At 44.8% G+C, this 43,796-nt stretch carries 32 protein-coding genes; 13 read left to right on the top strand and 19 right to left on the bottom strand.

The window, feature by feature from the left end; all coding sequences use genetic code 11:
* Window positions 1-207: 207 nt before the first annotated feature.
* The 3 genes from NFR99_RS09750 to NFR99_RS09740 form a co-directional block, all read right to left on the bottom strand.
* Entirely contained in the window at window positions 208-360 is a 153-nt protein-coding gene (locus NFR99_RS09750; protein ID WP_158605022.1) for a hypothetical protein, read from the bottom strand.
* A gap of 26 nt (window positions 361-386) precedes the next feature.
* On the bottom strand, window positions 387-1,643 hold the full coding sequence (locus tag NFR99_RS09745; RefSeq protein WP_251353509.1) for a plasmid recombination protein: 1,257 nt from the start codon (window positions 1,641-1,643) through the stop codon (window positions 387-389).
* 625 nt (window positions 1,644-2,268) lie between these two features.
* A complete protein-coding gene (locus NFR99_RS09740; protein WP_016285446.1) occupies window positions 2,269-2,487 on the bottom strand; it encodes a helix-turn-helix domain-containing protein in 219 nt (72 codons plus the stop codon).
* Window positions 2,488-2,768: 281 nt separating this feature from the next.
* Between NFR99_RS09740 and NFR99_RS09735 the strand changes: the two genes are divergently transcribed.
* From NFR99_RS09735 to NFR99_RS09715, 5 genes are all read left to right on the top strand, one after another.
* Window positions 2,769-3,383 carry a helix-turn-helix domain-containing protein gene (locus tag NFR99_RS09735; protein ID WP_120486608.1) on the top strand — a complete coding sequence of 205 codons (615 nt, stop codon included), beginning with the start codon at window positions 2,769-2,771 and terminating at the stop codon, window positions 3,381-3,383.
* A gap of 103 nt (window positions 3,384-3,486) precedes the next feature.
* The gene (locus NFR99_RS09730) at window positions 3,487-4,662 is read left to right on the top strand and encodes a tyrosine-type recombinase/integrase (RefSeq protein WP_251353508.1); all 1,176 of its coding nucleotides are present in this window, start codon (window positions 3,487-3,489) and stop codon (window positions 4,660-4,662) included.
* A gap of 265 nt (window positions 4,663-4,927) precedes the next feature.
* On the top strand, window positions 4,928-5,320 hold the full coding sequence (locus NFR99_RS09725; RefSeq protein ID WP_251353507.1) for a hypothetical protein: 393 nt from the start codon (window positions 4,928-4,930) through the stop codon (window positions 5,318-5,320).
* Window positions 5,321-5,434: 114 nt separating this feature from the next.
* A complete protein-coding gene (locus tag NFR99_RS09720) occupies window positions 5,435-5,923 on the top strand; it encodes an RNA polymerase sigma factor (RefSeq protein WP_251353506.1) in 489 nt (162 codons plus the stop codon).
* Window positions 5,904-6,671: a hypothetical protein gene (locus tag NFR99_RS09715; RefSeq protein WP_251353505.1), complete on the top strand. Its 768-nt coding sequence runs from the start codon at window positions 5,904-5,906 to the stop codon at window positions 6,669-6,671. Before NFR99_RS09720 ends, NFR99_RS09715 begins: the two co-directional genes overlap by 20 nt.
* Window positions 6,672-6,684: 13 nt before the next feature.
* Here NFR99_RS09715 and NFR99_RS09710 read toward each other — a convergent pair whose 3' ends face one another.
* On the bottom strand, window positions 6,685-8,097 hold the full coding sequence (locus NFR99_RS09710; RefSeq protein ID WP_251353504.1) for a cellulase family glycosylhydrolase: 1,413 nt from the start codon (window positions 8,095-8,097) through the stop codon (window positions 6,685-6,687).
* Window positions 8,098-8,604: 507 nt separating this feature from the next.
* Between NFR99_RS09710 and NFR99_RS09705 the strand changes: the two genes are divergently transcribed.
* Window positions 8,605-13,647, top strand: coding sequence for an MGH1-like glycoside hydrolase domain-containing protein (locus tag NFR99_RS09705; RefSeq protein WP_251353503.1), 5,043 nt, complete (start codon window positions 8,605-8,607; stop codon window positions 13,645-13,647).
* A 198-nt stretch (window positions 13,648-13,845) separates the two neighbouring features.
* On the opposite strand, the gene NFR99_RS09700 is transcribed toward NFR99_RS09705, so the two are convergent.
* The 5 genes from NFR99_RS09700 to NFR99_RS09680 form a co-directional block, all read right to left on the bottom strand.
* Complete coding sequence (locus NFR99_RS09700) at window positions 13,846-14,967, bottom strand: alginate O-acetyltransferase AlgX-related protein (RefSeq protein WP_251353502.1); 1,122 nt, start codon at window positions 14,965-14,967, stop codon at window positions 13,846-13,848.
* 26 nt (window positions 14,968-14,993) lie between these two features.
* A complete protein-coding gene (locus tag NFR99_RS09695) occupies window positions 14,994-16,418 on the bottom strand; it encodes an MBOAT family O-acyltransferase (protein WP_251353501.1) in 1,425 nt (474 codons plus the stop codon).
* Between the two features lie 310 nt (window positions 16,419-16,728).
* Complete coding sequence (locus NFR99_RS09690) at window positions 16,729-18,444, bottom strand: AAA family ATPase (RefSeq protein WP_135976096.1); 1,716 nt, start codon at window positions 18,442-18,444, stop codon at window positions 16,729-16,731.
* A gap of 230 nt (window positions 18,445-18,674) precedes the next feature.
* Window positions 18,675-18,995, bottom strand: coding sequence for a leucine-rich repeat protein (locus NFR99_RS09685; protein WP_158604859.1), 321 nt, complete (start codon window positions 18,993-18,995; stop codon window positions 18,675-18,677).
* Between the two features lie 322 nt (window positions 18,996-19,317).
* Window positions 19,318-21,768, bottom strand: a complete 2,451-nt coding sequence (locus NFR99_RS09680; protein ID WP_251353500.1) for a heavy metal translocating P-type ATPase — start codon at window positions 21,766-21,768, stop codon at window positions 19,318-19,320.
* A 358-nt stretch (window positions 21,769-22,126) separates the two neighbouring features.
* Here NFR99_RS09680 and NFR99_RS09675 point away from each other — a divergent pair, with 358 nt between their 5' ends.
* From NFR99_RS09675 to NFR99_RS09665, 3 genes are all read left to right on the top strand, one after another.
* Window positions 22,127-23,446, top strand: coding sequence for an MATE family efflux transporter (locus NFR99_RS09675; RefSeq protein WP_135976081.1), 1,320 nt, complete (start codon window positions 22,127-22,129; stop codon window positions 23,444-23,446).
* 92 nt (window positions 23,447-23,538) lie between these two features.
* Entirely contained in the window at window positions 23,539-24,741 is a 1,203-nt protein-coding gene (locus NFR99_RS09670) for a hypothetical protein (RefSeq protein WP_251353499.1), read from the top strand.
* A complete protein-coding gene (locus NFR99_RS09665; RefSeq protein WP_251353498.1) occupies window positions 24,692-25,159 on the top strand; it encodes a hypothetical protein in 468 nt (155 codons plus the stop codon). Before NFR99_RS09670 ends, NFR99_RS09665 begins: the two co-directional genes overlap by 50 nt.
* On the opposite strand, the gene NFR99_RS09660 is transcribed toward NFR99_RS09665, so the two are convergent.
* From NFR99_RS09660 to NFR99_RS09645, 4 genes are all read right to left on the bottom strand, one after another.
* Window positions 25,101-25,352, bottom strand: a complete 252-nt coding sequence (locus NFR99_RS09660) for a GIY-YIG nuclease family protein (protein WP_135976079.1) — start codon at window positions 25,350-25,352, stop codon at window positions 25,101-25,103. The two genes, NFR99_RS09665 and NFR99_RS09660, sit on opposite strands and share 59 nt — an antisense overlap.
* Window positions 25,353-25,651: 299 nt before the next feature.
* A complete protein-coding gene (locus NFR99_RS09655; RefSeq protein ID WP_251353497.1) occupies window positions 25,652-28,720 on the bottom strand; it encodes a lectin like domain-containing protein in 3,069 nt (1,022 codons plus the stop codon).
* A 147-nt stretch (window positions 28,721-28,867) separates the two neighbouring features.
* Window positions 28,868-29,665 (bottom strand): M23 family metallopeptidase, encoded by a 798-nt coding sequence (locus NFR99_RS09650; protein ID WP_243126632.1) that lies wholly within the window; start codon window positions 29,663-29,665, stop codon window positions 28,868-28,870.
* Window positions 29,666-29,765: 100 nt separating this feature from the next.
* Window positions 29,766-30,668 (bottom strand): SpoIID/LytB domain-containing protein, encoded by a 903-nt coding sequence (locus NFR99_RS09645; protein WP_251353496.1) that lies wholly within the window; start codon window positions 30,666-30,668, stop codon window positions 29,766-29,768.
* Window positions 30,669-30,968: 300 nt separating this feature from the next.
* On the opposite strand from NFR99_RS09645, the gene NFR99_RS09640 reads away from it, so the two are divergent.
* From NFR99_RS09640 to NFR99_RS09630, 4 genes are all read left to right on the top strand, one after another.
* Complete coding sequence (locus NFR99_RS09640; RefSeq protein WP_120483853.1) at window positions 30,969-31,175, top strand: hypothetical protein; 207 nt, start codon at window positions 30,969-30,971, stop codon at window positions 31,173-31,175.
* Window positions 31,176-31,195: 20 nt separating this feature from the next.
* Window positions 31,196-31,966: an Ig-like domain-containing protein gene (locus NFR99_RS09635; protein WP_120483854.1), complete on the top strand. Its 771-nt coding sequence runs from the start codon at window positions 31,196-31,198 to the stop codon at window positions 31,964-31,966.
* Window positions 31,967-32,063: 97 nt separating this feature from the next.
* Window positions 32,064-32,450 (top strand): Ig-like domain-containing protein, encoded by a 387-nt coding sequence (locus tag NFR99_RS15570; protein ID WP_416388337.1) that lies wholly within the window; start codon window positions 32,064-32,066, stop codon window positions 32,448-32,450.
* Window positions 32,447-32,701: a hypothetical protein gene (locus NFR99_RS09630; RefSeq protein WP_251353495.1), complete on the top strand. Its 255-nt coding sequence runs from the start codon at window positions 32,447-32,449 to the stop codon at window positions 32,699-32,701. Before NFR99_RS15570 ends, NFR99_RS09630 begins: the two co-directional genes overlap by 4 nt.
* 324 nt (window positions 32,702-33,025) lie before the next feature.
* Here NFR99_RS09630 and NFR99_RS09625 read toward each other — a convergent pair whose 3' ends face one another.
* The 6 genes from NFR99_RS09625 to ileS form a co-directional block, all read right to left on the bottom strand.
* Window positions 33,026-33,901, bottom strand: a complete 876-nt coding sequence (locus tag NFR99_RS09625) for an Ig-like domain-containing protein (RefSeq protein ID WP_120483856.1) — start codon at window positions 33,899-33,901, stop codon at window positions 33,026-33,028.
* Between the two features lie 135 nt (window positions 33,902-34,036).
* Window positions 34,037-34,933: an Ig-like domain-containing protein gene (locus NFR99_RS09620; protein ID WP_251353494.1), complete on the bottom strand. Its 897-nt coding sequence runs from the start codon at window positions 34,931-34,933 to the stop codon at window positions 34,037-34,039.
* Window positions 34,934-34,963: 30 nt separating this feature from the next.
* Window positions 34,964-37,204 (bottom strand): S8 family serine peptidase, encoded by a 2,241-nt coding sequence (locus NFR99_RS09615; protein WP_251353493.1) that lies wholly within the window; start codon window positions 37,202-37,204, stop codon window positions 34,964-34,966.
* A gap of 87 nt (window positions 37,205-37,291) precedes the next feature.
* Complete coding sequence (locus NFR99_RS15320) at window positions 37,292-37,414, bottom strand: hypothetical protein (protein WP_256374352.1); 123 nt, start codon at window positions 37,412-37,414, stop codon at window positions 37,292-37,294.
* 272 nt (window positions 37,415-37,686) lie between these two features.
* Window positions 37,687-40,140 carry a glycogen/starch/alpha-glucan phosphorylase gene (locus NFR99_RS09610; RefSeq protein WP_251353492.1) on the bottom strand — a complete coding sequence of 818 codons (2,454 nt, stop codon included), beginning with the start codon at window positions 40,138-40,140 and terminating at the stop codon, window positions 37,687-37,689.
* Window positions 40,141-40,187: 47 nt separating this feature from the next.
* Entirely contained in the window at window positions 40,188-43,331 is a 3,144-nt protein-coding gene (gene ileS / locus NFR99_RS09605; protein WP_251353491.1) for an isoleucine--tRNA ligase, read from the bottom strand.
* Window positions 43,332-43,796: the final 465 nt, after the last annotated feature.

Below are 43,796 nucleotides of genomic sequence, written 5' to 3'. Positions count from 1 at the left end.
CTTTTTTACATCAACTACTTAAAAAAAACTTTTTTAACATTTTTCATTTTACCTATTGACATTTCTTAGCTGGACTTGTTTTTTTTGTATGAACCAAGTATACCGTCCCCAATGTTAACTCTAAAAGTGCATATATGTTAATTGTAAGTTAATTGCACTGCAAAAGGCATAGAATATTTCATCTATGCCTTTTAACAACGGAATTATTTATCTGCCCTGTATATATTCCTCGTTTTGTCTCTGATACATAGGACGGTTCTCCCTTGTACGTTCTTCCGGTTCCATATCCTCCATGAAACTCTCCACCGCCTTTACATACACCTCTGCCAGCTCTAACGTACATATCCGGTTCTCCGGCATGATTTCCTCTCTTATTTCAGAAACCTTTACAGCCTGCCGAGAGGGGTATAGCCATAAGGGGAGGCGGCCCGTATATCCTTTTTTTCTTCTACAAACTTTGCAAACTCCCGCACCAGCGGAATCATGGATAACAGCTTATAAAAGAGTGCTTTGAGTTTATCCAGTACGTTGATGAAATCCAGACGCTTTTCAAACTCTTTATCCAACACACCGATATCCTCTAAAAACCCCTCTTTTTTTACCTGTATTTGTTCCTTTTCATCTGTTGCTTTCCTGACATCACGCAAAAGACGCTCTTTATCAGAATGAAGGATAAGCGTATCTGTTTTTAAGGACAAATTTTCCTGCCGTATTTCCTCCTGTTCTGCCATCAGTTTTTGTTTCATTTCCCTGCCTTCTGTTTTTATCTGTATCAAATCTTCCTCTGCTCCGATAATCTCTGTTTTCGTGTCAGACAACCGCCGTTCTGCTTCGGAAACTTCTTTTTCTGCCTGTTCCAGACGTTGGTTGGCATTAAAAAGCCTGTCCTGTTTTTCTTCAAGGAATCCCGCCACCATTTCCAGCCGCTTCGTTTCCTGCTGCACCTTATATTCCGCAACGGTCAGGTCATAGTTTTTCCCTTTCTGCTTATCTTTTACAAGCACTCCGAAGTGGATAAGCATTTCTACGCTTGCGGTCTGACGCAGGCTGTTCTGTAAAATATTCTCCAGCGTTTTCGGAGTGAAAACAGAGCGTTTGGAAACCTTTGTTTCCAGCCCGCGCTTAAATCCCCTGCCTATGGGAACGCCTACAACGTGCATATGCGGGCTTGCTTCATCAAAGTGGACTACCGCATTTGCAACTTTGAAATCCGGCATTTCTTTCTGCAACTGCTCCAGTAAGGTGTCATATACCTTGCAGATATTTTCTTTGTTTTGCTTTTCCTTATCTGTTTCCATAAAGACATCTTCCCAGAAATCCTTATCCCCGCACTGGAAAATAATCTCCACTGCCATGTCTTGGTTCTTGCCGGACAGATGTTCAAAATAATCGTCAATCCGTCGGTCTGCCCTTGTCTGTTTTTGGTTATACTGCTCCAGTGCTTCTGAAAAAGTGTCCTGATAGACTTTTTTCACATCCCGCATAAGATTTGTACTGCCAAAGAGCAGGACAATGTTCTCCCTGTCATACTCTTTGGAACGGTATTTCCGCAGGTTGTGTTTTGCCACACCGGACAGCCTGCCTTTGCTGTTGAGGGCACTTTTCCCGTTGCTGATATGGGCACTGTATGATACTTCATTCATCACATCCCCTCTCTGCCGGAGGAATTTTTTTCTTATTTGTCATTTCCTTTCCGGCTGGTTTCCTTATCAATCATTTTACGTCTCCGATTTTCCTTTGGGCTGATGGGAACGTGGCGGGGTGCGGTTATCATTTCGGCTCTGCCGATAATGATAACCCCCTAGCATTTTTGTCAAGCCAAAAATGCGGGGGTCCTGCCGGGGGCTTGTTCAAGCGGGTGTATATCCAGCTTTTGCCTGTTATTTTGCCTGCCGGAGAAACCATCTGCCGCTGACCTGTATTCTGCCAAAGTAAAATACTGCGGATAAACATAAGTGCCAGCATGGTGCGGGCAGAGTGCAGGCAGAGGTGCAGGCACTTTTCCCATTGATTCCCCTGTCATGGTGTAGTTTTGATGTAGGCTTTGCCCCAAATGATGCAGGAATGGTGTAGTATTTCAAAAAATGATGTAGGAACGGTGTAGAAAAAATCTACACCATTGCTACACCAAAACTACACCATTCCTGTCCTGCCAAAGAAAAATTCCGGTTGATAACCGGAGAAGTCTGTGATACACTTATCTTGCGTGTAGGTATATCAAGACTCCGGTCTGATTGCCAATGGGGCAGCCGTTATGGCTGCCTCTTATCATGTCCGGACAGTTTTTACTTCCGGGCGGTTCCGCAGGTCTTTCCCCTCATTTGCTGCCATAAACCTCTCCAGCACATCCCTGCGTATGATTGCTTTCCGTCCAATCCGCAGCACCGGGATTTTCTCCCATTCCACCAGTTTCCGCATGGTGTTCCTGCCAATGCCCGTATATTCGGACGCTTCCTCTATCGTCATTCCAATCTTAATCTCTGCCATACAAATATCCTCCCTCTTTTCCGATAACCTGTTTTTCCTGCATTTTCATTCCTGCTCATATCCGTATCCCCTTTCTTGTTGATTTACAATGTTGCATTATGCAACGCTGTAAAATGCATAATAAATAAATACGATGGTTTTGTCAAGTCCTTTTGCGGTTATTTCTATTTTGCATATTGCAACATCTGTTTTTGTGTGTTATTATAGTCTTGTAACAACGAAACAGATTTCCCTTTAACAGCTTATAACAAGCAGGGGGAACGCAGTGCAAGGAGGTCACGATGGAGAAGAAAGAACTTCGCAGGACAATCGGTGAACGGGCGAAACAACGCCGCAAGTCGCTGAAACTCCCCCTCCAGTATGTTGCCGGACAGATGGACGTGAACAAGACCACCATCCAGCGGTATGAGAATGGGAGCATTGACAACACAAAGAAACTGATTGTTGAGGGATTAGCGGATGCACTTCATGTATCAGCGGCATGGCTCCGGGGCGAAACAGAGGATATGGGGGCGGATATGTCGGACAGCAGGGATTTTAAGATTGAATCCGCCATGAGCCGGATAATGGGCGATTTCCCGCTTGACATGAAAGAGGAAGAAAGCGATTTCTCAAAGGATTTGCTGCTTTTGTTCCTTTATGAGTACCGTATGTTTAACCAGTCTTTTACCCATGCGGCTAAAGAGTATGGTAAGGGCGGGGATTTCAATGAGGCAATGTCAAAGGTCATGGGATTTGAATCTGAACAGGAGTTTAACAACGTCATGTTTCTGCGGGAGGTTATGCGTTTCATCAACAGCACGAGTGAAATCAGCGACATTGTAAGGGTGTATGCCAAACAGCCGGAACTTGCGAGGACGAGGCTGAAAAATCTTCTGAGTGAACATTCCTTGTGACAGGGCAGCCGGAGTTTTGATATGCCTACACGCAAATAAGCATATCTATCAGTTCCGATTGCCAACGCAATAACAGATTGCGTCTAGGAAAGGAGATTTTATTATGGCAAAAGGTTCTGTAAGAAAAAAAGGAAAGAAATGGTACTACCGCTTTTATGTGGAGAATGAGAGCGGAAATCTGGTGCAGAAGGAGTACCCAGGAACAGAGAGCAAGTCAGAAACGGAGAAACTTCTCCGCAAGGCAATGGAGGATTACGAGGAAAAGAAGTTTGTGGCAAAGACGGAAAATATCACGCTGGGGGAAATGCTGGATATATGGCTGGAGGAAGAAGTAAAGCCCGGTACATTAAGCACTGGGACGCTGATTGCCTATACCACTACCGCCAGACAGATTAAGAAACATCCTATCGGACAGCGTAAGCTGAAAAGCATAACTGCCGACCATTTACAGGAGTATATTGATTTCCTGTCTTTTGGAGGAACAAGACCGGACGGAACGGAGGCTCAGCCCATCAGTAAAAACTATATGCTCCAGTTTTCGGCAGTCCTGCGGGGCTCGTTCCGGTTTGCGGTATTCCCGAAACGCTATATTACTTTTAATCCCATGCAGTATGTACGCATGCGGGTAAAAAAGGAGGAAGTGGAACTGTTTGAGGGAAATGCGGAAAATGAGACAGACATCCCGACCATTACCCATGAGCAGTACACGGAGATAACGGATTATCTCCGTAAAAAAAGAAATCCGGCACTCCTGCCGGTGCAGATAGCCTATTATACTGGATTACGCATTGGCGAGGTATGCGGGCTGGCATGGCAGGACATCAACCTTGAGGAACAGTATCTTACCGTCCGCCGGAGTATGCGTTACAATGCCACCCGCCACAAGATGGAAATCGGTGCAACCAAGCGGAAAAAAATCCGTACAGTGGACTTCTGCGACACACTGGCAGAGATACTAAAAAAAGCCAGAAAGCAACAGCACAGAGAGCGTTTCCAGTGTGGCGAAATGTATTTCCGCAATTACTATCAGAAAGTAATGGAAAAGGGAAGGACGCATTATGATCTGTATTCTTTGCAAAGTACGGAGGAGATACCGGACGATTACGAAGAACTGTCTTTTACGAGCAATCTGTTATCAAACGGGGCAGCCCCGAAAGATGTGCAGGAACTTCTGGGACACTCTGATGTAAGTACCACAATGAATGTTTATGCCCATGCCACCAGAGAGGCGAAACGGACTTCCGCAAGGCTTTTGGATAAGGTGGTGGGCGGTAATTAAAAACTTTCCCTTGTTTTGGTCCTATGAGGGCAAAAACAAGGGAAAATGGTTGATTTGATGATGTAATGGGTTTGATAGATTGCGTAAAATGGGGATTTTGGTAGGGAATGATAGTTTAATTTGAATTTTCCAAATCAATTCCCCATCCTGAAATCATATATTTTACTTGTATTTTGTATTGTTTTTATATATAATTATAAATACATGCAGATACTATTTATTATTTGTGTAAAAATAACTTTATAATTTTGCGGAGGGAAAAACGTTGAAAAAATCAGTGTCCTTAACAGCTATTGCATATGTATTAGCAACAATATTCTTATTGATAATACCTATAAATGTGCAAGCAAGTCCAATTATTGAAAATGAAAAATTTATTGAAGAGGGTTACACCGCAGACGGTATTAAATATTCTATTTATGAACTTATTATCCCTGATAATGAAACAGTAAGCCGTATTGCTGTATCAAAATGGGTGAGTATTGTCGTGTATTATGACGGCGATGTAATACCATCCTCAACATATCCTTATGAGGCGTATGACAATGAATATAAAACCGTTATGAAGGGAACCTTAAGACGCACCTCTTATGAGTATTTATTATTCGGCAACCGCACCCGTACAGTCTATCAAGGAACAGTGCACGGAAACATTTAACTCAATATCATTAAATGACAGTATCTATATGCGTACTATTACCTCGAAAAAATTATTTATTAAACTGCAATATTTTATACTATATATGGATGTTATATGTATAAGGAGGTGTTTATGAAATTAGATTTTATAAAAGAAAAGCATGATATCGAAAATACCATCAAGAAGTATACAAACACAATATCAAAAATCGCTTATTCATACACCAAAAGCAAAGAAACCGCAGAAGACATAACCCAGAATGTTTTTCTTAAATATATGATAAGCGAACACACTTTTCACGACGATGAGCACAAAAAAGCATGGCTCATACGGGTTACCATTAACGAATGCAAAAAACATTTTTGCTGGCTGAGTTATCAGCCAAAAAGTTATCCAAAAACACCAGAACCTGAGGAATATCATGACGTATATTCTGCAGTAATGGATTTACCCCAGAATTATAGGATGGTGATTCATCTTCATTATTATGAGGGACTATCTGTAAAAGAAATGAGTTCCATCTTGGAAAAAAATGAAAACACTATCCTGTCTCATCTGCATAGAGCCCGAAAAAAGTTAAAAAAGATTATGGAGGTAGATTATGAATATAAATATAGATAAATATAAATATGCAATGGATTCTATAAAAATGAAAGAATTTACTGTAGAAGAACTGGAAAATATTTTAATTAAAAAACGACGCCGCAGCAAACACACAGCAATTGCGGCGGCATCCGGTACGATACTGCTTATTTTTATAATATCTGCCGGACTTCTTTTCAAAAATGATTTTGCAACCATCACCGTACAGGCGGAAGCTGGTGAAAAAATGGTTTTATCCTCAGAAAATACAATTTACAATTTAAGTTCGGCTATATCTACAATACAATTCTCAAAAAATTCAAATTCGGCTACTCTGAGTCTAAAACTGTTTTTTGAATCCAGGAAAAAAAACATAGATCAAATTACTGTTAGCAGCTCAGAAGATAAAATTGAGCGTAAGGATTTAGAAAAAGTAAATGCCTATTTCATTAAAACCCAAAAGCTGAAAGTATCTGATTACGGCGCCTTCTCTCAAGATATCCAAAAAGATGACACTTTCCTGTGGAGCCTTTACGACCAGCAAACACACGAGGTCACTTTCAAAACTTTAATAGGAAATTCTTACACCTTTCAATATGAGGAACAGGACAATGAATCCTATGAATTGGCGTTAAACGTATTAAAAGATGAAAATGACACGTTTTCAATCGGAGACATTATATTAAAAGCCAAAATCAAATACCTTGATGGGACAGTGGAAAACAAGAAGATCAAAATCGCCGCAAATGATGATATCTCCTCCGGGCTTCAAATGAAGATATTATAAACCTAATAACTCTTTATAAAATTTTCACCGAAACCACTTTATTGTCCTTCCGCGGCGAACTGACAATAAATCCAATACCGTCCACTTTCGCCTTCGCCAGAACCTTTTTATTCCATGAAACCGGGGAAATCGTCATGCTTTTTCCCTGGCAAATGCATTTCCCATTCCACTGCCGGCTCTTTTTCACCGGATATTTGAAAGTTACCCGAACTTTCCAGCGGGACACTGCCTTTTTTCCGCGGTTTGACAAAGATACCCGATATAGCGCGCACCAACGGTTTCCATCCTGCCACGAACCATCCTTTTTCACACTTGCCCGGCAGGACTTCCTGGAAGCTTTCGTTCCGGCAGGCTTCGGATTTTCAGGCTTTGGCCGCGGGGCAGGTTTGGGTTTTCCAGCAGGCTTCACATTTGATGTTCCGCCCAGTTTTCCTTTCATGGCGCTTACCAGCCACTTCCCCGATTTAGACAAGTCCGATTCCGTCCAGCCTGATTTCTTCTGGCAGCTGCTTTTTAAAAGTGAACTGGATTCCGCTTTATTTGAAAGGTTCCATGCCATATAGCTGACTCCATATGTATTCAGCAGTTTCATCCATTTGTCCGCTTCTTTCTGATTAACCGCACCGTTCCCGGAAGCATCACAGATTCCGAATTCACTGACAAACAGAGGCACTCCCGCTTCAAGCGCCTTTTTCGCTTTTTCACGATACGTTTCCCTGTGGGTATCCGCATAAAAATGCAGCGTATACATGATATTTTTATAGCCTTTCAGCGGATTTGCCGCCGCAATATCCACATCCTGCGACCAGTTAGGCGTCCCCACCAGGATAACCGCATTTTTATCAATCTTACGTATTTCCTTTATGACAGTTTCTGCATAGGACTTTATCTGCCCCCAGTCCGTGCCTCCATTCGGCTCGTTGCAGATTTCGTAAATGACATTTTTATACGCCTTGTATTTTTTCGCCATCTCCTTAAAAAAAGCAAGCGACTCCTTTTTGTAAGTATTCGGATTCCCATCGCTCAATATATGCCAGTCAATAATCACATACATCCCCAAATCAGAAGCCGCTTCTACCCCGGTATGGATAAGCTTCTTCAAAGCCTTTCTGTTTCCGGCGTTTCCAGTGCAGTAGCCGTTGTATTCTGCTGTATACATAGCCAGCCGGACGGCATTCGCCCCCCAAGAGTCGCGCAGATTCTGAAACGCTTCCTTAGATACATACTCCGGAAACCAGGACAGTCCGTGGGTGCTGACGCCTTTCATCTGAAATACCCTTCCCTTCGCGTCCACCAGATTCGTTCCCTTCACAGACAGCCTGCCGTGGGCGCTAAGCGGCGTGGCGGCAGAAACTCTGCATGGTAAAAGTATGATAAAAAATAATATAGCTGCCAATCCGACACGCGTACGATTTTTTATTTTCATGAAACTGCTCCTTATCAAAAACGCATTCAAATATTTTCTTCTGTTTCAATAGTTGTCTATCCCCGCCAACATATTGAAGTTGTTTTACATGCGTTTGTAATAGCATTATACCTTTTGCGTTAAAAATTATCAATGGGTTTGCACTAAAAGCCCCTCAGCAAATGATTGACTTAAACCAGACCTATACGTATAATAATAGTAACTGTATATTGTGCAGAAAAGGGCAGTTTCCTACCCAGCTTTTTATTCATAAGCCCCTTCTGTAAATGGGGACGCTATCATCTATGGTGCAATCATCTCTATAATAAAATGTCCTCGCGCCTGCAGTACCCATAGGCAAGGCAGCGCGTCAAGAGCAAAATCCAGCAGAAGCTTTTCCATGTGAAACTCTGGCAGATAAGCTTTCATAGCGAAAAGGAATGCGAAAAGCATGCCGTGTCTGAAAGCCTTATATGAAGGCTAAAGATTCCAAGAAAATATCATGAATGAAAGAAAGGGTGAAAAAAGATGTTAAAAAGAATGAAACAACTGGCTCCAAACATAATAGCCATAACATTGGCAGGAGCGGCAGCGTTCACTTCTCTGCCCGTATCTGCCGCGCCGGAAACAGTCGCCGGCGGCTATGTCATTGATATGGAACGGCTTCCGAAGGTACATTTTTCCAAACACAAGGATTGGGAAACGCTGTATCAGACTGCCTGGAACAGCCATAAAAGCAATATTACGCCGATTACAAAGGCTCTGAATCCTGAACTGACAACAGATGACACGACGTCTTACTATGTGGACGAAGCTTTTGATGAAACTATTTTTCAGTGGGATACACTGTTTATGATGATGTTTGATAAATACGGCATCCACGAATTCCCAACATTAAATTCCATGGACAATTTCTATTACCATCAGACGGATGCAGAGGATGATTCGGATGGTTACATTTGCCGAAGAATCAACCAAAGCAACGGACAGTTAAGTTACAGCAATTATCTGACGGTAGACGCCATCAATCCGCCGATGTTTGCCTGGGCAGAATGGGAACAGTATCAGATTCACGGAGATCTTTCACGTTTTACGAAAAAAGTCAAAGAAAAAGCAATCATTGACAGGCTGGATGCGTACTGGCAGTTTATAAAGAGAACAAGAACGCACAAGTCTGGTCCGGCCAAAGGGCTGTATGTTTCAAATGGACAGGGAAACGGACTTGACAATACGCCAAACCAGGATTGGAACGGATGGGGACAGGCGGCAAACGATATGTCCATCCAGCAGGTACAGGCTGCACATTACCTTGTCAGGATTTTAGAGGAAATCCTTGCAAAGGATGAAACGCTTACACCAGCAGACCGGACAAAATACCAGGAGATGAAAGAGAAATACCAGAGAGAGGAAGCGGATTTAAAGCAGCTCGTACGGGAAAAATTATGGTCGGAAGACGGAAGCTTTTTCTTTAATATGAATGCATCGACGGGTGAATTTACAAATATTGCAACGCCGACAGGCCTGTGGGCTCTTGCGGCGGGCGTGGCCACAAAGGAACAGGCAGACCGCATGATTAAAGAATATGTTTTAAATTCCAATAAGATGTTCCGTCCAAACGGACTTGCTACCGTATGCTATGATTACAGTACATTTAAGCCCACAGGAGGATACTGGAACGGGGCGATATGGTCTCCGACTTCCTATCAGTGGATTAAAGGCCTGCAGAATTATGGATATGACGAACTGGCATTTAAAGAAGCGGTACGCCATACCAACGCGCTTGCAGAGGTCTGCGTCAATGGGGCATATGACAGGTACGGCAAATTTCTGCATACGCTTTGGGAAAATTATTCTTCGGAATACTCGATTCCGGGTTCAACAGAACATTTGGATACGCAGCCTTCCAGATCAAATTTTGTAGGATGGGCAGGAGCGCTCGGAATCGGTTCTGTGATTGAAAATATTGTAGGCATTACTATAAAAGGAAATGAAAACGCCATTGAATGGGATATTAAGCTTACGGAGGCGTTCGGCGTGGACAATCTCTATTTTAACGGCGCAGACGGTGAAAACTTTGTAAATCTTTCATGCAGCGAACGGATGAATGATACCTCAGGGGCAACGCTTACGGTAAAGGCAGACCATGATTTTGAACTCCGCGTAAAAGTCGGCGGAAAATCACAAACCATACAGGTGGCAGCCGGAAATCATGAGTATTCCATTGACGGGGCAGACGGAAATGAGACTTATCTTGGCATCCGTCCAAACAAACGCGCAGATGCATCTTTTACGGCAGAACAGATAGACGCTGCTGACAGCGCCATACTGTTTGGAGATGAAGGGACTTCCCCCCGGGCGGATGGGCTTCCAAATCAGATTGAAAAAGGAAACAAAAAAATCTTTAATGTGAATACCGTCGGATATCATCGGACAAACAGCAAATATCCCACCAGTTTAAGAGACAGCAAAGTAATGCGTGCGCTTGGCTCAGAGAATGCAAAAGAATATTCAAAGACAACGTCTCCACACGGCTCGGAAGGATTTATGTTTATGGTTCCCGCATCAAATACGATGCAGACAGCCAAAGCTCTCATCGGTGTAAAAAACGGCACTGCCAAAGTGGAAGCTGACCTGCTGGACGCTTCTGAAGTGACGAAAACAGCAGAATTAAAAGGCTCCGGGGAAGAGACGGTCTATGCGGTAGAAATACCAAACTGCGCCTCAAAAGATACAGACATGATGGTTACGGTTACCATGAAACAGGATGGAAAAGAACAGGGAGAAATAAGCTTAAAGGCTATCGTTTTGGAAAACGGCGGCAGTAAAGTCCTGGAAGCCCCTGTACAGGTGAAAGCAGAATCAGAAAATACTGCACTTTTGGTCCATGCGTCCGCACCGGAAGGCATTTCTTATGACAGCTACCGTGTCTACTATAAAACAGCAGACAACACTTCCTGGAATGTAAAAAATACAAAAACGCTCCCATGTAAACTAGAAGGGCTTTCCAATTATAAACGATATGATGTGTTGGTTACGGGTATCAAAGACGGCACGGAGTCTGCAAATTCCGAAAGCGTCTCTGAAATTCCAGAGGAAGTAAAGCGCACGGACGCACAGCGGGCATACTATGACTGGCTGGAAGTTCAGGAAAAAGTGCTGAATGGAAACACCGATTTCTCCAATATCATAAGTAATTTGAATTTTGACGTAAAAGGCCCGACATATGGAACAAAATTCATATTTTCAAGCGACAGCCATTTGTCAAAGTACGGACTGCGAAATAACGGAAGCGTAGCAAATCCGGTTCTCCCGCTCCCTGACATCACAACAGTACTGAAAGCAGACGCTTCCTGCGGAGGAAAAACGATAAAAATCACAGTTCCTGCCGTTGTAAAAGCAATGGCTGCAAATGCGATACCTTATGTGTCCGGTAAAAAGGGAGAACTCACATCCGGAACGATAAACCTGACAGCGGAAGGAACAGTGGATTGGGCACAGTTCCACAGCGAGAGCACGGAAAATTACATCCGAAAAGAGCAGGCAGAGACAAAGATTAAGAATTTTCAAGTAATCGATGGCATAGACGGAAAAATCAATGACGGTACATTTTCTTTTGAATCGACAGACGGTACGGGAACTCCGGTAGACCGTTCAGGAATCAGTGCAAGAAGCTTGCATGACGGATTTACACTGGAACTTCCATACAGCGACAAGATGCAAGAGGCAAAATTTTATGCAAATGCCTGGGGAGGTGATGTGACGCTTGAGATAGCGGTAAACAATACGGTTTTCTATTCTGGGACATTTGGAAAAGACGACTCTTCAGGAATGGCGGGGCAGGAATTTGTCATTACTTATAAAGTCCCGTCTGCTTCAGACAAAATAACTGCAAAACTGTACTGCAGCAACGATTTGGGACAATGGGGCGGATGCGTAACGGCGCTTCAGGCTCTAACGATAAAAGAGACAGAAGAGAGCATTCCTATTCCGGAAGCAGAAGATTCACAAGTCGTATTCGGGACACATACTGCGCCGGAATCAGTGAATCTTACAGAGGAAGGAGCTGTTGACTGGAATCTGTTTACTGTCACAGATTTGGAACAGATTGAAAAAAAGACCGGAGGCAGAGGCATTGCAAACCTTTCTGCTATCCAGGCAGTTACAAAGTTAAATCCGAATTCTTCCAATACAATGTTTTCCTTTACAGACGGAACGAACAATGCCGCAGGCAATTACAGCAAGGGAATTGTCTTTGAAAAGGCCGGAAACGGCATTACGTTTGATCTTCCGTATTCTGCAAGAAAACAGACTGTGGGGATTCACCTTGGCGCATGGGCTGCAAAAGTGAAAATAAACGCTTCTGTAGTAAAAGACGGGCAGACACGAAAAGAATATACACAATTTTTTGACACAGGCGCACAGGCAAACAGCGAGCCGGCAAAATACGGCATGATTTCCATGGAATATCTTCTAAAAGATGCGGATTCACATCTGCATGTGGAAATCAGCAACGATACTTTATACGATGGAACCTGGGGTAATTTTAATCTTGGAGCAATTACACTTAGCGGCAGTTTTTATGTATCTGCGGAACAATCGGAAAACGGAAACATTTTTATTACAAATCCGATTGCATCCCCGGGGGAAACGGTTACGGTTTTTGCCGTTGCGGACGCGGGATATGAGCTTGCAGAGGAAAGTCTAAAATATTATACAGAAGAAAGTGTAAATGGAACAGCAGTCAAAGACGGCGTGTTTGTTATGCCGTTAGGAAATGTTACAATAAAAGCTAAATTCTTGAAAAAACCGGAGATTGCTGACAAAAAAGAATTGCATGCAGCCATTGAGCAGGCAAAAAATCTTCAGGAAACCAATTATACGCCGGAGAGCTGGGCAGAATTTCAGAAAGTTTTGGCGAAGGTAACAGCCGTGCTGAACAATAAGGAAGCCTCCGCAGAAGAAGTAAAAGCGGCAGAAGCAGAGCTGCACGCAGCGTTAAAGAACCTTGTTATAAAGAAAGCAGAGCCACCCAAACCTGTACAGGCAGCGTCCATTTCCATCCATGCCCCATCAAAGAAACTCGCGGCAGGTAAAAAAGTAAAACTGACAGCCTCCATCCTTCCTGAACAGACAGCAAATAAAACAGTAACCTGGAGCGTCAGCAATACAAAATATGCGTCAATCAGCCAGGCAGGGGTCATTAAGCTAAAGAAAGCCGGCATAGGCAAAACTGTTACGGTAACAGCCGCTGCAGCAGACGGCAGCAAGAAGACGGCAGTTTATAAAATTAAGATTATGAAAAGGGCAGTCAAGAGCATTAAACTTTCTGCCCCCGCAAAAAAAGCCAAAGCCGGAAAAGCAGTAAAACTCAAAGCCAAAATCAAGACCACAGGCAAGGGAACTGTAAACAGGACGTTGACATGGAGCAGTTCAAACACCAAATATGCCACGGTCAATCAGAAGGGCATCGTTAAGACAACGAAAGCCGGAAAAGGAAAGACTGTCACGATTACAGCGGTATCTACTGACGGAAGTAACAAAAAAGCAAAAATGAAACTGAAAATCACATAGAGCCAGAAATCATCTCTGAAAACAACAAAACAGGTGAAACGAAGGAGTTGTTGTAAAATAGCCGCTATATATACAAGGATATGGCACTTAGACGATACAGGTCTTGCCTATATACTGTAGATAATCCGCGTTTTGCAACAGCTCCTTTATTTTCTAACACGTTCAACAGCCAGTACTGCCGTCCCTCTCCCGCAATTTCTAAAAAGGACCCTTAAACTCCCCCTCCAGCACAGTAGAAATCTGTTCGAAATAACGCTGGTTGCGCTCGGCGTTCAGATAAACCACGTCATCCACATCATACTGCGAAAACAGTTCCGGCGTATAAGATTTGAAGGTAGAAAAAACAGCCGTCTGGTAAAGCTGGGGCAGGTAAGAGGTCATGGCGTTACTGAAAGAATCCCCAATCACAAGCAGCGTCCGCTTATTTGACGAATTGGATTTGAAAACCTGGATTCCGGAATCTTTATTTTCTTGGGATTCAATTTTCTCAACTGTAATCTCCGGCAGATAGCCTTCGATCATAAAGTCCGTATCGTCATGAAATTCATTCACCATATTCAACATCGAAGCCATATCCCCCGAAACTTCGGCTCCGGGTAAAATATTCACTTCCTCTAAGGAAACGCTTTCGCCAAGAAGAACTTCTGCAATCTGCTGGCTGGCAATAAACGCCCCCAGCATATTCCAATGCGTATCATATTTATAGAAGACCTGATAATCCTCGGCATATTTTCTTAGTGAATCCGCCAAATCATACACCGGAAGCCCTTGTTCCTGCAGTTTGGGAATGATGATATCCAGGCGGGATTTTGGCCCATAAACATCAATACTTTCGGGCATATATTTTCCATAAATGCGTTCTTTACTGGGCGCTTCAAACACATAAAAACGAATTCCCCGCTTCTCCATTCCTAAAACAACGCTTTGAATATTCTTTGAAATTTCCTCCTGCCGCTCCATTGTATAGATGTTTAGATGCTGATAATCCGACAGCGCGTCTTCTCCCTCTGCATCCACCGTATAAAACAGCCAGTTATCCGTACCTACCGTAACCGACCCCACGGAAACCGCACCAAAGAGTTTCTTTTCCAGCTTGGTATTTAACTTAACAAAAAAATTTTTGTACGGCGCATGGTCATTGAGAAATTCCTCAAATTCTCCCGGAATCTGCTCAAAATTATCCCACGCCAGGCGCGGAAAAGAAGCCAGCGTACGGTTTTCATAATTTTCCGTATCAATCCAATCTTTTACCAGCAAAAAACTTGCAGGCGGGACGATAAGGCTTAGGATAAACAGTGCGATAAAAAGTTTTTTCTTCATAAGCTTGTCCTCATTATTTCTTGAAGTTAAAATCGAAAATAAATAAATGGATTATATGTATCATTCACCAGAAGCATCAGGGAAATCCACAGCACGGCCATATAGCCGGCCATTCCCACCAGGGAAATCCCGCTGTCTCCCGCAATCCGAATCTTTTTCCGCTTAAGCATACTCTGGATCATACCGCTTCCCAGGATCGCTATCACCATGTACAGTATCAGCTTTGTATCAAAAAACCTTTCGATACGCAGGACGCTTTCATGAGGAACAAACATATAGCGGATATAGTCCAGCGCATAGGAAAAATCAGGCGCGCGGAAAATCACCCAGCCGATTAACACCACAAAAAGGGTGTAGCCGCGCTCCAGAATCTTCCACTTTCCTTTCCCCATCCATTTCCCCAGAAAACACCGCTCCAGAATATTAAAAAAGCCGTGGTAAAATCCCCAAAGAATAAACGTCCACCCGGCGCCATGCCAGATACCGGTGAGAAAAAATACGATAATCAGATTGATATATGTACGCGCCGTCCCCTTGCGGTTTCCGCCAAGCGGAATATAGACATACTCACGGAACCAGCTGGAAAGAGAAACATGCCATTTCCGCCAGAAATCCCGAATAGAAACCGCCGTATAGGGCAGCAGAAAATTTTCCTGGAACGAAAAGCCGAACATCCTGCCCAATCCAACCGCCATGTCTGAGTAACCGGAAAAATCAAAATAAATCTGCAGCATGTAAAGGACGGCTGTACCCCAGAGCAGAAGACGCGAAGCGTTCATCGGATGATCCGTAAATACAAGGTCTACAACCTCCGCAAACGTATTGGCCAAAATCACCTTTTTTCCCAGTCCCATAATAAAACGCTTAATTCCATACGAGAACCCTGACAGGGTCGTTTTACGGTTTTCTATTTGCTGTTCAATATCATGATACTTCACAATGGGACCGGCAATAAGCTGGGGAAAAAACGAAATATACAGCATCATATGCAGGAAATTTTTCTGCGCCCGGTTTTCTTTTCGGTACACATCCACCACATAAGAAAGAGCCTGGAACGTATAAAAAGAAATCCCGATGGGAAGGGCTGCCGTCCGTACAGAAAGTTGTACCGTACTCCCCGCCAGCCCGTTCCAGATTTCAACAAAGAAATTAAAATATTTAAAATACCCCAGAATCAGCAGATTCGCCGCCACACAAATAACCAGCATCAAAAGCTTCTGCTGTTTCCTTTCAATCAGCAGCCCGAAGCTGTAATTAATCAACACTGAAAGTAACATCAGAAGGATATATCTCGGTTCTCCCCAGGCATAAAAAAATAAACTGAATACTACCAGAATAAAATTCTGAAACTTCAGGCAGCTCCCGGCTTTACCACAAAATTGCGGAAGATAATAGGCAGCCAGAACTACCGGTAACAATACCCATAAAAACAGAATCGAACTAAATACCATACATTGGCGCTCCCTTCACTTTTTACAGCATACAAATAAGCGGATTGCCTTATTTATAGCGCTTATATATCATTATACAGGAGGCTATTTGTAAATTTGTTTTTCTATTCTGCTAAAAATCTTCATGTTCCTTTTCAAACATTCTCGATTCCACCCAGCGGTCTGCATTTGCGATTATATCAAAAAAGAGTATGTATAATTCTTTCATGCGTTTATCTCGGAAAACTTAAATATTTAATACATGGAAAGTACTTCTATAGCAAAAAGCTTCTAAATTCTATTTTGGTACTTTACCTCTCATAGGATTCCCTTAAACACATTTTTCATCTATTTTGCTTCCAATCCGTACTTCTTTCCCCCGGAATGCAAACCCGTATTTCCGTATCCTCCCCTCCGGGATTCCCTTCGCCCGGAGCGCGGCGGCGTAATCTTTTTCTTCTATCTGTCTCAGCGCCGCCTGGACGGTGTCGGAAAGCCCCTTTTCCTCCTCCGTATCCTGCACTTTAAACTCTATGAGGATGGCGTCGTCCTCCTTTTTCCTCGGCTCCAGCATCACGTCATACCTGCCGAAGCCGCTTTCCCTGTTGGAAGTAAGGATATATTTATCGTTTAAATCCACCATCAGCCCCAGTACAAAGCCGTGGTAAAAACGCTCCGGTTCTTCACTGGACGGATTTTTCCCGGTATCAAAATAACTGAACGTCGCCAGCGCCACCCGGTTCATGTAACCGTTCATTGCCCTGATATCATCTGCCAGAAGCGCTTTGATGAAATCGTTATAGTCGGAAGAAACACACCCGAACCATCTGCGCACCATCCCCTGGAACATGGTCTTTACTTCAAAGTTCGTCAGCTCCAGCTCATACTCTTCTTTCCATTCCCCAAACTCCGTCTCGTAAGCATCAAACCGTTTCACTTTCAGATAGCCGCTGGCAAGCAGGAGGCTCCAGATTGCCTGTCCGTCGCTTCCCAGCTGGCTGTACACAATCTGCTCATCTATTTCTACGCGCAAAGATTTCCCCTGCATCAAATTCTCAAAAGAAGTTTTTATTCGCTTATCCCCCTCGCGGATTAGTTTCCCTGCAAGGCTGTTTGAGCTGGTGTTTGCCCAGTAAGCCGCCAGCCTCCCTGTATCCAGATAGTTCAGGATAGACCACGGGTTATAAATATCCGTAACCTTTCCGAATGTGAAACCATCATACCACTGCTTTACCGCCGTTTTTCTTTCAGGCATCCCGTACTCATCCAGGGCAGAAAAGACCTCTTTCTCCGTAAACCCAAAGCTGTCCGTATATTCATTGGATGTAACTGTTACCACTTTCAGGTTATTCAAATCTGAAAAGATAGATTCCTTACTCACTCTGGTAATCCCGGTCATAACCGCCCGCTCCAGATAAGGGTTTGTCTTGAACGTGGAATTAAAAAGCCCACGGATAAACTCTGTCATCTCCTCCCAGTATCCGCCCACATATGCTTCCTGCAGCGGCGTATCATACTCGTCCAGGAGGATGATGACCTTTTTTCCGTAATAGCGGCTTAGGAAACTCGACATTTTGTGAATTGCCCATACTGCGTCCACTTCTCCCATATTCCCGGTTATATTCCTGAAATAAGCCTTTTCGTTTTCCGTCAGAAGATTCCCTTCCAGCAAAAAAGCTTTCTTATTGTACAAATCCTCCAAAATCCGGCAGATACACTCCTTTGTACGCTGAAAATCCTGCTCTTTCACATTCGCAAAAGAAAGGCTGATAACCGGGTACGTCCCCTGAAGCTTTCTGTACTTCTCATCTTCCCAGACAGAAAGCCCCTTAAACAAATCTCCCCGCCCCGCATAGTCCACAGAAAAGAACTGTTCCGTCATACTCATATTCAGCGTCTTTCCGAACCGTCTCGGCCGGGCAATCAGGGTCACGCTGTCTCCTCTGCCCCACCATTCTTTTATAAAATTCGTCTTATCAATGTAAAACCAGTCGTTCTCCCGTACCTGTTCAAAATCCTGGTGCCCGATTGCCACAGTTCTTGCCATAGAATCACTTCCTCCCATTTTCACCGTCCATACCTTCCGTTTCTTCAAGCCAAAGCATCCAAAAGACCTTTTTTTCATTATAACCAATCCGTACTTACTTTTCCATAGAAAACACAATTTTTTCACTAAAACTTTTTAATACGCATCTTATTGTATAAGAGTTTCCCCGCAGGACGAAATACGGCAGACAGGTCTTTCCCTGTCTGCCGCTTACATTTCCCTGTATTCTTCTATTTTATCCTTACTTTCGAACCCGCGCCCCCGGCTCTGAGCAGTTTCCGGTAGGCTTTCCTTTTCGCTTTTGGCGCTTTGATAACTGCTTTTGCATAGATTTTTTTGAAAGCGTTTTTTCCGACCTTTTTCAGCTTCGTAGATTTAATGGTGATTTTTTTCAATGCTTTACATCCGCTAAAAGCTTTCATCCCAATGGCCGTCACGTTCTTTCCGATGACAACGCTTTTTAGTTTCTTACAGTTCTGGAACACCCCTTTGCCTACTGACGTGATTTTATATGTCTTGCCATTCAATTTTACTTTATCTGGTATCTTCACAGAGGCAGTTTTCTTGTTTGAAACTTTTGAATACTCAACTGTATCTGTCTTTATTATTTTGTACACGGCTTTTTTTGATTTATCTGTAAATATAATATATATTAAAAAAGATTTCAATCATTTTGACAGGGGAAATTTTTACATTATGTTTTTCCCAAATTAGTATTCTGTTTATTATCACTTTCCCCTTTTTCCCTGTTTTTCATATTCTAAGTATTTCATCGTAAAATAGAGCATATAGATTTTCAATTTCTATATGCCCTAATGCCATTACTATATTTTATTTTGATTCACATAATTTCTTGCACAAGCTGCTTTTACCCTATTTCTTATACAGCACCCGCACCGAATTCAGCACGCAAATCATCGCAACCCCTGAATCCGCAAATACCGCCGCCCACATGGATGCAAACCCGCAAAGTCCCAGAATCATGACAAGCACTTTAACTGCCAGTGCAACGACCACGTTCTGCCTGGAAATTCGGCAGCTGTACTTTGCAATAGCAATAGACTGGGGAATCGCTTCCATCCCCGACGTCATAAATACCACATCGGCAGCTTCTATCGCGGCGTCGGCTCCGCTTCCCATAGCCGCTCCTACGTCCGCGCCTGCCAGCACCGGGGCGTCGTTGATTCCATCTCCTACGAACATGACCTCGCCTTTCTCCGCACGGATTTTCTGCAGCTCTGTAAGCTTATCCTGAGGAAGAAGCTTTGCGTGGACTTCGTCAATCCCCACTTCTGAAGCCACTGCCTGCGCGCTTCCCTGCGCATCTCCTGTCAGCATGACTGAAAAAATCCCTTGGCGGTTCAGTCTCTGGACTGCGCTTTTCGCATCTTCCTTTATCGTATCGGAAATCAGCAGATATCCCGCATATTTCCCGTCAATCGCAACCAGCACTTCCGCCCCATAGGCATCATTTTTATATTCTTTCAGGGAAACTTTATATTTCTCCATCAGCTTCCTGTTTCCACAGAGTACTTCACTTCCCAAAATCTCCGCACGTATGCCATGTCCCGCAATCTCCTCCAGCTCTGCAGGACTTTCCAGCTCCAGTCCCTTTTCCTTTGCCGCCGCTGTGATACCGATTCCTATCGGATGTGTAGAATTCTGCTCGCAGCTTGCGCAGATTTTCAACAGTTCCTCCTCTGTCATCCGTCCGGCGCTCACGATTTTCTGGAGCACAAAGTTTCCTTTCGTAATCGTTCCCGTCTTATCCATAACGACAGCTTTTACATGGTTCAGCGCTTCCAGCGCCACGCCGCCTTTGAAGAGAATCCCCTTTTTAGAGCCTGCGCCGATTCCTGAGAAAAAAGAAAGCGGGACGCTCAGAACCAGCGCGCACGGACAGCTCATTACCAAAAATGACAGCGCCGTATAAATCCAGTAATTCCAATTCCCGGTTACCAACGACGGCAGAACTGCCGTGCCCAAAGCCAAAACAATCACTACCGGCGTATAGACACGGGCAAACTTCGTAATAAAACGCTCCATCTGCGGCTTGCTTGCCGCCGCGTTCTCCACGGAATTCAAAATTCTCGTCACCATAGATTCCGAAAGTGGTTTTTCCACACGGATCTTTAACTGGCCGGAAGTGTTCACGCATCCGGAAAGTACTTTATCGCCTGTCTCTGCCTTTACAGGAACCGGCTCTCCTGTAATGGGTGAGGTATCGATACGGCTTTCTCCTTCAACCACCACGCCGTCCAGCGGAATCCTGTCTCCTGGCCGCACCAGAAGCACGTCTCCTATTTTGGCTTCCTCCGCACCTATAATCCTTATTTCTTCCTCCTGCACCAGATTCACGACCTCCGGGCGCATATCCACCGCATCCATAATCTGCCCGCGGCTCTTCCTCACTGCCAAATCCTCAAAAAACTCTCCCACGCGGTAAAACAGCATCACTCCCACCGCTTCCGGGTACTCCCGGATCACAAATGCTCCGATTGTAGCAAGGCTCATCAAGAAATTTTCATCGAAAATCTGTCCTTTTCCAATATTCCTGACCGCTTCCAGCATTACCTTCCCTCCCAGGATCAGATAAGCAATAACAAACACCGGAAGTACCGCCTGCTCACGGAAGCCCGTATTCTCCAAAACGATACCCGCAGCAAAAAATGCTGCGCCTGCCAGGATTCCGGCTATCTCTCTTCTCTGCCCGGACTTTTCCTCTTTCTCTTTCATCTGCTGCCTTTCTTTATCTTTCTTCACTGTGGATGCTATCATATCACGCGTCACTACCCTCACTCCCGACTCAATCGAAGAGCAGATATCCTGGATTTGCGGAAGCATCTCTGCACCGTCCCTGGCATAAAGCCAGAGCTGCTTCGTCGAATATGTGATAACTGCATCCTGCACCCCCGGCAGCTCCGAAATCTTCCTTTCCATTTTCGCCGCGCAGTTCGCGCACCCTAAATTTTCTAAAATAAAGACGTGCTTGATGGATTCATCTCCCTCATATGGACGCTGGTTATGCACATGCCCCTCTCCATGAGCGTGACGATGCTCATGGCTGCACGCACATTCCTCCCCATGCTCATGATGGTGTTCATGACCGCACTCACATTCTTTTTCATGCTTATGATGGTGTTCATGGCCGCACTCACATTCTTTTTCATGCTTATGATGGTGTTCATGGCCGCACTCACATTCTTTCTCATGCTCATGATGGTGTTCACGGCCGCACCCACATTCTTTCTCATGCTCATGATGATGTCCGCAGCCGCAGCTATCATCATGCAAATGTTCCATTGGTTGGAAAAATTTCTTCATAATATAATAACCTCCCTTATCTCCAGACAAACATATGAATAACTGTTCATATGTTTATTTAAGCACATCCATATCTCTTTGTCAATCACTTTTCACCATATAGCTCCGCACACTTCTGGGATAGGCGGTAAATTCCCCCCGCGCACTCCCCCCGCAAACCACAATTTACATTTGCTTTCCCGCCCCCTTTATGCTACAATTCAAATAATCATCCGGCAGTCATATACTGCCCACAAAATCACACGCGTGTCATTTTTGCCGCCGGGTAAAAATATCAGGCACTGGGTTCCATATCGATAGGCCTTAGAAGATATGGACTCCCGGTGCCTTTTTTGGCGCAGCATACAAGGAGATACTTATGAATTGTTTCAAAGAATACACAAAATATGCATTTTTTAATGTCCTCGGAATGCTCGGGCTTTCATGTTATATCCTGGCAGATACCTTTTTTGTAGCAAAGGGGCTGGGAAGCAACGGCCTTGCTGCGCTAAACCTGGCGATTCCTATTTACAGCTTCATTCACGGCAGCGGACTGATGCTGGGTATTGGCGGCGCCACAAGATATTCCATTGCCAAAAGCCAGGGACAAACTGACAGGATGAACCTCATTTTTTCCCACACTGCTTTTTCTGTGTGCGTTCTTTCTATCGTATTCTTCACTGTAGGGCTTTTGGGTGCAGACGTCATCACCCGGATTCTGGGCGCTGATGACGCTATATTTTCCATGTGCAGGACTTATCTGCAAGTTCTGCTTTTATTTTCACCTCTGTTTATGCTGAACGATATGGTATTGTGTTTTGTGCGAAATGACGGCGCTCCCAGGCTTGTCATGGTTTCCATGCTGGCGGGAAGTTTTTTGAATATTTTTCTGGACTATGTCTTTATCTTCTCTTTCCGCATGGGAATCTTCGGGGCAGTGCTTGCCACGGGATTTGCCCCGGCCATCGGACTTGCCGTCCAGTCAACATTTTTTATTCAGAAAAAAAACCACTTCCGCCTTGTGAAGCGCCCGCTGCGCCTGCAGCTCCTGGGACAGATTCTTTCAACAGGAGTACCTTCGCTGATTACCGAGCTTTCTTCCGGAATTGTTATTATGGCTTTTAATGCTATTATCCTGGGGTTGATGGGAAATATCGGCGTGGCGGCTTACGGAATTATCGCCAACCTGTCTATCGTGGTAATTGCCCTCTATACAGGCATCGCCCAGGGCATCCAGCCTCTGCTGAGCAGATACTATGGAGCCGGAACCGACAGGAATGTACAGTCTGTTTTCAAATATGCCCTGTATACGGTAATTCTTCTGTCCGGAATCGTCTATCTCGGCGTATTTCTCGGCGCAGACTGGCTCGCGTCCGTTTTCAACAGCGAGGGCAGCCATACACTGCAGACCATTGCCGTGGATGGCATGAAGCTTTACTTTACCGCCTGTGTTTTTGCCGGAAGCAATATCATTTTCTCTATATATTGTACATCCACAGACAATCCCCGTCCTGCCAGTATACTTTCTGTTCTGCGGGGATTCCTGCTGATTCTCCCTATGGCATTTGTGATGTCCCGCCTCTGGGGGATGACCGGGCTGTGGCTTGCTTTTCCCGCTACGGAACTCTCCGCCGCTGCCCTTGGGATCTTCCTCCTGCAACATTCCGTGAAACAGCAACGTAAAACATCCAGTACTTAAACGAGTACAGAAGTCCCTTTACAAAAGGATTTTTCTAATCAAATTTTACAGATTTCCACCCCCTAATGGAAAGAAAAAATTTATTTCGGCGGATGGATTTCTGGATTCCATTCATCCTGTTTTCCGTATCCTTTTTATTTAAATTGACAGTAGTTATTGAAAACAGGACTTTTCCCCTGATTTTTGACGAATTTAAATATGAAAAGATGAGCCGGCTCCTGCTTTTGAACGGAGGATATCACAGCGTACAATACCCTCTGTTCTACCCGCTGTCGCTGATGCCTGCCTATCTGTTTGGAGAACGTTATTATGTGGCAATGAAAGTGCTGAACAGCTTCTACTCTTCTTTCGTACCTGTATTTACGTATATGATTTGCCGTTTATATATGGACGAGAAGCCCGGCGGAATCTGCGCGGCTTTTTCCGCAGTGATTCCTTTCCAGTACATCACCCCTATGTGCCTGATGAGTGAAAATCTCTGGTTCCCTATGCTCCTGCTCGCCATCTATCTGGTTCTGCGGAAACACAAACGGGAACTCCTCGGCGATGCGGCGCTGGGGATTACGCTGGGACTGCTGTTTATGACGCGCCATATTACGCTGGTGATTATCCCGGTCTTTGCCCTGGTGTGGATTATGAAACAGAAAGAACTGGGAAAAAGCTGGAAGTTGATTCTTGGACGGGGTTTTCTGGTTTCAGCCCTTCTCTGCCTGGCTTATTCCCCCTGGGTATACAATGGAATCAAAGGCGGCTACAGCCTAAAGAAAATCATCGGATTTACCATCGCCTCCAAGACGAACCCTGAGCAGCTTACGCTCTCCCGGCTGATTACCTCCGCCGGATATTATCTGGGCTACTTTGCCCTAATCACAGCTCCCGTCCTGGGTCTGGCTGTAAAGTCTATCCGCGCCCTGGATATCGGACGCACAAAGATTTTCAGCGCGTACAACCAGCTCTGGGTAACCGTGTGCGGCCTGGCAGGAGCGATTTTCGTAGCCGTCACCCGGCATTCCTGGCGGGCTTATTACAACTACCTCGAATTTACCAAAATCAAAGGGCGGTATGTAATTTATTTTACGGTTCTGTTCGTCATACTGGGAGCCGTGGTAATGTTCCACAAGAACCCCCGTTTCAAACACAGATGGATAAATATCATAACTACCTGGCTGCTCCCGGCGGGTGCGATCGCTCTGGCATGGCTTGTCATCGTGAAACAGGCATGGCACCCGATTCCGGGCGGGAAAAATGCAAAAAAACCTTCCTGCTGCTTTTGCCGCTGTCCTGTTGCTCACTGAACTGTGGGGCGCCGCGCCCTACCTGGACGCTGTACACCGCAACAACGAAACCGCGAAACAGACTTCCCAGCGCTATGCCGCAGAAATGTCAGAAACCTTAGCAGAGCTGTACACTGGGAAAAAGTTGTATGTGCTTGCAGAAAATGTCCCAAGCGAAAAAATCCTGCTTCACGCGCCTGTCTTTTATCACCTGGATAAAGTCGTCGTCACCACTGACAGAGAAGCTGTTAAATCAGATTCTTACTATGTGCTGACCGATCAGCGGGAGAAGTACAGAAACGCAGAAAAACGGCTCGTGGCCTCGTATCATTGGGAAGATAAAGAATATTGGATGCTTGAAGTATCAAAAAAACAGCCCTCTATCCAGGGGGCTGTTTCCCTGCCAGACGAAGCTTTTCTTCTCTGGAAAGCTGCTTGATTTCCCATTCCCGGCGCATCGCCTCCTGCTTTGTATCAAAGCGTTCCGCATAGATTAGCTCCACCGGCCTGCGGCTCCGGGTGTATTTCGCGCCTTTTCCGCTGTTGTGCGCTTCCATACGCCTGTCCAGGTCTGTCGTCCAACCCGTATAAAGTGTGTTGTCACAGCATCTTACGATATAAGTATAATTCATCTTCCGCGCACCTCTGTTATGTAAAGCGCATACCCCGCGTGTATGCGCTAAATTTATGAAAAGCAATCGATAAAACCTGTATTTTACCCATCAGGAAACATCCTTCTGCCGCCGCCAGCCCCAGGGCTTTTGGGCAGCTCCCATTTCTATTCGCCCGCAGGCAGTGTATAAAAAACGATTGCGGATTTTCCTTGTCTTTCACTAATAGTATACTACATTTTTTCGCTTTTGTGTATGTCCGAGGGAGGGCCGCCGATATTAGCAATATCCCATAGTTTGTCAAACTTTACTTTCCCTCATTAATATCTGATTTTTACCGTACTTCTTTGTCCTTTTTTCGCTAGCATCTTTCGGTAAACAACATACTTCTTTTTGGGGACTTTTATCTGCGCGCTCCTTGCAATTCCGCGAAATGCGTTTTTACCGACTCTTTTTAGCTTTTTGGTTTTAATGAAAATCTTTTTTAGTTTTTTGCATCCCCAAAATGCATCTTTCCCAATTTTCTTTACATTTTTCCCAACCGTTGCCGAAACCGCTTTCTTATTGTTGGAAAAAGCGGATTTTGCCACCGATATCACCTTGTAGCTGACGCCGTTGATTTTTACTTGATCCGGAATCTGAATCTTTTTGCTTTTGGGATTTTTGGCCCCTATCACCTCCGCTTCTTTTCTTTTGATGTTTAACACTTTATAACAATAATTTTTATCTTTATGGATGGCTGTAAGGAAAAATCTTTCTTCCAATTCTTCTTTTGTCGGCGTGTCAGGGGAAACGATATCTGCCGGCGGATTATTTGTCTCCGGAGGATTATTTCCTTCCGGCGGTCTATTTCCTTCCGGCGGTCTATTTCCTTCCGGCGGTCTATTTCCTTCCGGCGGGTTATTTCCTTCCGGCGGGTTATTCCCCTCCGGCAAATCTTTTTTCACCGTTGTAATCTCTGTCACGGCGCTGATGGGCGAGGGCATATAGTTTTTTGTTCCGCTATAGCGGACCGCAAATGCATATGTTGTATTTGGCGTCAGTCCCGAAAAAACAGGGCTGTCCTGCCATGTGCTTCCTCCGTTTTTGCTATACTGCGCCTTTGCGCCGTTTGCATTGTCTTCGATTCTTTCTAAGGTTATGCTGCCCTCTGTTTTCTCTTTCTCAGCCGGAGGCATAGGCGCATTCTGCGGCGCGGCGGAAACTGTAAAGCCAACTTGAGCGGACGCCCGTTTCCCTCCGTCATAAGTTACGACAAGCTCTGCCGTATACGTTCCCACGTCTGCATTTGCGCAGGGACAAATGGTATACCCGGCGTTTTCTCCATTTGCCAAAACAATCGCGCTTCCTGTCTGATTGAGCGTAAAATAATCCGCTCCTTCTCCTTCCAGCGACATCCTTTCTATTGTTATGTCACTGTCTCCCTGATTGAACAGGGAAATAACTTTTTCCGCATATCTTTCTCCATAGACGGTCGGATGAAACACTGGAGCCGCGACCGTCAGATGAGCCGGTCTGCGAATGGTGACTGCTGCCGCTTCTCCTGCAAAATTTCCGTTGCCCGCCTTGATCCGCACCTTGTATACACCGTAAGCCAAACCGGTCATTTCTCCATTAGCATTTGCCGTTTTGTCTGTCCATGCAGACGTCTCTCCCTGTGATATCTGATATGTGCCATTTGGCGTCAGCCCCGTTATTTTTCCACTGTCCTCCCCGCTTTCTCCCCGCAAACCGGACAGAGCCTTTGGACGGCCCGGAACTTCCAGCGTCTGCGGCTCGCTGTTTATTGCCGCGCCGCTTCCTTTCTTTACAATGGAGACCGCACCTCCCATCCACTTCGGCAAGATTGGCAATGTCGTTTTATCTGCCATGACATACTCTTCTCCATTGATAACGTATACTCCGCCACGGATGAAGTTTGTCAACGTCTCTTCTGCATAATCAATCGCAACGGCAGGCGTTTCCTCCGCCGCAGGAGGATCGACAGGCATATCCGAGCCTGCTTTTGTATAAGCCTTAATGCGCGGCGTCTGATTGAGCCTTCCCCATGTGCCATAACTGGACATTTTATAACTTTTACCCTTGTCCAGCGACAAACGAAGGCGTGCCGTATTTCCTGCATTTGACACCGTTGCCACCACTGCAAAAGAACTGCCTTTCGTCAGCGCTACCGGCTGGTCTAAATGAACCGTGTAATATCCGGGGCGCTCCAGAACATCCGTCGTTTTTTCGGCGGACAGTGTGCCGCTATCCGGCTGGCTGATATCTGTAAGATTGGTATACACTTTTACATGACACGTCACATTTTCCCCCAGGAACGCCACGTTGACTGCTTTGAGCCATTCCGTCCCGTTTTCAGAGCCTTTTTTTGCTTCAAACACATTTGCGCCGCTTGTCACATTCATAGAATAGCTCATCCCAAAATCTTCCGCGCTTGCATCATAGAAATAGTTATAATCATACGCGTCTTTGGGAAGATAACTGAATGCCCATGTGGCATTTGAAATGCTGCAGTCATAAGAAAGCCAAAAATAAGGAAGGGAGTCGTAGCTGTTTTTGACAAGCCATCCGCCATTTTGAGACGCGCCTCCCGGAGAAAATTTTTCGGCAGGTATCGTATCATCCCAGCCAATAATCGTACAGGCATGAGGATACGATCCCGTGCCAGGTTCGTTTTTCGGATTATAAAAATACGTCTCACGGACGTTATTGTAAGAACCGGTGACTGCGCCATATGCCGCAATGGCCTTTTTCATGCGCTCTCTTAAAATGGAAGCCGTTGCGCCGCTTGAATACAAATGCAGTGCAGATTCCAGCCGATACGCACAGTTTTCATACGCTGTATTAGCATTTCCGCCAACGGGCACAGGCGCCCACCACTGCGCAAACAGCGCAGGCGTATAAGCAGTATTTCCCGGAGAGCTATACCAGTCCTGATTCGTATTCTCCCCTTTCGTATTGTTCAGCGGATCTGCCCCCCTCTGATGCCGAACCTGCGCCAGCAATTCCGGTGAGAGACGTAAAGTATTGATGTTGGCATTTGGATCTATGCCTGTTCTATGTATGGAAATTTCAGAAGCCGTAATCCCGGCGTAACACCAGCAGATATTCGATCCACCCTGGTCTTTGACGGGCGGAACGATGCCATAATTCCGGCTGTCATACCGGGGAAGCTTCGCCACTTCAGACGGCAGAGAATTTTGTAACTCTAAAAGGGTCTGGGGCGCCAAAGCATCCGGTTTACCCACTACTCCTTCGCTCCAATCTGTTCTCTGCACCTCTTCTGCCGCACAAACCGGCTCCATGCCAAAAGGAAGCATAATTGCAGAACCAAACATCCACAGCGCCAGAAACCAGCATCCCATACGAAACTTTTGTTTTCCAGTCATGATAGAAGCTCCTTTCTCTCATTTCAAATACAACAAAAAATCCTGCTTTCATTATATAAAATCAGGATTGCATTTGGCAACGTATTTCTTTAAACAACGCCCCTTTTCTTTTATTTATCAGAAAAGGGGCGGGGCTTTGACTTACCTCTATTCTCCGTCCAGATACAGGAACGGGTCTACCGGAACTCCATCCTTCTTCATCTCAAAGTAAAGGTTGCTGCCCTCTTCACAATAGTATTTGGTAGGCTCGCTCACATAGCCCAGAAGCTGGCCTGTCTCTACCACTTCGCCGACTTCCGCCGTCACTTCCTTCAGCTGCCCGTACACCAGCTCATACTCATTTCCCAAATCAAGGGTGAGGGTCGTGCCTGTCTCTTCATTTACATCAACAGATTCTACGATTCCCCTTGCGGCAGCTACTACCTGACCACCTGTTTCTGCACCGATAATCAGCGCCGGATTGTACTTATACTGATCTAGTGTCGGGAAATAAACCGTCGAATCCATGCTGTAGTCCAGAAGCACGTTTCCTGCCACCGGCCAGGTAAGCGGTATCGAGTCGTCAAATGCCACCGTAGGCTGAATATTTGCAGAGGAAACATCCACCGCCTCTTCTGTCTCCATCTCCGTAACCGGTTCCGTCTCTTCCTCTTTTACCAGCGTGGCAGGGTCTACATCCATCTCGTTTGCCAGAGGAAGGTCTGCTTTCGCATCTGCCGCATTTGCCTTCTGTGCCTCGGAAGCTTTCTCCTTCTCAGCCTCTGCGCGGGCCTCTTCCCGTATCTCCGCATTCAGATCCATAAGACGCTGCTTCTCTTCCTTTGCCTTATCCGCACGGTCAATTGTGTAATAAGTAGTAAATGCCGCGCCCCCTACCAGGCAGAGACTCAAGATTACCATAGCTCCCTTTTTCGTCGTAAATCCTTTTCCTTTCTTATTCTGCATAATCTTCACCTCATACTATAATCTACGTACTCCTTCGGAACAGCGGGTATTTCCCTCCTGCTGCACCAACAGCTACGCCTAATCATAGCATTTCCAAAACCTATGCAATTATACACTTTTCAAAATAATACTGAAGAATTTCCCGGTAATCTGACCCCGCCTCCGCCATACGCACAGCGCCATACAGGCTCATCCCCAGCCCGTGCCCAAGCCCTTTTGTTGTAATCCTGATTTTCCCCTCATTTTCTTCTATATAAAAGCAGCTCGACGACAGCCCAAGAAGGCTGCGGAACTTTTCTCCGGTAATCTTCTGCCCTCCCACCCGCATGGCTGTCACATAGCCGCTCTCATCCCTGGATAAAATCTCCATCTGATCCAGCAGCGCCCCCTCTGTCAACGCCCCGGGACATCCCTCGTCAATGCATGTCCGCAGGGCTTCCGGTTCCAGCAGCGTCACCGAAAGATACCACTCCGATTCCACATCCTGGCGGCTCTCCACAGCCGTCAGCCAGGGATATTCCGCCGCAAGTCCCGCATCCTCACCTGAGCGTGTCCTCCCGCTGCTTACCGCATGGAACGGAACCCGAATCAGCTTATTCTCAAAAGTAAGAACCTGCCCGTTTGTCTCTTCCACCGCCCGCAGCATTTCCTCCAAAATCCCTTTTTCCTCCATATCCTCCAGCGTCATATACTCCTCCGACAACAGTGTTCCGGGGTTGTCCTCCTGAAATTTCTTAAGGTTCGTCCGCACCACTACCATCTGCGCCTTCGCCGCCTCTACTCCGCAGTTCTCCCCCAGCTCCCGCGCCGCCACTCCACACACATAGTCCTCAAACCCAATCTCCCGGATTCCGTCCCTTGTATGAATAGAAATAAAATTTTCCGAGGCCCTCTGCAGCGCATACGCTTCCTGCTCCTCCTTCGAACCAAGCGTCACAATCACATAAGGCACCAGAAAGACAATCACCAGCGCGGCAGTCAGCCTTTGAACACTTCTCCACATAAACACACGCACCCTTTTTCATTTATCCTATGACTTGTCCATGAAAAATATGCGCCTGTCCATATGATTTGCAGATTTTTTCTTTTTCGATATTTTTCCGCAAATATAAATGCGCTGCGTAAAATGTATCTTCAATTCCTTAAGAATCCTTAAATTTATTTTACCACCATTGACATATGTTTTTAATAATTGTATTCTTGTTTTAAGGCAAATTAATTTAATTTTTACTTTTAGGAAGGGGTGTGATAAAAGCTTTTTAGGAACCATTTCACCCCGCACCATGTAAAGCAGAAATTTTATATGAAAAAGATGAGAGCATTATGCGCCGCCGTTCTGGGATTCTCTCTGCTATTGGGGAATATTGGCTATGCGGCCACTCTTTCCTTTGCAGACACTTCTGTAACTGCCGGAAAGACCTATTACTACCGAATGCGGGCATACCGTACAGTTAACGGCAAAAAAGTGCTTTCAAATTTAACAAGCATCGTATCAAAAAAAGCAAAATAATATTTAGAGAGGAGTTTTCTATGAGAACAAAAAAATTTACATTTCTATTCTGTACATTGTGCTTTCTCTTTGCTGCTTTCACTCTCCCCGCAGCCGCAAAGTCAAAAAACATACCGAAAAAACTGTTTCTCAGCCGCAAAGAAATTCTGCTATACGTGGGCGAATCAAAAAATCTTTGGGTTGAAAAAGTACGTCCTGCAAAAGCTTCCCAAAAAGTCACCTGGAAATCCAAAAAGCCAAAAATAGCTTTTGTCTCCAAAAATGGAAAAGTTACTGCAAAGAAAGCAGGAAAAACCGTTATTACTGCGGCTGCAAAGAAAAATCCCAAAGTAAAAGCCCTGGTAAAAGTAACGATTAAAAAACGTCCAAAAAAACAGGAAAAAGACTGTGCATTTCAGGCAAACTTTTTTTCTGACTCCATAAGACTCCCCTCACAGGCTGGGTGGCGCTATGGAGAACCCATAATTATCCGGAGCAAAGAAGATTTTGATGAACTCTTCATCAACTACCATCTAGATAAAGACTTTGAGAATTATAAAAATATGGATTTCAAAAAAAACAGCTTAATCGTGCTCGATACAAAGATTGGCAGTGGAGAGGTCTTGTCTTGTTCCACAAAGCTGGACGCTTCCGGAAAATTGCAATGCCTTTTAAAAGTGCGACTTCATAGTTATGGCTCTCCTCCTGACGGCACATATTATTTAACCTATATACCTGATTATAAGATCGCGCTTAAAATAAGCCGAAAGGATGAAGCCATGATTGATTACTTTCAGATTAATTTGTTTTAGCTAATCATATACTATCCAAAACAAACTCATGGACGGAAATCTCTGCTTTCACTCAAGAAATGCTTAAAATTCCGTCCATGCCATAAAGGAGAAGCCTATGAAAACGAAAAAACTTACACTCTTGCTCTGTACACTGTGCTTTTTTCTGGCAGTTTTTACCTTGCCCGCAGCCGCCAAATCAAAAAGCATACCGAAAAAACTGTTTCTCAGCCGCAAAGAAATTCTGCTATACGTAGGCGAATCAAAAAATCTTTGGGTTGAAAAGGTACGGCCTGCAAAAGCTTCCCCAAAAGTCACCTGGAAATCCAAAAAGCCAAAGATAGCTTCTGTATCAGGAAACGGAAAAGCTACTGCGAAAAAACCAGGTAAAACTGTGATTACCGCTGTCTCCAGGCAGAATCCCTCCGTCAAATCTGCTATTCGTATAATCGTTAAAAAGCGTCCAAAAAAACAGAAGGTTTCCTTGCAGAATATAAAAATATGAACTTTACAAAAGAAAGCCTTGTTCTATTTTTTTCTGAAGCTCTTCCTTTGCAAATCATATCTGCCAACACGCAATTTGACGCCCTGGGAAAACTGCAATGCACTGTAAAAGTTCAATTGAAACATGATAAATCTAATGATTATCCAAAAGTCACCTGGTATCGTCCTGACTCTGTCACTGCCCTCCGCATAAACAAGCAGGATGAAGCTATGATTGATTATTTCCATTTTGAAGGTGAAACCGTGAAATAAATCTTATAATAAAAATAATTCATCAGTAACTAAGACCAATACATACCATTAAAATAGAAGTCCCTACGTTCTTTCAAAAAAACATCGGGACTTCTATCAATACGATAAAAAAGAAGGGGTTCTTAGCGCTTTGCAAGGTATTTCTGTCTCCAGTTCTTCTGCCAGGTATGCATCGCTCGTGCAGTGCATACCTTTTATATCACACCTGTAATAGCAAGTGGCAAACATCTATTCCCGCCTACAGTATATATAGATTCTGCCGAAATAATCAACCTGTTTTTCAATTTTTTACTTCTCTTTTGCGTTGGGCTTATCATTCGACGGTTACTCTTCCACTGCCTGAAACTGATAGTAATCTATCATTGCTTCATCCTGCTTGCTTATCTTTAACGTTGTTGCCTCCTCAGGAATAACTGCCGGCACGGCTATTCCTGGCCCCAGCGGTTCTGATGGATAAGAACGAAATTTTATGATTCCCCGAAGTTTTCCGGCATCATCAAATTTTGTCTGTAAAGACAAAATTTTCGTATAATTGTTAAAAAAAACGACAAGACTCTCTTTCTTAAAATCCATGTTAAAATATTCCGATAAAAATGTCCCAGAGAGATGCTTTCTCCACTTTCTATCGTTCCAATTTATTTTTTGTTTGTAATAATCGCTATATTTGTTATATATATAATCATCTTCATTTGCCTCTTTTATATATGACAAAATATCCTCTTTACTTCTGAAAACAACAGGATTCAGACGCTTCTCTCTCGCATATCCAGTTAGCAGCGAGCCGATATTATAGTGTCTTTTCCCTCCAAAAGCACATTCCTTCTCCTTTTTCTTCGGCCTCTTTTTTACAGTTACCTTTACGACTGCTTTTACCTTCGGATTCTTTTTTGAGATTGCTGTGATCGTTGTCTTTCCCGGTTTCCCGGCTTTCAGTTCTCCTTTCGGGGATATCGCTGCTACGGCTTTCCTTTTTGACTTCCATACCACTTTTGCAGACGCCTTTTCCGGCTTTATATATTCTACTCTCAGCTTTCTCTCTTCCCCCGGATAGAGCAAGAGCTCCGTCCGGTTCAACACGATTTTCTTCGGCACATTCTTTTTTGCTGCGCTTTTTCCTTTCGCCGATGCCGGCATGATAAATATCATACATATAAAACATATATTTAAAACAAACCATATACCTCTTCTTGTCCTGTTCATACAAATCCTCCTTACAAATCCCCTCTGCCTATATAGCCTTTTCCCTACAATACCAGAATATTCAGAAAATACTCCCGTTCCATTCAATTTTCGGTAAGCACATACCCTATAAATAACATTCCATTCCTTCCCTTACTACTTTTCCGGCTCCTCTTCCACTTCCTGAAATTGATAATAAAACTGATAATAATCTATCATTGCTTCATCCTGCTTGCTTATCTTTAATGCTACCGTATCAATCGCAGTAACTCCTAATCCAATACCCCTATTTCTCTCTCCTATTGTTTGGAAACCTATAATCCCCTGAAGCTTTCCGTTAACATCAAATTTTGTTTTTAAAGAGATTACCTGATTACATCGACCAAACAAAACCAAAAGACTTTCCTTTTTAAAATCCATATTTAAGTATTCGCCCAAAAATGTTCTTGATGTTTCTTTATACCATTCTCTTTTGTTCATCTTTATCACTTCATCATACGTATCATAACCTTTATTGTTTTTTACATCTAATATTCTTGCACATCTTACATATTCTAAAATATCCTCTTTATTCCTGAAAATAACCGGTTCCAAATGATTTATATTTGCATATACATCTAGCCATTCATCGCTACTATTGTAAGCATGTCGTTTTGTCTTGAAAACACATTCCTTCTCTTTTTTCTCCGGTCTCTTTTTTACAATTACCTTTACGACTGCTTTTAACTTCGCATTCTTTTTTGAGATTGCTGTGATCGTTGTCTTTCCCGGTTTCCTGGCTTTCAGTTCTCCTTTCGGGGATATCGCTGCCACGGCTTTCCTTTTTGACTTCCATACCACCTTTGCAGACGCCTTTTCCGGCTTTATATATTCTACTCTCAGCTTTCTCTCTTCTCCCGGATAGAGCAAGAGCTCCGTCCGGTTCAACACGATTTTCTTCGGCATATTCTTTTTTGCTGCGCTTTTTCCTTTCGCCGATACTGGCATGGCAAATATCATACATACGAAACATATACTTAAAACAAACCATATCGTTTTTCTTGTCCTGTTCATAAAATCTTCCTCCTTACAAATCCCCTCTGCCTATATAGACTTTTTCCCTACAATGCCAGAATATTCGGAAAACACTGCCGTTCCATTTGGTTTTCGATAAGCGCGAATCTTATAATAATACGTCTTTCCAGCCTTCACTGTAGTATCATCGTAAGAAACGGTTGCTCCGCTTGTCAAGGTATGAATCCGTTTATACGTTCCCGTTTTGGTGTCTGCGCGCCAGATTTGATATCCCTCTGCTCCATTTACTTTTGCCCAGGAAACCTTCATCTTTCCTGTCGTTGGCGTCAACGTCAATCCCGTAGGTGCATTCAACGTGCACTTTATGGAAATCACCGGACAGTACTGGCTATGGCTGAATCCACTTTGGTATGCACACACCGCCCTTATTTTATAATAATACGTAGTTCCCGTAGCAAGCCCCTTATCTGTAAAACGATATCTGCCGAAAGAACTCGTATACGTGTACCAGTCCAGAGCATGAATAGATTTTATTTTTGTATATTCCCCATTTACACTCGTAGAACGGAAAATCACATATCTCTCTGCCCACGGCACGGCGTCCCATCCCAGTTTTGCCGCCTGATAATCCACACATTTCACAGCCGCTTTCTGAGGATACGTCTTGCTTAACCTCCTTGTCTTTAATGTCTGAACTGCCAGGCCTACATTCAGCAATCCGCTGCCTGTATATATATCTTTTCCAGGCGTCCCCAAATCCGTAGCCGTTTTTGTAAGTATTTCTTCTATTTCATCTGGTGTTGTTTCCGGATACATGGAGCGTAAAATTGCAGCGGCGGCTGATACCACAGGCGCTGCCATAGATGTTCCACTATGCTTGTCATAATCCCCATTCAAAACACAATTATAGATATCTGTTCCGGGAGCCGCAATATCAACAAACTTATTATATACTGAAAATACATCCCGCTGATTTGAGATATTAACATTTGCGACGGAAATCACATGGTTGCATGCTGCCGGATATTTTGTAACATTTGGACTTTCTAAATCTATTATGTACTGATCATTCGCATCTTTAATATATTTTCCGTCTGCGCCTCGCTTGTAATCCCCATTTCCTGCACATGCACATACAACCACATTCTTAGCATGTGCATAATCAATCGCTTTCTGATAACAAGGACTATTATATTCTCCATGCAAACTCATATTAATGATATCTGCACCACTATTCGTCGCATAATAAATAGCAGTAACTACATCAGCAATACTAAACATGCAGTTATACCTTTCGTCTCCCTCACTCCATTCCCTATGCGCTGCATTAATTCCCATTATTTTACAATTCCCATACATTGCGTCTACTTCTTTTTCACAGATAGACGCAATTCCTACCACCCCTTTATTATTCCTCGCCTCTGCAGCAATGATTCCTGCAACATGCGTTCCATGATAGTCTGCATATGCGTTGCGTACATAACAGTTGGAAGCATTCATCGGTACTATCTGCGAACCTGTTACCACACAATTATTTTCATCTACCTTACCGCCTGTGATAACCACACTTCTATCCGGCAAGTAAACATTTTTCAAATCCACATGGCTGATATCCATCCCCGTATCTATCACAGCCACCCATGTTTCTTTAAATTCATATGCCTCCTGACCTGCTTCATTCCACGCTTCCCATGCAGGCGGAAGATTAATCTGCTCTAGATACTTCTGCTCTCCTACATGCGTATCATTTACCCCGAGCACAGACGCCAATGAATCAGGCTCTATATCCGTATAATTTTTCGAAATATCCTCCACGCTGGACAATTCCTGCAGTATCTCTTCCGCACGCCCTACAGACTTATCCAGTCCCAGATGAATGGAAACTATTTTCGGAAATTCCTGTCCCTGCGAAGCTTTCAGACGTTTTAATTTTTCTTCCGGCAGTGTCTCGTCTATGGTAAAATCACTGAGTATTTCATAATAAACGCCGATTCTGTTCGCCATTGTCCCAATCTCTTCATCCGTCACGCTGCTGTCAAAAGTAACGAGCACTTCCCCTGTCTCGTAATCCAGATTTGCCCGGTTATCCCGTTCTTCTTTTGCCTCTTCATACTCTTTTAAGGTTTCCTGTGCTCTTTCGTCCGTTGCTTCCGCAAACTGCTCAATCTGCCCTTCCAGGTTTTCTTCATAATATTTATCCAGAACCTCATGAAGCGCCGCATCGTAGACCTTCTCGTCTGTAATCTCATTTAGCTGCTCTGCCGCAAGCGCCGCATCGTCGGCCGCTTCGGCAATGACGTTTTCCATCATCCTCTCTTCACTCCTGGAAAAGTCCTTACGAACTGGAAGCATCTCCTCCAGAAGCGTGATGTCCGAAGCCGCCAGTTCTTCTACTCCCTACACTTCTTCAACTGCTTCTCCCCCCTGCCAGATAACGCTTTCTTCCGCCGCATAGCTGACATTTCCTGCCGTCAACGTCAGACTTAAAAACAGCGCGCAGCTCCTCTTTAATCTTCCCACTTCCAATCTCCCTCCTGTTTACGCTTTAAAATATGGTTTCGTATCAATTATTCATAATTTTATATTAATACTGGTTACATAAATTGTCAATATTTTTATTTTTAATATTGATTTATGTATGTAATACATACATTTTTGCCTTTTTTCACAAATTAAGGCTTCCTATGAGTTACCCATAGAAAGCCTTATGAAAAATCTTTATTCAATTTTTAGAAATCTGCAATTACATGGATGAGCCTTTTGCAAATTCCTTTTGTTTCCTGCACCCTGGCTTACAGTGTCACCTTGTCAAGCTTCCAGATTTCATCCACATATTCCTGAATGGTTCTGTCGGATGTGAATTTGCCGCTGCATGCCACATTCAGCATGGCCATCTTTGCCCAGCGCGCTTCATCTCTGTAAGCTTCTTCTACTTTCTTCTGTGCCTCGGCATAGGACTTAAAGTCCGCCAGGATAAAGTAAGTATCAGCTTTGTCGCTGCACTGTGTATTCAGCAGTGAATTATACAAATCACGGAACATCTCAGAATCATTTCCTGAGTATTCACCGTTGATAAGCTGCATCAGCACACGGCGGATATCCTGGTCGTTGTTGAAGTAATCCATTGGGCAATAACCGCCGTTTTTCTCATAGTTGATAACTTCATCTGAAGAAAGCCCGAAGATGAATGCATTCTCTTCGCCAACTTCCTGTACGATTTCCACGTTTGCGCCGTCCATAGTTCCAAGCGTCGGAGCTCCGTTTAACATAAATTTCATGTTACCTGTACCGGAAGCCTCTTTACTTGCCGTAGAAATCTGCTCGGATACGTCTGCCGCCGCAAAAATCATCTCTGCGTTGGATACTCTGTAGTCCTCAATAAATACGACTTTCAGCTTGCCGCCGATAGACGCGTCATTGTTAATTACATCGGCTACTGTATTGATCAGCTTAATCGTCTGTTTTGCACGGCGGTAGCCTGCTGCCGCCTTAGCGCCAAAGATGAATGTCCTCGGATAGAATTTCATCTCCGGATGATCCTTAATCGTATTGTACAGGTGCATCACATGAAGGATGTTCAGAAGCTGGCGTTTGTACTCGTGAAGCCTCTTTACCTGCACGTCAAAGATGGATCGGGGATCTACGTCGATGCCGTTATGCTCTTTGATGTATTTTGCCAGACGCACTTTGTTCTGGTATTTGATATTCATAAATTCCTGCTGCGCTTTCTTGTCATCTGCAAACAGCTTCAGCTTGGAAATCTTTGACAAATCGGTAATCCACTCGTCGCCGATGTGCTCTGTTACCCATTTTGCCAGAAGCGGGTTTCCGTGAAGCAGGAAACGTCTCTGGGTGATACCGTTCGTCTTGTTATTGAACTTCTCCGGCATCATCTCATAAAAATCTTTCAGCTCCTGATTTTTCAGGATTTCTGTATGCAGGGCAGCCACGCCGTTTACGGAATAGCCTGCTGCGATAGCCAGATGCGCCATCTTCACCTGTCCGTCGTAAATAATAGCCATCTTGCGGATCTTCTCCTGGTTGCCCGGATATTTCGCCTTGATTTCCTCAACAAACCTGCGGTTAATCTCCTCGACAATCTGATATACACGCGGAAGCAGCCTGGAAAACAGCTCAATCGGCCATTTCTCCAACGCCTCTGCCATAATCGTATGGTTGGTATATGCACAAGTCTTTGTCGTAACTTCCCACGCCTCATCCCAGCCAAGGCCTTCTTCGTCAATCAGGATACGCATCAGCTCTGCAACTGCAACGGTCGGATGGGTATCATTAAGCTGGAACGTAGCTTTCTCATAAAACTTGCGGATATCGCCGCCGCGGCTCTTAAACTTCGCGATTGCCGCCTGTACGCTTGCGGAAACGAAGAAATACTGCTGTTTTAAACGCAGCTCTTTTCCTGCATAATGCTCATCTGCCGGATAAAGCACTTCCACGATATTCCTTGCCAGGTTCTGCTCCTCAACAGCTTTCATGTAATCGCCCTTATTGAAGGAATCCAGCTGAAAGTCACTTACTGCCTCTGCATCCCATACGCGCAGGGTATTTACGATGCCATTTCCATAGCCGATAATCGGAATATCATAAGGAACCGCGCGCACAGACTGATAGTCTCTCTGGATAAATTTATTTTCTTTTGTTTTCGGATCATATTCTACATGCACATGACCGCCGAATTTTACTTCTTTTGCATATTCCGGACGGCGCAGCTCAAATGGGTTTCCGTTCTTCAGCCAGTTATCCGGCACTTCAATCTGATAACCGTTTTCGATTTTCTGCTTAAACATACCATAGCGGTAACGGATACCGCAGCCGTATGAATCATATCCCAGAGTTGCCAGAGAATCCAGGAAACATGCTGCCAGCCTTCCCAAACCTCCATTTCCGAGAGCCGCATCCGGCTCCTGGTCCTCGATAACATTCAAATCAAGTCCAATCTCTTCCAGAGCCTCTTTCACCTCATCGTACTCGCAGAGATTAATCAGGTTATTCCCCAGGGCGCGGCCCATCAGGAATTCCATGGACATGTAATACACAATCTTCGGATTCTGCTTCTCATACTGCTCCTGCGTCTCCAGCCAGTTGTCAATAATCGTGTCCTTTGCCGCATAGGAAACTGCCTGGAAAATCTGCTCCTGTGTCGCCTCGTCCAGATTTTTACGGTAAAGGGTCTTTACATTATCCTTTACCTCTGCGATGAATTTCTTTTTGTCAAACTTTTTCTTCATTTTCCGTCCTCCTCCCGAACGCCCCTTTCCGGGCGCATCCGGTCTTTTTATGAATTCTGTTTTTTTACACCCATCGTCACTGTCTCGCCATTGATGTTCCATTCTTTCACGTAACCGTCCACAGATTTCAGGACAATCTCATCCGCCAGTACCTCCGACTGGATTCCATCTGCGTTTTTCTTCAGGATTTCCTCAATCCTCTCATTCCCTGATGCATAAATTAAAATTCTGTCAGTCACTTCAAACCCTGCTTCTTTTCGCATGGTCTGGATTTTACTGATTAACTCGCGCACAAACCCTTCTTCCATCAGCTCCGGCGTCAGGTTCATATCCAGAACTACGGTAATCTCTCCTTCCTGGAGGGATTCATATCCTGCTATCTGTGCGGTGTCAATAAGCAAATCATCGTTTAATAATACAACTTCCTGCCCTTTGATGTCAAGCTTCAAACAGCCATTTGCATTTAATTCATCCATCGCGGCATTTCCGTCCAGTTTTGGAAGCGCCTCACGGATTCCGCCAAGAAGCTTTCCGTACTTCGGACCCACTGTTTTAAGCTGAGGTTTAAAGCTGTAGGAGGTAAAATCCCTCACATCATCGGTAAACGTTACTTCCTTAGTGTTCAATTCTTCACGGATAATATCGGCAAAGAAGTCCGGTAACTTAAACGGAGCTTTTACAAACATATTTGCAATCGGCTGCCTGTTCTTGATATTTGCCGTATTCCGGCAGGCGCGTCCCATCACGACTACTTTCAAAACCTCGTCCATGTTGGCTTCCAGTTCTTTATCAATCTGCCCCTGGTCTGCTTCCGGGAAGTCACATAGGTGTACGCTTTCCGGTGCATTTTTATCAATACTGCACACCAGATTCCGGTAGATATCCTCTGCCATAAACGGAATCATCGGCGCTGCCGCCTTGCTTACATTTACCAGTGCAGTATACAAGGTCATATAAGCATTAATCTTATCCTGTTCCATGCCCTTTGCCCAGAAACGCTCGCGGCTGCGGCGCACATACCAGTTACTCATGTCATCCACAAATTCCTGCAGCGCCCGCGCTGTCTCCGGAATCCTGTAATTCGCCAGGTTTGTGTCCACTGCCTGAACCATCGTGTTCATTTTGGAAAGCAGCCACTTATCCATAACCGAAAGCTTTTCATAGTCTAACGTATATTTTGTGGCGTCAAATTCATCAATATTCGCATACAGTACAAAGAACGCATACGTATTCCACAGAGTCCCCATGAACTTGCGCTGTCCTTCCTGCACGGCCTTCCCGTGAAAACGGTTCGGCAGCCAGGGCGCACTGTTGATATAGAAATACCAGCGGATTGCATCTGCACCGTATTTTTCCAGAGCTTCAAACGGATCGACAGCATTTCCCTTAGACTTGCTCATCTTCTGCCCGTTCTCATCCTGTACATGTCCCAGTACAATAACATTTTCATACGGCGCTTTGTTAAACAGCAGCGTAGACTCCGCCAGCAGGGAATAGAACCATCCCCTCGTCTGGTCTACCGCCTCGGAGATAAACTGTGCCGGGAACTGCTGCTCAAACAGCTCCTTATTTTCAAACGGATAATGATGCTGCGCAAAAGGCATAGCTCCTGAGTCAAACCAGCAGTCGATAACCTCCGGCACACGGTGCATCGGTTTCCCGCACTTTGGACACTTAATTTCGATTTCATCAATATATGGGCGGTGCAGTTCCACATCCTTCGCCCGCTCGTTGCCGCTCATCTCGAACAGCTCCTGACGGCTTCCCACGGAATGCTGATGCCCGCACTCGCACTCCCAGATATTCAGCGGAGTTCCCCAGTAACGGTTCCGGCTGATTCCCCAGTCCTGCACGTTTTCCAGCCAGTCCCCGAAACGTCCTTTTCCAATGCTTTCCGGGATCCAGTTAATGGTGTTGTTGTTGCGAATCAAATCATCCTTCACTGCCGTCATCTTGATAAACCATGACTCGCGTGCATAATAAATCAGCGGCGTATCACATCTCCAGCAATGCGGATAGCTGTGCTCAAACTTCGGCGCGTCAAAGAGAAGCCCTCTCGCGTCCAGATCCTTGAGTACCATCGGGTCTGCTTTCTTTACAAAAATACCGCCAAATGGCGTATCCTCTGTCAAATTTCCTTTCCCGTCCACGAGCTGTACAAACGGCAAATCATAGCTGCGTCCCACCTTCGCATCGTCCTCACCAAACGCCGGGGCGATATGGACGATACCCGTACCGTCTGTCAGCGTTACATAGGAATCACATACCACAAAAAACGCTTTCTTCCGCTGTTTTGCCGCCCTGTCTGCGGCGCAGGTATACAGCGGCTCGTATTCCTTATACTCCAGGTCTTTTCCTACACAGGTTTCCAGAACCTCGTAAGCATCCTCACCCAGTACCTTATCGCTAAGAGCGTGCGCCATGTAATAGATGCGTCCGTCCTCTTTCATTTTTACCTTTACATACTCCTCAGAAGGATTCACACAGAGCGCCAGGTTGGAAGGCAGCGTCCACGGCGTAGTCGTCCATGCCAGGATGTACGCGTCCTCGTCCTTCACCTTGAAGCGCACGATTGCAGAACGCTCCTTTACATCCTTGTAGCCCTGCGCCACCTCCTGCGAGGACAACGGCGTACCGCAGCGCGGACAGTAAGGAACAACCTTAAAGCCTTTATACAAAAGCCCTTTATCCCAAATCTGCTTCAGCGCCCACCACTCAGACTCAATATATTCATCATGGTAAGTAACATACGGGTTATCCATATCCGCCCAGAAACCTACGGTTCCTGAGAAATCCTCCCACATGCCCTTGTATTTCCAGACACTTTCCTTACATTTATCAATAAAAGGAACCAGGCCATATTCTTCAATCTGTTCCTTTCCGTCCAGTCCCAGAAGCTTCTCCACTTCCAGCTCCACCGGAAGCCCGTGGGTATCCCAGCCCGCCTTCCTTGGTACCATCTTCCCTTTCATGGTCTGGTATCTTGGAATCATATCCTTGATAACACGGGTCAGCACATGCCCGATATGCGGCTTACCGTTCGCCGTTGGCGGCCCGTCGTAAAAAGTATACGTCTCGCAGTCTTTCCGAGATTCAATACTTTTTTCAAAAATGTGATGTTCTCTCCAGAACTTTTCCGTCTGTTTCTCACGTTCTACAAAGTTCAGGTCTGTTGAAACCTTCTCGTACATACTTTACCTCCATTCCTTTTCGTTTTACTGAAATATGTCCGGCCATTCACAGTCCGCGCTCTGATATCTACACACGGCCAAACACCAGCAAAAAAGGCTTCCGCCCTGTAACAGGACGAAAGCCAATGCCTACGCAACCACCTCTCACACATACCGTCATACGCGTTCCCTGTAACGGGGGAAAACCGTCAAGGCCTACTCCTCTTTCAGCCCGCAACTCAAAAGTGATCTTCCATCTGCCCTACTCGCGCCGGGATTCCACCCTCCCCAGCTCTCTGTGCCTTTCCGATAGATGTACTGTCTTTCTCATAGTCTTTTTCAAGTCAAGTGCTATTATAAATTTATCAATGAGAAAAGTCAAGGTGTTCTCTTATATTCTTTTTTCAATTCGTAACAGTTCAGCCTGCGGCTTCACTGTTACGGAATCCAGCCCATTTAAAGTTTGCTGTTCGCAAAGGGCTGGAT

This window comes from Hominisplanchenecus murintestinalis, from assembly GCF_943193015.1.
Taxonomy (GTDB): Bacteria; Bacillota; Clostridia; order Lachnospirales; family Lachnospiraceae; genus Hominisplanchenecus_A; species Hominisplanchenecus_A murintestinalis.
This window is presented reverse-complemented; position numbering and strand designations above follow the sequence as displayed.

Coding starts and splice junctions, on each gene's coding strand:
- NFR99_RS09750 (WP_158605022.1), bottom strand. CDS start 360: ATGCCGGAGAACCGGATATGTACGTTAGAGCTGGCAGAGGTGTATGTA.
- NFR99_RS09745 (WP_251353509.1), bottom strand. CDS start 1,643: ATGAATGAAGTATCATACAGTGCCCATATCAGCAACGGGAAAAGTGCC.
- NFR99_RS09740 (WP_016285446.1), bottom strand. CDS start 2,487: ATGGCAGAGATTAAGATTGGAATGACGATAGAGGAAGCGTCCGAATAT.
- NFR99_RS09735 (WP_120486608.1), top strand. CDS start 2,769: ATGGAGAAGAAAGAACTTCGCAGGACAATCGGTGAACGGGCGAAACAA.
- NFR99_RS09730 (WP_251353508.1), top strand. CDS start 3,487: ATGGCAAAAGGTTCTGTAAGAAAAAAAGGAAAGAAATGGTACTACCGC.
- NFR99_RS09720 (WP_251353506.1), top strand. CDS start 5,435: ATGAAATTAGATTTTATAAAAGAAAAGCATGATATCGAAAATACCATC.
- NFR99_RS09715 (WP_251353505.1), top strand. CDS start 5,904: ATGAATATAAATATAGATAAATATAAATATGCAATGGATTCTATAAAA.
- NFR99_RS09710 (WP_251353504.1), bottom strand. CDS start 8,097: ATGAAAATAAAAAATCGTACGCGTGTCGGATTGGCAGCTATATTATTT.
- NFR99_RS09705 (WP_251353503.1), top strand. CDS start 8,605: ATGTTAAAAAGAATGAAACAACTGGCTCCAAACATAATAGCCATAACA.
- NFR99_RS09700 (WP_251353502.1), bottom strand. CDS start 14,967: ATGAAGAAAAAACTTTTTATCGCACTGTTTATCCTAAGCCTTATCGTC.
- NFR99_RS09695 (WP_251353501.1), bottom strand. CDS start 16,418: ATGGTATTTAGTTCGATTCTGTTTTTATGGGTATTGTTACCGGTAGTT.
- NFR99_RS09690 (WP_135976096.1), bottom strand. CDS start 18,444: ATGGCAAGAACTGTGGCAATCGGGCACCAGGATTTTGAACAGGTACGG.
- NFR99_RS09680 (WP_251353500.1), bottom strand. CDS start 21,768: ATGAAGAAATTTTTCCAACCAATGGAACATTTGCATGATGATAGCTGC.
- NFR99_RS09675 (WP_135976081.1), top strand. CDS start 22,127: ATGAATTGTTTCAAAGAATACACAAAATATGCATTTTTTAATGTCCTC.
- NFR99_RS09670 (WP_251353499.1), top strand. CDS start 23,539: ATGGATTTCTGGATTCCATTCATCCTGTTTTCCGTATCCTTTTTATTT.
- NFR99_RS09665 (WP_251353498.1), top strand. CDS start 24,692: ATGCAAAAAAACCTTCCTGCTGCTTTTGCCGCTGTCCTGTTGCTCACT.
- NFR99_RS09660 (WP_135976079.1), bottom strand. CDS start 25,352: ATGAATTATACTTATATCGTAAGATGCTGTGACAACACACTTTATACG.
- NFR99_RS09655 (WP_251353497.1), bottom strand. CDS start 28,720: ATGACTGGAAAACAAAAGTTTCGTATGGGATGCTGGTTTCTGGCGCTG.
- NFR99_RS09650 (WP_243126632.1), bottom strand. CDS start 29,665: ATGCAGAATAAGAAAGGAAAAGGATTTACGACGAAAAAGGGAGCTATG.
- NFR99_RS09645 (WP_251353496.1), bottom strand. CDS start 30,668: ATGTGGAGAAGTGTTCAAAGGCTGACTGCCGCGCTGGTGATTGTCTTT.
- NFR99_RS09640 (WP_120483853.1), top strand. CDS start 30,969: ATGAAAAAGATGAGAGCATTATGCGCCGCCGTTCTGGGATTCTCTCTG.
- NFR99_RS09635 (WP_120483854.1), top strand. CDS start 31,196: ATGAGAACAAAAAAATTTACATTTCTATTCTGTACATTGTGCTTTCTC.
- NFR99_RS15570 (WP_416388337.1), top strand. CDS start 32,064: ATGAAAACGAAAAAACTTACACTCTTGCTCTGTACACTGTGCTTTTTT.
- NFR99_RS09630 (WP_251353495.1), top strand. CDS start 32,447: ATGAACTTTACAAAAGAAAGCCTTGTTCTATTTTTTTCTGAAGCTCTT.
- NFR99_RS09625 (WP_120483856.1), bottom strand. CDS start 33,901: ATGAACAGGACAAGAAGAGGTATATGGTTTGTTTTAAATATATGTTTT.
- NFR99_RS09620 (WP_251353494.1), bottom strand. CDS start 34,933: ATGAACAGGACAAGAAAAACGATATGGTTTGTTTTAAGTATATGTTTC.
- NFR99_RS09615 (WP_251353493.1), bottom strand. CDS start 37,204: ATGATGGAAAACGTCATTGCCGAAGCGGCCGACGATGCGGCGCTTGCG.
- NFR99_RS09610 (WP_251353492.1), bottom strand. CDS start 40,140: ATGAAGAAAAAGTTTGACAAAAAGAAATTCATCGCAGAGGTAAAGGAT.
- ileS (WP_251353491.1), bottom strand. CDS start 43,331: ATGTACGAGAAGGTTTCAACAGACCTGAACTTTGTAGAACGTGAGAAA.